Genomic DNA, 56236 nt, shown 5'->3' on the forward strand with positions numbered 1-56236 from the left:
CGTCCCGCGTCCGGCGGCCGAAGCAATGCGGCGCAGCCGCGAGTCTCGGCCGCCGGACGCGGGACCCCGAAGGGCCGCAAACCCCGCCCGCGCCAGCGGGCAGAGAATTCAGCCTGCGGGGGTGACTGGAACGGCGGGAACCGCCGGTACCTGGACCGACGGCATGGTGTCCACCGATGGTGCCGACACCGTCGGCACCGGCTGGGAGGGCGCGCCACCACCCCCGGTGGGCACCACGGTCGGCGAACCGATCGAGGTGGGGGCCGGGGGTGTGGGCTGCTCCGGTTGCGTCGGCTCCTGCGTCGGCGGCGGCTGCTGCTGCGTCGGCTCCTGGGTGGGCGGAGCCGTCGGCCGGGTCGGCGGGACGGTGCCCGGTTCCTGGGTGCTCGGCTCCTGGGTGCCGAGGATCGTCGGATCCGGGGTGGTGCCGGGCTTGGTCGGTACCGTCGTCGGCACCTGGCCGGACGGCTTCGGCTCCGTCGGCCGCGCCTGGGTCGAGGTGATCTGGCTGGCGATCTCGGGCGCGACCTTCCCCAGTTCCGCCACCAATGCGTTCCAGCGCTCGAGCAGATCGTCCTGCTTGGCCGGGTCGTCGACCTGCTGCGCGGTATTGCGCACCCGATCGAGCAGCACCCGTGCCTGGTCGTTGTCGCCCTGCGCCAGCGCCGACTGCACCTGGGCCAGTTCATCGTCGGCGCGCGCCACCACGGTGGTCTGCGCCTGCTCGCTGAACACGACCTCCTTGACCCGCCAGAGCGGATCGCCGGGCTCGGCATTGTAGGAGAACGCCGTCATGCCGCCGAAGACCAGGGCGAGCGCGGCCGCCGCGCCCGCGAGCGGGCGCACCAGCCGGAGCCTGCCGCCGCTCCGCGGCCCGACCCGGACCTTCCGCGCCCCGATCTCCTGATTGACAGCCGCCACGATCTCGTCGAGATCGGGCGCCGCCGGGAGGGGTGGCGCGACCACTTCCGCGCGCCAGTCCGCGAGCAGGGCCGCGAGCTGGAACTCCTCCGGGCTGTCGGTCTGCACCGGTCCATCGCTGGCGATGGCGTCGATGAGCGCGTCGTCGCGGCGTACCGCGGCGATATCGACGGGACCGGCGTCACCGGTCCCCCCGGCATAGGGACCGCTGTTCCGCGCGCCGAGCCACGCTTTGCGGTCGCCGCGCTCGCCATCCCTAGCCATACATTTCACCTGCCCTCGCCACTTGTGACTTCAGTTTCGCGAGTGCCCTGTGCTGGGCAACCCGTATCGCGCCCGCCGTACTGCCCACGGCGACCGCGGTTTCTTCCGCTGACAAACCCATCACCAGCCGGAGGATCAGAATCTCCCGATGCTTCTCCGGAAGAGTCGCGAGCAGACGATTCATCTGCCGGCTCGTCTCGGAATCGAGAGCCCTTTGCTCCGGTCCCTGGTCGGTGGATATGACATCTGGTACTTCGGCCATCGCCTCCGCCTTGTTACGGGCGGCGTTCCGATGCGCGTCGGCGACCTTGTGCGAAGCGATTCCGTACACGAAGGCCATGAAGGGCCTGCCCTGATCCTGATACCGGGGCAGCGCCGTCATCACGGCCAAGCAGACCTCCTGCGCGACGTCGTCGGCGGAGAGCTGGCCGCGCTCCGCAGCGCCGATCCGCGCCCGGCAGTAGCGCACCACCAGTGGTCGGACCAGTTCGAGTACCTGAGCTAAAGCGGATCTGTCGCCCTGCGCAGCGGCAGCGACGGCGAGGTCCAACTCTTCGCCCGAGTGCGTCATCGTCAGAGAGATTCCTGGCGTTACAAGTGGCACCGGCGGTGACAGCCGGTGCTTCCGCCCGATCGGGCGGAACGGGTCTAACAATAGCGACACAACGGATGCCACACGCGCACCCGGTGCAGTCCGCGGATCCCGCCCCCGGGAGGGTATTTCGGGACCCGGGCGCTGACGCCGTGGTCGGGCCGAAGATCGAATCCGGTTCAGGAGCCGGCCGGACCCGAGAAGTCGCCCCCCCTTGCCCGCAGCAGGGCCGCGCATCCGGCCGCCTCGGCGGCGGCCTCCGCCACGCCGAGCCCGGCCCGCAGCATGGCGGTGGCCCAGCGCAGCGGGAGCAGGTCGTGCGCGGCGCAATCGTGCGCGACCGGCTCGGAGAGGGCCATGGCACGGGCGGAGTCGCCGGACGCCGCGGTGGCGGCGGCGAGCAGCAGGGCGGATTTCACCCGGTGCCGGGTCGAGGGGCCTTGCACCCCCAGTTCCACCGCTGCGGCGGCGTGCTCGAGCGCGGTGGCCGGGTCGCCGACCGAGAGCGCGGTCTCCGCGGTCACCCAGTGCAGGCGGATGGCGGCCCGCGGGCGGGTGCGCGCGGGCTCGCGCACGCGGGCGAGCAGGCGGAAGGCGAGGGCCGGGCGGGCGCTGCCGAGCGCGTCGGCGGCGAGGCCGGTGAGCGCGTCGCACCAGGCGTCGATGGGTTCGGGGGTGCCGAACCAGGGGTCCGGCGAGGCCGCGTCGCCCCTGACGTCGGGGACGATTCCGGCGATGAGGGCGGCGGCGCGGCCGTCGGGGTCGGCGGCGGCGGTGTGGCGGCCGGACTGGCGGACGAGCGAGGCGGTCGTGCTGAGCGCGAGCGAGCGGAGGACCGGGGCGGTGCCGGGGCGGGTGAGGACCGCGAGCTCGGCGCGGGCGGCGGCGTAGCGCCCGGCGCCGCCGAGCGCGACGGCGCGGTGCCAGCGCTCGAGCGGGGTGCGGGCGGGCGGGAGTCCGGCGGCGCCGGGCGCGGGGCCGAACGCGGCGGCGGCCAGAAGCGGAGGCAGGGGGCTTACCACCGGGCGCACTGTATCCGAGCGACCCCAGCGAACCACTCTCACCTGCGCGGCAATCTCCCAGCATTTTCCACAGTGAACGATGTTTCCATCAGGTAAATCTCGTCCGGTCAATGGCGATCGCGTGGACTTTCGAATTCACGCGCGTTTCCCGCTATTAACCCGCGCGCCCCGTTTTCGCCATCTCCACCACCCCCGCCGGACGTTCGCGGCGCCGCCCACGTCCGCCGCCCGGCCCCCGGAGCCCCCGCCGAAACCGCCGAATCACCGGCGAAAATGTCTCTACCAGTGGTTTTCCAAAGATGTACCGGACAGCGGTCAACGACCTCGGTTTGGTCAACCGATCAGTATCGCCGGAACGGGCCGCACTTGTAAACAGTGCCAAGGTTAAATTTGATCTCCGCCGGTTCGAGGAACCCCTGCGCCGAACTATTGACGGAATTTCGACCCGGGTCCTAACGTAACTCATCGCCACGGTCGGCGCCGCGCGAAATTACAGCGACCTCGGGTCAGCGAGCTCCGGCGACACCGCGGTTGACACCCGTTCGCAGTAGAACCGGCTCGACAACGCCGACGAGCTCGCACCACGAGGAGTTCACCATGCCCATGCCCACCCACCTCCCCGGACCGAACGCCGATGTCTGGGATTGGCAGATGCGCGGCTCCTGCCGCGGTGTGGATTCGGCGGTGTTCTTCCACCCCGACGGGGAGCGCGGCCGCGCCCGCACCGCGCGGGAGATGCGCGCCAAAGAGATCTGCCGGACCTGCCCGGTCCTCATGCAGTGCCGCTCGCACGCGCTCAAGGTGAGCGAGCCGTACGGCATCTGGGGCGGGATGTCCGAGACCGAGCGGGAGCTGCACGCCAGGCGCAACCGGCGCCGCATGACGGTCTGAGCCGTTCCTCCCGGCGCGCCCATCCGCCGGGTGCACCGGCGCCGAATGCCTGTAAGCCAAACGGTCGCTCGGTGGCCGGGGGTTCCGGCGCCGGTGATCGGAAGTTTTCCGGCCGCGGCGGGCGGAAGCTGGTAGCCGCCGCGCCGGAGCGGAAGTTTTCCGCACCCGCACCGGTTGGCCGATGGTTTGCCGTGTCCTGCCACAACACTGAGAGCCGCGCGCTACCGTAGTGCGCGATGACTCAGAATGGAGCGTTGTGACGACGCGGCCTTCGGCCGCAGGGGGCGATGCGTTCCGGAGAGCAGCCTGCCCACCGGGCACGGGCACTGCTACGACGGCGCGCGCGGCGGAGAATCTCGAGCTCGCGCAGCTGCTACGCGGCTGCGGCCGCGCCGACCAGGAGGCGTTCGCCGAGCTCTACGACCGGACGAGCGCGCGGGTGTTCGGGCTGGTGCTCCGGGTGCTGCAGGACGCCGGGTACGCCGAGGAGACGACCCAGGAGGTCTATCTCCAGATCTGGCGCACCGCCTCCGGCTTCGACCCGGCCAAGGGCTCGGCACTCACCTGGCTGATGACCCTCGCGCACCGGCGCGCGGTCGACCGGGTGCGCGCGGAGCAGGCGCACAGCCAGCGCGAGAACACCTACGGCAGCCGGGTACTCGGGTACGACTTCGACGAGGTGACCGAGGAGGTGGAACGCAGGCTGGAGCAGCAGGCCGTGGTCGCCGGGCTGGCCACGCTGACCGAGACGCAGCGCGAGGCGATCTCGCTCGCCTACTACGGCGGCCGCACCTACGCGGAGGTGGCCCGGCATCTCGGCGTAGGCTTGCCTACGGTCAAGTCCCGCATACGGGACGGGCTGACTCGCCTGAAGAGAAGTTTGGGGGTGCCGTGAGATGGACGAGCCGGGTCTCGACCTCGCGCACACCGTCGCGCTCGGCTCGATCGACGACGAAGACCACGAAGCGGTGGTCGCGGTGCTCGGCGCCGCGGCCCGCGCGGAGTTCCGCGCCGAGGTGAGGCGCTCCAGGGCCGCGCTCGCCGCGCTCTCCGAGGTCACCGCCGCCCCGCCACCCCCCGCGCTCCGCGCCCGCCTGCTGGACGCCATCGCCCCCGAGCGCGACACCGCCTCCTGACAAGTTCGCCGCCACCGGCGGCCAGGTTGGCCCGCGTGGCAGAGGAAATCCGCCCCAGGCGCGGAACAGGTCACATCGCAAGCGAAACCCCGGCCTCCGGCGCCGGATGGCCCCTGTCGACTCGGCTGTGGGGCACGCCCGCTACCCGCCGAACTTCGTGACCCGCCAAGCCCCCCGACATCCTCCGCCGAAGGCGCAATCGCGCGAAGCGCGAATCCCGCGCCGGAACGGCGCGACAACCCCGCCCCACGAACAGCGCCCCTGGACCCGTGCGGGTCCAGGGGCGCTGTTCGCGACAAATCAGTGGCTGTGCCCGTGGTGCGAGTGATCCTCGTCCTCGGCCGGCTTGTCGACAATGGCGCTCTCGGTGGTGAGCACCATCCGCGCCACCGACGCCGCGTTGACCACCGCGGAGCGGGTGACCCGGACCGGGTCGATAACGCCCTCGGCGAGCAGGTCACCGTAGGTGAGGGTGGCGGCGTTGAAGCCCTTCTCCCCCTCGATGATCTTGCTGACCACGACCGCGCCGTCCAGCCCGGCATTGGTGGCGATCCAGTACAGCGGCGCGCGCAGCGCCTGCCTGACCACCTCGACACCGGCCGCCTGATCGCCGGAGAGCGAATCGCGCAGCGCCTCCAGCTCGGCCCCGGCCTGCACCAGCGCGGTGCCGCCGCCGGGCACGATGCCCTCGGCGACGGCGGCCTTGGCCGCGCTCACCGCGTCGTCCACCCGGTACTTGCGCTCCTTGAGCGCGGTCTCGGTGGCCGCGCCGACCCGGATCACCGCGACGCCGCCGGCCAGCTTGGCCAGCCGCTCCTCGAGCTTCTCCCGATCCCAGTCGGAGTCGGTCGCCTCGATCTCCCGGCGCAGCTGCGCGCTGCGGGCGGCCAGATCCTCGGCGCTGCCCGCGCCGTCGATGATGGTGGTGTCGTCCTTGCTGACGACGATGCGGCGGGCGACGCCGAGCACGTCCAGCCCGGCCTCGCGCAGCCCGATGCCGATGTCCGGGTTCACCACGGTGCCCGCGGTGACCACGGCCAGGTCGTCCAGGAACGCCTTGCGCCGGTCGCCGAAGAACGGCGCCTTGACCGCGACCGCCTTGATGGTCTTGCGGATGCTGTTCACCACCAGGGTGGAGAGCGCCTCGCCCTCGACGTCCTCGGCGATGATCAGGACGGCCTTGCCGCTCTCCGCGATCTTCTCCAGCAGCGGGAGCAGGTCGGGCAGCGAGCTGATCTTCTCCCGGTGCAGCAGGATGTAGGCGTCCTCCAGGACGGCCTGCTGGGAGTCGGTGTCGGTGACGAAGTAGGGCGAGAGGTAGCCCTTGTCGAACTGCACGCCCTCGGTGACGACCAGCTCGGTCAGCAGCGTCGAGGCCTCCTCGACGGTGACGACGCCGTCCTTGCCGACGGTGGTGAGCGCCTTGCCGACCATCTCGCCGATCTCCGGGTCGCGCGAGGAGACCGTGGCGACCTGGGCGATGGCCTGCTCACCGGAGACCGGGGTGGCCAGCTTCAGCAGCGCCTCGGAGACGGCGTCGGCCGCCTTGGCGATGCCGGCGCCGACGGCGATCGGGTTGGCACCCGCGGCGATGTTCTTCAGCCCGCCGCGGACCAGCGCCTGGGCCAGCACGGTGGCGGTGGTGGTGCCGTCGCCCGCGACATCGTTGGTCTTGGTCGCGACGCTCTTCACCAGCTGCGCGCCCAGGTTCTCGAACGGGTCCTCGAGCTCGATGTCGCGCGCGATCGTGACGCCGTCGTTGGTCACGGTCGGGCCGCCGAAGGCCTTGGCGAGCACGACGTGCCTGCCGCGCGGGCCGAGGGTGACCTTCACGGCGTCGGCGAGCTTGTCGACACCGCGTTCCAGAGCCCGGCGAGCCTTCTCGTCGAACTCGATCTGCTTTGCCATGGGGTTTCGCTCCTGTGGTTTCGGTGCAGGCCGCAACGCACTCCGCCCCGGGTCGGACGACTCCGGGGCGGAACGCGGGTGCCCGAACGGCTACTTGGTGACGACGGCCAGCACGTCACGCGCCGACAGGATGAGGTACTCCCCGCCCTGGTACTTGATCTCGGTGCCGCCGTACTTGCTGTAGATGACGGTGTCACCCTCCTGGACGTCCAGCGGGATCCGCTTCTCGCCCTCGTCGTCCCAGCGACCGGGGCCGACGGCCACGACGGTGCCCTCCTGCGGCTTCTCCTTGGCCGTGTCGGGGATGACCAGGCCGGAGGCAGTCGTCGTCTCGGCCTCGTTGGCCTGGACGAGGATCTTGTCCTCGAGCGGCTTGATGTTCACGCTCGCCACGTTGAGCCCTCCACTTTCGGGGATTACGGTCGGGCGGGACTGTTGTTCCACCCGTTGGGGTCGTTTTCTGCTGACCCTGCGTACAGCCCCGTCGTCGCGGGTGCCGGAGCCCTCACACAGTGCCGACTAGCACTCTATACATGCGAGTGCCAGCGCTCAAGGTCTGCCTCTGCTACCGCGCCCCACCGGCCGGGATATGCCCTCCCGAGTCACCAGAACTGGGGGACTTTCCAAGCCGGGGAGAAATCTGTAACGTTCGGATAACGGATCGTGACACTATGGTCGAGCGTTCCGTGTCGGCCGCTCCGCGCCGCCCCCGCGCATCGACGCTCGGTGGCGCCAGTTTCACCGTGACTCCGCGTCACAGTGACAGCGGAGCCTCGAACACGAACACCGCACGCCAGCCACGGACAGTCCGCCGCGCGAGGGGAGGTGACCATGCGAACGTCCCTGGGGATCTCGGCAGGCAACGAGGTCGTCTGCTCGGCCACCGTCGCCACCGCGCCGAACGGCGCCCAGACCTTCGACTACCGGGTCGTCTCCGCCGATGCCGCGCACTCCGATCTCGGCGACCTGGTCACCTCGTCCATCGAGCTGATGACCACCCAGCTGCCCGCGACGCACCCGCGCGAGCCGGTGCACCCGGTCGGCGCCCGCTTCACCGAGCGCCCCGAGCCGATCCCGCCCGAGGCGCCGACCAGCGTGGCCGTCGCCTACCGCGGCAAGGAGCAGGAGCAGATCATCCGGGCCGCCACCGGCAGGCAGCGGGAGCTGCGGCTGGTGCCGGAGTTCACCGCCGCGCTCACCTACCTGCGCCACACCGGGCTGCTTGATCGCTACGCCACCGTCGCCGTCGTCGATCTCGGCGCCACCGGGCTCACCGTCACGGTGGCCGACCGCGCGGACGGCGCGGTGCTGGTGGCCGAGCGCACCTCGGTGCTGAGCGGCAACGCCATCGACGAGCTCATCTACCGGCACCTGGTCGACCAGCACTTCGCCCGGCGCGGCACCCGCCCGAACCGGCACACCCTGGTGAACCGGGCGCGCGCCGCCAAGGAGCACCTCTCGGTGACGCCCGCCGTCACCGTCGACCACGTGGCGGGCCGCCCGCTCAAGCTGACCCGCGAGGACTTCGAGTACCTGATCGAGGGGCTGCTCCGCGATATCGCGCACTTCACCGCGGTCACCGCCGAGCGCGCGGAGCGGCTGCCGGAGGCGGTCACCGTGATCGGCGGCGGCGCCAATATCCCGGCGGTGCTCTCCGCTCTGCACGACCGGCTCGGCATCCCGGTGCTCACCGTGCCCGATCCGGACGCCGTGATCGCCAAGGGCGCCGCGCTCGTCGCCGACCAGGCGCAGACGCTGCCGGAGACCCCGGTCGCGGCGGTGCGCGCCGACACCTCGGGCCGCACCGTGACCAAGGTGGCCGGGGTGCTGGTCGGGGCGCTGGTCGTGGTCGGGCTGGTGATCGGCTACGGGGTGCGCGAGTTCGCGCCGATCGCGGACGAGGAGGTCTCGCCCGCCGGGACGACGAGCAGCGGCGGGGTCCCCGCGACCACCGCCCCGCCGGCCCCTGCCACCACCGCCGAGCCGCCCGCCCCGGCCTCGGTCACCACCCCGCCCGCCGCGATCAGCACCACCCCGCCGGCCGGCCCCACCTCGCCGACGCTGCGGCCGGACCCGAACAACCCGCCGATCCCGTTCCCGAACTCGCTCGGCCCCGGCCTCGAGCTCCCGAGCACCGCGCCGGGCCGGACGGCCGGCCCCTCCGCCGTGCCGCCGAACGCGCAGGTACCGGCCGAGAGCAGCATGCCGCTGCCGCCGCCGGTCGACTCCGGCTCCGCGGGCGGCACGACCACGACGGCGGAGAGCTCGGCTCCGCTGCCGACGCTCGCCGTCCCGCGCTGAGGCTCAGCCGACCCGGCTGATCGACACCGGCAGCCCCGGGTCGGTCTCCACCGTGAGCGGCGAGGGCTCCGCGCCGCCCGCGATGACGTGCGCGCCGAGCGCGGCGATCATCACCCCGTTGTCGGTGCAGAGCCGCGGCTTCGGCACCCGCAGCGTGAGACCGGCCGCGGCGCAGCGCTCCTCGGCCATGGAGCGGATCCGCGAGTTGGCCGTCGCGCCGCCGCCGAGGACCAGGGTGTCGACCCCGGTGTCCTGCGCGGCGCGCACCGCCTTGCGGGTGAGCACGTCGGCCACCGCCTCCTGGAAGGAGGCCGCGATATCCGGGATGGGCAGCGCCGCCGGCTCGATTCCGGCGCGCTGGGCCGCCTCCACGTGCCGCGCCACCGCCGTCTTGAGGCCGGAGAAGGAGAAGTCGTAGCGGGGGTCGCGGGGGCCGGTCATGCCGCGCGGGAAGGCGATCGCGGCCGGATCGCCGGTGGCCGCGGCGGCGTCGAGCGCGGGGCCGCCGGGGTAGCCGAGCCCGAGCAGCCGCGCCACCTTGTCGAAGGCCTCGCCCGCCGCGTCGTCCACGGTGCTGCCCAGCTCGGTGATGGGCTCGGCCAGGTCGGTGACGCGCAGCAGGTGGGTGTGGCCGCCGGAGACCAGCAGCGCGACGCAGGGCGGCATGGGGCCGTGCTCGAGGGTGTCCACCGCGACGTGCCCGCCCAGGTGGTTCAGCGCGTAGAAGGGGATGTCCCAGGCGGCCGCGTACGCCTTGGCCGCGGCCACCCCGACCAGCAGCGCACCGGCGAGCCCCGGCCCGATGGTAACGGCGAGCGCGTCCGGCCTGGCGATACCGGCGGCCGCCAGCGCCCGGCGCATGGCGGGCACGACGGCCTCCAGGTGCGCCCTGGAGGCGATCTCCGGCACCACGCCGCCGAAGCGGGCGTGCTGGTCGACGCTGGACGCCACCTCGTCGGCGAGCAGCTCGCAGCGGCCGTCGGGGTGCCTGCGCACCACGCCGACACCGGTTTCGTCGCAGGAACTCTCGATCCCGAGCACGATCACGACAGCACCTCGTCGCTGCGCACGGCCGCGCCGGAGCCGCCGTCCGGGGCGAGCCCGGGGAAGTCGCCGAGCTCGGGGCGGCGCATGGTGTACGCGTCGGCGCCGCTGGGCTGGTAGTAGTTCTTGCGCAGCCCGATGATGTGGAAGCCGTGCTTGGCGTAGAGCGCGATGGCGGGGGCGTTGTCGGTGCGCACCTCGAGGAAGACCGGGCCGCCGCGCTTGGCCGCCTCGGTCAGCAGCCACTCCAGCAGCAGCGTGCCGATGCCCGCGCGGTGCACCTCCGGGTCGACGCCGATGGTGTGCACCTCGGCCTCCGGGTACGCGGCATCGCCGAGCAGCGCGATCCCGGCGTACCCGACCAGCCGGTCGTGCTCGTCGCGCGCGGAGATGTAGCGGTTGTGCGAGCCCGCCAGCTCGGAGCGGAAGGCGACGGCGTGCCAGGGGTCGTCCTCCGGGAAGAGCAGCTGCTCCAGCTCGACGCAGCGCTCGATATCGCGGGGCCGCATCGGCTCGATGTGGATGGCCACGATCACGCTCCCGTCCGGTCGAGTGCACGGTAGCTGCGCTCGACCGCGTCCGGCCTGCGCAGGTAGAGCGGGACCAGCGGCTCGGGGGCGGCGCCGGCGAGCAGCGCGGGCGCGGCCACGGTGACCAGGCCGAGCGGCGAGGGGCTCTCCACCGGCAGCACCGGCAGGTCGAAGAGGTCGACGTGCGAGGCCGAGCCGGCGATCACCGCGACGGTGTCCGGGTCGACGTCGGCGGGCTTGTCCACGGCGGGGCCAGCCACCCGCGCGCCGTCGCGGTAGCGGGCCCAGTACACCTCGCGGCGCCTGGCGTCGGTCACCACCAGCAGCTCGGCGGCCTCGGGATCGGCGCCCGCGGCGGGGTTTTCGCGCAGCGGCTCGCGCCCGGCATCGGCGGCGATGGCGTCCAGGCTGCAGACGCCGTACACCGGGATGCCGAGCGCGTCGCCGAAGGCGGCCGCGGTCGCCATGCCGACCCGGAGCCCGGTGAACGGCCCCGGCCCGATCCCGGCGACGACGGCGCCGATGTCGGCACGGGCGCAGCCCGACTCGGCGAGACACTCCAGGATCTGCGGGGTCAGCACCTCGGCGTGCGCGCGGGCGTCGACGTGCACCCGGGCGGCGACGGTGCGCACCCGCTCCGGGATCGGCCCGGCTCCGGTCTGCTCGAGGTGCACCAGCCCCGCGGTGACGGCGGGGGTCGCGGTGTCGACGGCGAGTACAAGCATGATTCGGTCAACGATACCGGGTGGTACCGCCGCCGAAGGGGCGCGGGTTCACCGCTCCCGCACCCACTCCCAACTGGCCGTTCGCACATCGGATTCCGGCTCCCGGACGAGCCGGACCAGCAGGTGCCGATCGGTCAGGTGCTCGACGACGCCGCGCCCCCACTCGACCACGACGACCGCCCGGTCCAGGTCGGCGTCGAGGTCGAGCGCGTCGAGTTCGTCCAGGTCACCGCCGAGGCGGTAGGCGTCGACGTGCACCAGCGCGACCCCGCGGCCGCCGGGGCGGTGCGCCCGCGCGATCACGAAGGTGGGCGAGCTCACCCGGCCGAGCACGTCGAGCCCGGCGGCGATGCCGCGGGTGAGCGCGGTCTTGCCCGCGCCGAGCGGGCCGTCCAGCACCACCAGGTCGCCCGCGCGCAGCCCGGCGGCGAGCTCCCGGCCGAGCGCCTCGGTGTCCTCGACCGTCGGCAGCAGCCGGGTGCCGGGATCAGCCACCGGAGGCCGTCCGCTTCCCGGCGAGCGGCGCCGCCCTGGCGAAGAGCCGGTCCAGCGCCGCGTTCACGGCGTCCGGGAACTGCAGGTGCGGCATGTGCGCGCCGCCGTCCAGCCGGACCAGCTCGGCCTCCGGGATCTCCCGCGCCAGCAGCTCGGAGTTCTTGAACGGGATCACCCGGTCGTACCCGCCGCCGATCACCAGCGCCGGCACCCCGGCCAGCGCGGGCAGCGCCGCCGACTCGTCGTGCACCTCGATGGCCTGCAGGAACTTCACGATGGTCGCGACCGGGGTGCGGTCGATCATCATGGTGGTGAAGCGCGAGAGCGTCGGGCTCACCTGGCCGTGGAACGAACTCACGTGCAGCAGCGGGGTGATCACGTGCCGCGCGGCGGCCCGGCCCGTCTGCACCAGCGCGGGCGCCAGCCGGACCACCAGCCGGAAACCGTCGAGCGCGGGGTTCGGCAGCAGCTGGCCGATGCCGCCCGCGGTCATTCCCGCCGCGGTGGTGCAGATCAGCGCGACGCCGGCCACCCGCTGCCGGAAGAGCGCCTGGTGCGCGGCCGCGGCGGCCAGCACCGCCATGCCGCCGAGCGAGTGCCCGACCAGCACCACCGGGCCGTGCGGGGCCCGCGCCTCGACCACGGCGGCCAGGTCGGCGGCGAGCTGGGCCACCGTGCAGTTCACCGCCTCCGGGACACCGGACTCGCCGTGGCCGCGCTGGTCGTAGAAGACCAGCCGGGCCCGCTCGCCCCAGCGCTCCGGCAGGTCGCGGCGCTGGAAGTGGTAGGAGGTCATGTCGTTGCAGAAGCCGTGCACGAAGACGACGGTGACCGCGGCGTCGGCGGGGCCGTGCTCGCGGACCGCGAGCGGGACGCCGTCGGTGGCGTGCACCACGGCGGCGCGGTCCCGGCCGAGCAGCCCGAAGTCCTCGTCCCGGTACTCGTCGGCGCGCGCGGGCCAGAGCACCCGGGAACCCATGCGCCGCAGCACGTGTGCGACGGCGAGGGCGCTCACGGCGACCGCGGTCGCCGCGCCGCCCTGCACGATCCGCTTCATCCGTCCTCCTGTGTGAATGTCCGCCGCACCCGGCCGCGCGGGGAGCACACCACCTCATAGTGGATGGTCCCGAGCAGCTCCGCCCACTCCTGGGCGCCCGGCACGCCGGGGCCGGCGCCGAAGAGCACGGCAGCGTCGCCCGGCCGCACCCCGGCGGCGTTCGCGCCCAGATCGACCACCAGCTGATCCATGCACACCCGCCCCACATTGGGATGCCGTGCCCCGCCGACGAAGACGTCGAAGCGGCCGCCGAGCGTTCGGAACACACCGTCGGCGTACCCGGCCGGGATCAGCGCAACCGTGGTGTCCCGCGGGGCGACCCATTCGTGGCCGTAGGAGACACCCTCGCCCGCCGCGACCTCCTTCACCAGCGCCACCCGGGCCCGGAAGGTCATGGCCGGGCGCAGCCCGAAGTCGCCCGCCTGCGGCACCGGGTTCAGCCCGTACACCGCGATACCGGGGCGGACCAGGTCGAAGGCGAGATCGGGCCTGGTCAGGGCGGCCGCGGAGTTGGCGAGGTGCAGAACGTCGGGTTGCAGGCCGTGCTCCTTCGCCAGCGCGACCGCCGCCACGAAGCGGTCGCGCTGCACGTCGAGGAAGGGGTGGCCGGGCTCGTCGGCGTGCGCGAGGTGCGAGAAGATCGCGCGCAGCCGCACCGCCCCCTCGTCGACCAGGGCGCGCAGCGCGGTCAGCACGCCGGGGTACTCGGCGGCGGCGATGCCGTTGCGATTCAGCCCGGTGTCCACCTTGAGGCTCAGCTCCGCGGTGCGGCCGGTGGCGCGGGCCGCCGCGGCCACCGCCTCGAGCTGGGCGAGCGCGGAGATGCCGATCTCCACGTCGGCGCGGACGGCGGCGGCGAAATCGGCGTCGGCGCCGTTGAGCCAGCACAGCACCGGGGCGGTGATCCCGGCCGCGCGCAGCGCCACCGCCTCGGCCACCGTGGTCACCCCGAGCTCGTGGGCACCGGCCGCCAGCGCGGCGCGGCCGACCTCGACCGCGCCGTGGTTGTAGCCGTCCGCCTTCACCACGACCATCAGCGCCGCGGTGCCCGCGTACTCGCGCAGGATCCGCACATTGTGCGCGATGGCGCCCAGGTCGACGACGGTCTCCGCTTGCGCATGCACGGTCCCCGATCCTGCCACTGTGCGCGGGGGCACCGGTGCTCGCGGCTGCTCCGGCGTGCCTTGCGTCACCCGCTCGCGGCGGTGGCGCGGAGGGTGGCGATGGCGGGGCGGAGGTGGTCGAGCAGGGGGGTTGCCGAAATGGGTGCGCCCGCAGGGGTGTTCGCGGGTGGCGCGGAGGTGCCGATGGCGCGGTGCCCGGCTGTGGTGGAGCCGCCGGGCGCGCCGGCGGCGAGGTTGGCGGCGAGGGCGTGCGCGCGGGCGGCGGCAGCGGCGGCCCAGGCCGGGGCGTGGCCCGCGGCGAGGAGGGCGCCGATGATGCCGGAGAGGATGTCGCCCGCGCCCGCGGTGGCCGCCCAGGAGCCGCCCGCCTCGTTGACCAGCACGGTGCCGTCGGGGGCGGCGACGATCGTCGCGCGGCCCTTGAGCAGGACCGTGACCTGCCAGGAGCGGGCCAGGTCGCGCACCGCGGCGACCCGGTCGGCGCCGACCGGGTGCCCGGTGAGCCGGGCGAACTCCCCCGCGTGCGGGGTGAGGACGGTCGGGGCCGTGCGGCCGCGCAGCGGGGCGGGGTCGGCGGCGAGGAGGGTGAGGGCGTCGGCGTCGGCGACCACCGGCAGGTCGGTGGCGAGCACCGTGCGCAGCCGTTCGGCGGCGGCCGCGTCGGTGCCCGCGCCGGGGCCGATCACCCAGGACTGCACCCGGCCCGCGTTCGCCGGGTCGTCGGTGGCGACGACCTCGGGGAAGCGGGCGAGCACCGCCTCGGCGCCGGTGCCCGCGTACCGCACCAGGCCGGAGGTCGCGGCCACCGCGCCGCCGGCGCACAGCACCGCGGCCCCCGGGTACCGCGCGCTACCGGCCGCGATCCCGGTGGCCCCCTGGCTGTACTTGTCGTCCCCTGCCCCCGGCACCGGCCAGCGGGCGCCGATCTCCGCCGGCTCCAGCGCCGCGAATTCCGGGTCCGGCAGCCGCAACCCGATATCGACCAGCTCGATCCGGCCGCAGTACGGCGCGGCGAGCGCGTGCACCGGCTTGCGCGCGCCGAACGCCACGGTCACCGCGGCGCGCACGGCGGGGCCGTCGACCGCGCCGGTGTCCGGGTCGACGCCGCTCGGCAGGTCGGCCGCGATGATCGGGGCCCGGACGGCCGCGACGAGCGCCGCCGCGTCCGGGCGCAGGGATCCGCGCCCGGAGATGCCGACGATGCCGTCGAGTACCAGGTCGGCGTCGAGCGCCGCGATCGACGCCTGCTGGGGTGGTACCGCGCCGCCCGCGTTCAGTACCAGGCCCCGCGCCCCGCGCAGCGCGGCGAGCCCGGCGGCGTGCGCCCGCTTCGGGCTCAGCAGCAGCGCGGTGACCGCGACACCCCGGCGACGCAGCGCGGTGCCCGCCCAGAGCGCATCGCCGCCGTTGTCACCGGACCCGACCAGCAGCGTCACCCGCCGCCCCGCCACCCCGCCGGTGCGCTCCGCCAGCTCGCGCGCCACCACGGTGGCGAGCCCGTGCGCCGCGCGCCGCATCGGCACTCCGTCCGCGACCCGGGTGAACAGCTCGGCTTCGGCTGCCCGCACCTGGTCCGCGGTGTAGTACCCCCGACGGGAGAACGCCATGTCCCCTCCTGCGCTGCCTCGACTACCCGTGCATGGTCCGGCGCGAGCATCGCACAGTGCCGGGGCGCCGGGTGCGGAGCGCGCTCGACGAGCCGCCGCGCGGCGCCGACTACGCTTGGCGATCATGCCGCTCCCCCGCCGTCGCGCCCGTGCCGCCCTCGCCGCCCTCGCCGTCCTGGCGTTCACCGCCGGCTGCGGCACCGACGACTCGACGACCGCGACCCCGGCGACCAGCACCGCCACCGCGCCCAGCGGCGCCCCGGCCTCGCGCCAGGCCACCGCGCCGAGCACGATCACCGTCCGGGTGGACGACATGGCCTTCTCCCCCGCCGAGCTGCGTGTTCAGGTAGGCGACACCGTGACCTGGGAATTCGCCGACAGCGCGGCGCACTCGGTGCAGGGCATCGGCGACAAGGCCATGGGCATCAACAGCCCGATCCTGAACGAGGGCTCCTGGAGCTACACCTTCATCGCGCCGGGCAGCTACCGCTACCTGTGCTCGCTGCACCCGGAGATGCGCGGCACCGTCGTCGTGGAGTGAGGGGCGGGCCGGAGCCCGCCCCGCTCACTCGACCGTCACCGATTTGGCCAGGTTGCGCGGCTTGTCCACGTCGTACCCGCGCGCCTGCGCCACCTCGGCGGCGAAGATCTGCAGCGGCACCGTGGAGAGCAGCGGCTGGAACAGCGTCGGCGCCGTCGGGATCTCGATGAGGTCGTCGGCGAACGGCCGCACCGTGTCGTCGCCCTCCTCCGCGATCACGATGGTGCGCGCGCCGCGCGCCTGGATCTCCCGGATATTGCTGAGCAGCTTGGAGTGCAGCACCGCGCGCCCCTTGGGCGACGGCATGACCACGATCACCGGCAGCCCCTGCTCGATCAGCGCGATCGGGCCATGCTTGAGCTCACCGGCGGCGAACCCCTCCGCGTGCATGTACGCGAGCTCCTTGAGCTTGAGCGCACCCTCCAGCGCCACCGGGTACCCGACGTGCCTGCCCAGGAAGAGCACCGTCGGCACCTGCGCCAGCTCGCGGGCGATGGCCCGCACCTGCGGCGCCGTCTCCAGCACCCGGGCGACGAGCTTCGGCATGCCCTCGAGCTCGGCGAACTCGCGCGCCACCTCGTCCGGGTACTTGGTGCCGCGCGCCTGCGCGATCGCCAGCCCGACCAGGTAGTTCGCCGTCACCTGCGCGAGGAACGCCTTGGTGGAGGCGACGCCGATCTCCGGCCCCGCCCTGGTGTAGAGCACCGCGTCGGACTCGCGCGGGATCTGCGCGCCATTGGTGTTGCAGATGGCGAGCACCCGCGCCTTCTGCTCCTTGGCGTGCCGCACCGCCTCCAGCGTGTCCGCGGTCTCGCCGGACTGCGAGATGGCGACGACCAGGGTGGAGCGGTCGAGCACCGGGTCGCGGTAGCGGAACTCGCTGGCCAGCTCGACCTCGACCGGCAGCCGGGTCCAGTGCTCGATGGCGTACTTGGCCAGCAGCCCGGAGTGGTAGGCGCTGCCGCAGGCCACCACGAAGACCTTGTCGAAGTCGCGCAGCTCCTGGTCGGCGAGGCGCTGCTCGTCCAGCACGATCCGGCCGCCGGACTCGTCCTGGGTGAAGTGCCCCATGAGCGTGTCGGCCACCGCGCCCGGCTGCTCCTCGATCTCCTTGAGCATGAAGTAGTCGTGGCCGCCCTTCTCCGCGGCGGCCAGATCCCAGTCGATGGTGAAGGGCCGGGTGCGGTGCCCCGCGTCGGCGCCGTCGAAGCCGGTGACCCGGTAGCTGTCGGCGGTGATCACCACGGCCTGGTCCTGGCCGAGCTCGACCGCCTCCCTGGTGTGCTCGATGAACGCCGTGACATCCGAGGCGATGAACATCTCGCCCTTGCCGACGCCGACCACCAGCGGGGTCGAGCGGCGCGCCGCGACGATCGTGTCCGGGTGCGCGGCGTGCGTGAAGACCAGCGTGAAGGCGCCCTCCAGGCGACGCACCACGGACAGCGCGCTCGCCACGAAGTCGCCTGCGGTGGGGCCGTCCGCGTAGGCCGCACTCACCAGGTGCACCGCCACCTCGGTGTCGGTGTCGCTGCTCAGCTCGACGCCGGAATCCTCCAGCTCGCGGCGGAGCGGCGCGAAGTTCTCGATGATGCCGTTGTGCACCACCGCGACCGTGCCGGTGGCATCCCGGTGCGGGTGCGCGTTGCGGTCGGTGGGCGCGCCGTGCGTCGCCCAGCGGGTGTGCCCCATGCCGGTGGTGCCGGCGAACCGGCTCGCACCGGCCTCGGCCAGCTCGGCCTCCAGATTGGCGAGCCTGCCCGCCTTGCGCTCCACCGCCAGCGCGCCCGCGCCGTCCAGGATCGCGACGCCCGCCGAGTCGTACCCGCGATATTCCATGCGGCGCAACGCGTCGACGACGACACCGAGCGCATCCCGGTACCCGACGTACCCCACGATTCCGCACATGGCTCCCCACAGTACTTATCGGCTACCGTTCACGTCGTGTCGGCGTCTGTGAAATCACTCGTGACCACCCTGACCAGCCGCGGCCCGCACCGGGTGCTCCGCGGGAACCTCGCGGTGGCCGGGTTGCCCGGCGTCGTCTTCACCCCCGAGGGCGGCACCAACCTGCCCGCCGTCGCCTTCGGGCACGCCTGGCTCACCAGGGCCGGGAACTACCGCGAGCTGCTGCAGCACCTCGCCTCCTGGGGCATCGTCGCCGCCGCGCCGGACACCGAGCGCGGCCCCATCCCCTCGCACCTCGGGCTCGCCACCGACCTGCTGACCACGCTCGACATCTGCACCGGTGTCCGGCTCGGCAACGGCTCCATCAGCGTGCACCCGGACAAGCTCGCGCTCGTCGGGCACGGCATGGGCGCGGGCGCCGCCGCCATCGCCGCCGCGCAGCGGAGGGTGGCCGCCTACGCCGCGCTCTTCCCCGCCCCCACCGCGCCCGCCGCCGAGGAGCTGGCGCCCGGGCTGGAGATCCCCGCCTTCGTGCTCGGCGGCGAGGTGGACGCCAAGTCGGTGAGCTCGGACGCGCTGCCGCTCGCCGAGGCGTGGGGCGGGCCGCTGGTGCTGCGCACCCTGGAGGGGGCCTCGCACAACGGGCTCATCGAGGGGCGGCGCTCGCTCGCCGCCTTCGGCGTCGGCAAGTTCGAGGCGAAGAACGCGCGGGCCACCCGCGCGCTGCTCACCGGGTACCTGCTGCACACGCTGCTCGGCGACAAGACCTACGCCGCCTTCGCCGACCCCGAGGCGGAGATTCCGCGGACCACCGCCGTCGACCCGCACGCGCCGGTCGAGCCGGACAGCGGCCGGGGGAAGATCGGGCTGCGTCAGATCAGCCAGCTGGTGCGCCGGTAGTACTCGCCTTCTTCGTCGTCCTGGTCGCTGGGGCGGGCGACGCTCTGCGCCCGGCGGGCGGCGATGGACCGCGCGATCGCCGCGCGCCGCTCCCGCAGCTCTTCCCGGCGCCGCTCTTCCTCGCTCGTGTTTCCCGCGGTGACCACCGGTAGCGGTGCGGTGCCCGCTTCCGGGTCGTCCGGGCCGGGGGCGCGCCAGAGGGGGCGGGTGTTCTCGTCGGGGTCGGGCGCGGCATGTCTGCCCCCGGATTCCGGTGCCGTGGCCGGGTCATCCCCCGGCGCCGGAGGCGAGCCGAGGGAGGCCGGAAGCTGCCGGTCCCGGTCGCCGGGGCGCGCGGTTTCCGGTGGGAGCGCCTCCGGGGCCGACCGGTGGAGTTCGGGCCGGTTCCGGCGTTGGAGGGCTTCGATGGCCTGGGCGGAGCGGGCGGCCAGGTCGGTGGCGGTGGTGGCGGTGCGGGCGTTGGCGGTGGTGAGCTCGTCGAGGATGGCGCCGGCGCGGCGGGTGGATTCGGCGGCTATGCGGTCCAGGTCGGGGACGAGGGTCATGGGGCTTCGCCCTCCTTGGCCGGGGCACCGGGCTCGTCCTTGGTCGGGTCGTCGTCGGCCGGGGCTTCGACGCGGCGGTCGAGGGGGCCGGTGCAGCGGAGGGCGGGGCGGTGCGTGGAGACGTTGCGGAGGGAGGCGGACCAGCGGTGGGTGCCGGTGGGGCGGCGGTTCACAGGGGGCCTGCTTCCGAGAGTTGGGCGCCGCTGTCCGGTTCCGGCGGATCGGTGGGTGTGCTGTCCGGGAATGCCCGGGGGCGGTGTTCGCCATCCTCCTCGCGGCGAGGAGCGGCCGGGATTCCGGTGCCCGGGGTGTTCGACGGGGGCTGGTCGGCCGGAGCGGGGGCGGCCGGGGTGGGTTCGGTCGGGGCCGGGTTCGCCGGTGGATCACCCGGAACGGGGTTCGGTGGGACGGGATCGACTTGAGCCGGTGGAGCTGAGTCGGCATCCGGTTCCGGGAAGGGGCTGCCGTCTTCCGGAGCCGGGTCGTCGGCGGTGTCTGGGGCGGATTCGGACTGTGAGTCGTCCGGCGATTCGTTCTCCGGGTCGATCTTCTCGCCGGTCTCCGGGTCGACCTGCACCAGCACAGGGTGACCGTTTTCGTCGGTCTCCAGCCGGTACTCGGCGCTCGATCCGTCGGGCTCGGTGAGGGTGAGCGCGAGCTGCCCGTCGGCGCCCAACGCGACCTCGGCCTGCTGGTCGCCGAGCGTGAAGCCGGCGAGCACCCGGTCGTCGGGCCGGCCGTCGCCGTCCGCGTCGACCGGCTCGAAGGCCTGCTGCACCCGTTCCAGGGCGTCATCGATGCCGGCGGTGACCGAATCGGTCAAGGCGCTGAGCCCGGTGCCGAGGGATTGGGCCACGCTCTGGGCGATGGGGGTGAGCGTCTGGGCCGCCGCGTTCAGCGTGCTGAGCCCCTCGAGTGCCGTGACGACGGGTGAGGTGACCGAGGGCGTACTCGTCGTAGGTGACGGCGTGTTCGTCGTGGGCGACTGCGTGGTCGCCGAAGGTGACGTCGTGGACGGCGTACTAGTCGTGGGCGATTGCGTAGTCGTCGTAGGTGACGTCGTCGACGGCGTACTCGTCGTGGGCGATTGCGTAGTCGTCGTAGGTGACGTCGTCGACGGCGTACTCGTCGTGGGCGACTGCGTTGTCGCCACAGGTGCGGTCGTCTCGGAAGGCGAAGCCGTCGTGGCGGCAGGCACAGTCGACGCCGGCGCGCCATCCACCCCCTCGGCACTCACCGGCACCTCGTCCACCGAACCCCCGGCCTGGGGGTACCCCTCCCCCGACAACCCCCCGAACGCCCCGGCAACCCCCTCGTACAACCGCCGGACCCCGTCGTCGGCAACCGCACAGATCTCCGAGAACCACCGGACCTTCCGCTCGTAGTCCGGCACGAAGAGCTCGTCCAACCACCCCCGGCACCGCTCGGCGATCACATCCTGATACGGCGACCACGGACTCTGCACGCCCGCGCCGCCGTACACGAACTCCTCCCAGACCCCGAGCCGCAGATCGGGAAACAGCGCCTGCGCCCGGCTCGCCGCGGACCCGGCGCTCAGCGTGTGCGTCCACCCGAACCCGTCGGCCCCGTCGATGATGAGATCGACATCCTCCGGCGTCTTCCCCTCGATCGTCAGCTCGGTGCCGTCCGCCAGAATCTGCTGCACGATCTCGGCTTTGCCGCGCACCGCCGCGCGCAGGGCCTCCGGCAGCCGGTCGAACCCGGCGGAGATCTCGGCCACGGCCGCGATATCCACCTCGGCCACCGCGAGTTGCCGATTCAGCAGCGAGATCTCGGCGGCGGCAGCGGCGCCCTGCCACACCCCGGCGATGCCGCGCACGCTGTCGCCCTGCGCCTGATACTGCTCGCGCAGCGCGGCCAGCACCTCGCGCAGCGCCTCCGCGGTCGCGCGAATTCGCTCCTCGGAGAGCCCGTTCTGCTCGTAGAAGCGCCGATGCAGGGTGGCGTAGTCGCCGTTCTCCGGCACCGTCTTCGCCCAGCGCTGATAGCGCGGGCCGAAGTGCTCGAAGTACAGCAGACTCCGCGACCCCAGCTCGAGCAGCTGGGCGACGGTGGCCCCGGACGGCACGGTGAACGTCATGTCACTGCTCGCCCGCCGCGAGGCGATCGGCCGCGCTCTGCCGATTCACCGCCACCAGAATCGATTCGGCCGCCGAGACCGTCGCCCCGGACCACCCGGCGATCCGCTCCCCCAGCGCCGTCAACCCGGCCCGGAGCACCGCCCCCTCGACGGGGTAGTTCGCACCGACCTCCCCCGCCCCGACCAGGTTGCCTGCCACCACCTGCGCGGAGCCCCCGACAACACCCCCCGACTCCAGCAGTTCGCTCGCCAGACGCCCCAGTTCGCCGGTGCTCACCCCGACGATCTCGCTGCTCATCGCTGCGCCCCCTTCCCCTCCTGCTCGCCCGATCGGTGTGCGGCGGCGCGGAACCCGCCTCACCCTCCTTCGACGCGGCCGGGGTGCTCGCGGTTCCGCCGGATCAGCCGAGCCGGCCCTGATCCGTGCGCACCCACTCCGAGGTGCCGTCCGGATGGTGGTGGAATTCCCAGGCGGCGTAGTCGCCGTCCTTCTCCACCACGGTCAGGTGGTCGGCGAGGCCGTCGCGGTCGGTGTCGGTCCACACCCGCAGGCCGTGCTCGTCGGATTCGGTGATCGAGTCGAGCGCGCCGTCGCCGTCGATGTCCTGGGTGGGGTGCACCAGCCCGACCTCGCCGAGGTCGTGCAGCGCCGACGCGGCGTCCACGTCGGGGAGGTCGATTCCGGGGAACTCGGCCGAATTGACCACGGCTCCTCCTGCAAGGCCGATCGGCGGGTGTGGCCCTCCATCCTGTCACCCGCCGATCCGGAGCGCAGCCCCGGTCGGGCTCAGTACTTCGGCATCAGCAGCCAGAGCGCCGCGTACACCAGGAACTGCGGGCCGGGGAGCAGGCAGGAGAGCACGAACGCGATGCGCACGACGGTCGGGTTCCAGCCGAAGTAGCGGGCGATGCCGCCGCAGACCCCGGCGATCACCTGGTTGTCGGCGGTGCGGGTGAAGCGGCGGGTGGGTGTGGTGGTCATTGGTCATCTCCTCCTCGTGACGACTTCCACTCTGCGCGAGCGGGCTTCGCGCCGCATCGGTCGCGGTACCCATTTCGACCCCCATTCCGCCCGGCCCGGTCTCGGGGTCGGACCCGGACACGGCAGACTCGTGCGGGTGAGCACCACCCTGCACGCCCGCGGTCTCGCCGCCGGACACGCCGAACGCACCCTCTTCGAGGATCTCGACCTCACGCTGGCCGAGGGCGATGTGATCGGCCTGGTCGGGGTGAACGGCGCGGGCAAGTCGACGCTGCTGCGGCTGCTGGCGGGGGCGCCCGCCGCTGGCATCACCCTGAGCCCGCCGGACGCCACCGTCGGCCACCTCGCGCAGGAGCCGGAGCGGGTGCCGGGCGAGACGGTGCTGGAGTTCCTGGCCCGGCGCACCGGGGTGGCCGAGGCGCAGCGCGCCATGGACGCCGCCGCCGAGCGGCTCGCCGACGGCGGCGCGGACGACTACACCCCCGCCCTGGAGCGCTGGCTCGCGCTCGGCGGCGCCGACCTGGAGCAGCGCGCCGCCGAGGTCTCCGCGGAGCTCGGGCTGGACAGCGGCCTGCCCCGGGGCGTCGACACCCCGATGACGGCGCTCTCCGGCGGCCAAGCCGCCCGCGCCGGGCTGGCCTCGGTGCTGCTCTCCCGCTACGACGTGCTGCTGCTGGACGAGCCCACCAACGACCTCGACCTGGACGGCCTGGCCCGGCTGGAGCGCTTCGTGCTCGGCGTGCGGGTGCCGATGATGGTGGTCAGCCACGATCGGGAATTCCTCGCCCGCACGGTGAACGGCATCCTGGAGCTGGACCTGGCGCAGCAGCAGGTCGCGTACTACGACGGCGGCTACGAGTCGTACCTGGCCGAGCGGGCGGTCGCGCGCAGGCACGCGCGCGAGGCCTACGACGAGTACGCCGACACCAAGGCCGGGCTGGAGGCGCGGGCGCAGATGCAGCGCAACTGGCTGGAGCACGGCGTGCGCAATGCCAGGCGCAAGGGCAAGACCGACTCCGACAAGGCCGGCCGCAAGATGCGCGCCGAGTCCACCGAGAAGCAGGCCGCCAAGGCCAGGCAGACGCAGCGCCGGATCGAGCGGCTGGACGTGGTCGAGGAGCCGCGCAAGGAGTGGGAGCTGCGGATGGAGATCGCGGCCGCCCCGCGCAGCGGCTCGGTCGTCGCCACGCTCTCGGACGCCGTGGTGCGGCGCGGCGGCTTCACCCTCGGCCCGATCAGCACCCAGGTGAACTGGGCCGATCGGATCGTGCTGACCGGCGAGAACGGCGCGGGCAAGTCCACGCTGCTCGGGCTGCTGCTCGGCCGGATAGCGCCGGAGAGCGGCAGCGCGAGCACCGGCTCCGGCGTGCTGGTGGGCGAGGTGGATCAGGCGCGCGGGCTGTTCCGGGCCGACGACACCCTCTCCGCCACCTTCGGCGCCGCGGTCCCCGACCTGCCGGAGGCCGAGGTGCGGACGCTACTCGCCAAGTTCGGGCTGCGCGGCCCGCACGTGCTGCGGCCCTGTGCCACGCTCTCCCCCGGCGAGCGGACCAGGGCGGCGCTGGCGCTGCTGCAGGCCCGCGGGGTGAACCTGCTGGTCCTGGACGAGCCGACGAACCACCTGGACCTGCCCGCCATCGAACAGCTGGAGCAGGCGGTCGACTCCTTCGACGGCACGCTGCTGCTGGTCACGCACGACCGGCGCATGCTCGACTCGGTGCGCGCCACCCGCCGCTGGCACCTGGCCGGCGGCCGGCTCACGGAGGAGTGACGGTGACCGCGACGCTCGGGCTCGACACGAAGGTCACGCTGCTGATCACCGGGCTGATCTTCCTGGCGGCGCTGCTGCTCGGGGTGTGGAAGTACCGCGGCATGCGGAGCTCGCCGGAGGGCGCGGCGCACCCGTACGTCGACATCGCGCACCGGGCGGCGCTGCTGTACTCCTTCGCCGGGCTGCTGCTCGCGGTCTTCACCGAGCTCAGCGCCTGGCCGACGGCGGTGAACCTCGCCGCCGACCTGGTGGTGCTCGCCTTCTTCGTCGGCGCCATCGCCAGCTACGTGCTGCACGGCTGGCGCCGCGACACCACCAACCAGTACCGCGGCGACATTCCCCGCGCGCTGAAACTCGCCACCGTGCTGCTCATCGTCGCTGAGGTCGGCGGTTTCCTCGTGCTCTTCACCGGCTTCCTGCGCGCCTGGCAGCTCGGCTAGACCGAGCCGACCAGCTTGGCCAGGTCATCGGCGAGCTGGCGCGCCCGCGCCGGGTCGGTGGCCTCCACCATGACCCGCACCAGCTCCTCGGTTCCGCTGGGGCGCAGCAGCACCCGGCCGCTGTCGCCGAGCGAGCGCTCCGCGGCGGCCACCGCCTCGCGCACCTCGGGCGCCGCGGCCACCAGCGACTTGTCGCTCACCGGGACGTTCACCAGCACCTGCGGCACCGTGCTGAGCACGCTCGCCAGCTCGGCGATGCCGCGGCCGGTCGCCGCCATCCGGGCCATCAGGTGCAGCCCGGTGAGCACGCCGTCGCCGGTGGTGCCGTGCGCGGGCAGGATGACGTGCCCGGACTGCTCGCCGCCGAGGCTGAAGCCGCCGCGGCGCAGCTCCTCCAGCACGTAGCGGTCGCCGACGCCGGTGGTGCGCAGCGTGATACCGGCCTCGCGCATGGCGATGTGCAGCCCGAGGTTGCTCATGACCGTGGCCACCAGGGTGTCCTCGGCCAGCTCGCCGCGCTCGCGCATGGCGATGGCGAGGACAGCGAGGATGGCGTCGCCGTCCACGACGGCGCCGGTGGCGTCCACCGCGAGGCAGCGGTCGGCGTCGCCGTCGAGCGCGAGGCCGAGGTCGGCGCCGTACTCCAGCACCGCCGCCTGCACCGGGCCCAGGTGGGTGGAGCCGCAGCGGTCGTTGATGTTCAGCCCGTCCGGCTCGGCATTGATCGCGATCACGGTCGCGCCCGCCGCCCGGTACACCGCGGGGGCGACCTCCGAGGCGGCGCCATTGGCGCAGTCCACCACCACGGTGAGCCCGGCGAGCTGCTCGCCGGTGGTGGCGACCAGGTGCTCGACGTAGCGCTCGTGCGTCCCGGCCAGCGAGTACTTGGCCGGCACGTCCGGCCCGGCGGCGGCGGAGGCGCTTCGCACCCGGCCGAGCCCGGCGCCGGTCGGCCGCTGCGGGGTATTCGCCCTGATCAGGGCTTCGATCCGGTCTTCGATCGCATCGTCGAGCTTGTGCCCGCCCGCCGCGAAGATCTTGATGCCGTTGTCCGGCATGGGGTTGTGCGAGGCCGAGATCATCACGCCGAGGCAGGCGTCGTAGAGCCCGGTCAGGTAGGCGACGGCGGGGGTCGGCAGCACGCCGACCGAGAGCACGTCCACCCCCGCCGCGGTGAGCCCGGCGGTGACCGCGGCCTCCAGCATCTCGCCGCTGGCCCGGGGATCGCGGCCGATCACCGCCAGCGGGCGGGATTTGCCCCGGCCGAGCACCTCGGCGGCCGCGCCGGCCACCTGGAGTGCGAGTTCAGGGCCCAGCGAGCCGTTGGCGAGCCCGCGGATGCCGTCGGTGCCGAACAAACGTCCCATTACACGTCCTCGAGAAAGTTCCGCGTACACCACGAGAGCAGGCCACCGGCGGCGCCGGGGGCCTGCTCTCGGACGATCCGATAGATCAGCGCTTCGAGTACTGAGGCGCCTTGCGGGCCTTCTTCAGGCCGTACTTCTTGCGCTCGGTGGCGCGCGGGTCACGGGTCAGGAAGCCGGCCCGCTTGAGCGCGGGGCGGTCGTCCGGGGTGACCTCGATCAGGGCCCGCGCGATGGCGAGCCGCAGCGCACCGGCCTGGCCGGAGGGGCCGCCGCCGACGAGCCGGGCGTACACGTCGAACGACTCGGTGCGCTCGACGGTGACCAGCGGGGACTTCACCAGCTGCTGGTGCACCTTGTTCGGGAAGTAGTCCTCGATGGTGCGGCCGTTCAGCACGAAGTTGCCGGAGCCGGGCATCAGCCGGACGCGGACGACGGCCTCCTTGCGGCGGCCGACGGTCTGCACCGGGCGGTCGATCAGCACCGGGGCGTCGTAGCTCTCGTCGGACTCGACCTCGTAGCCGTAGTCCTCGGTCACGACCTCGGCGTTGGGATCCTCCGAGGTGTACTCGGTGAGCTCGACCTCGTCGGGGTTCACAGCGTCGTTTTCGGGAGCGGTCACTGGGCCACCTGCTTGATCTCGAACGGGACGGGCTGCTGCGCGGCATGCGGATGGGTCGGGCCCGCGTACACCTTGAGCTTGCCCGCGATCGCGTTGCCCAGCTTGTTCTTGGGGATCATCCCCTTGATCGCCTTCTCCACGACCCGGTCGGGGCGGGTCTCCATGACCTGACCGACAGAGCGCGACTTGAGGCCGCCCGGGTGGCCGGAGTGGTGGTGGATCAGCTTGTCCTGCCGCTTGTTCCCGCTGAGCGAGATCTTGTCGGCATTGATGATGATGACGAAGTCGCCACCATCGACGTTCGGCGCGTAGGTCGGCTTGTTCTTGCCCCGCAGCAGCGTCGCTGCCTGCACGGCAAGGCGTCCGAGTACGACGTCGGTGGCGTCGATGACGTACCACTTGCGGGTGACGTCACCCGCCTTGGGGCTGTACGTAGGCACAGTGCATCCCTGTCTGTCGTCGGTGTTGCCGGCCGAAGCGCGTGGCCGAGGGGTTCCCGGCGGCCGGTGGAGACCCGGGCCTCGAGCGCATCCGGGAAATCCCGGATGTCCACACGCCAGCAAGCCACGATACCAGCCGCCGGTGCGGCCACCGAATCGGCTCAGATGGCGATCGGCGGGCCCGGATCGCGGGCCCCCGGCGGGCCGGGGATGAGGTAGCGCAGGGTGTCGACGCCGGGCGCGGTGCAGTCCGGCTCGGGGTCCCGCGCCGCGGTGTCGCGGCCGGGCCGGAACCACAGCTCGGCGCGGACCGAGGCGATGCCGTCGCGGTGCCCGTCGGCGATCCGCGGGGTCACCGCGCAGGAGACCGCGGCGCCGAACGCGGCGGGCGCGGCCGGGGATCCGGCGCCGTGCCCCTGCGCGGCCGAGGAACCGGCAGCCTGCGCGACCGCGATGCCGGTGGCCGGGGCGACCGGGCTACCGGCGGCGGGCGCGGCGAGCACCGGCGTGGCCGGGTCTGCGGCGGCCACCCGCCCGTCGGCGGGCAGCGCGACGACCGCGAGCGCCAGCGCCCCCGCGACGGCGGGGGCGCCGAAGAAGTTGTCCCGCATCCGGTTCCACAGCCCGCCGCGGTCCGACCCCGCGGGCGGCTCCGGCTCGTTCCGCTGCACCGCGCTGCTCCAGGCCGCGGCGTCCTGCTGCTCGGCGGCGAGCTGCTCGCCGCGCTCGGCGTGCCGCCCGCCCTGCTCCGGCTCGCCGGATTCGTCCTCGGAGACCAGCAGGTGCGCGGCGCCGAGCACGAGGGCGTGGATCGGGTGGTCGGCCACCCGGAAGCGCTGCCCGAGGTGGTTGCGGAAGGCGAAGCGCAGCGGCTCGTTGTCGTAGACATTCCCCGCGAGCAGGATGGTCGAGGTGTCCGCGCCGATCGAGCGGGCCGCGGCCATGACCTCGATCACCACGTCGTCGGCGGCGCGCGCCTCGCGCAGCGCGGCCGGGTCGAAGTGCACGTCCACCGATTCGGTCGGCTGCTCGTCGTCGCCGTGCACCGCGACCACGAGCACGGTCCGGCCGTCGCAGTAGACGCCGGTGGCGCCGACCCCGTTCGGGTCGTGCTCGTCCGGCGGGCTCACCAGGTTCAGCGCGCGCACGTAGCCGGAGAGCGCGACGCTCTCCGGCAGCGGCTCCACCTCCACGTCGAGCTGCTCCACCAGCTCGGCGTAGAGCTCGACCTTCTCCTCCGGCCAGTCGTCCGGGTACGGCATGGCGACCACGTCGGGCTTGCCGCGCAGGTAGCTGCCGATCGAGGCGAGCGGGTTGTAGAGCCGCGCCCGGAACACCATCTCGGCGGGCCAGGTGGCGCCCGCCACCACGATCTGCGGGTGGCCGAGGATGTCCCGTACGTCGGCGATGGCCATGCCGAGGTCGGGGCGCAGCCGGTCGACACCGGCGGTGTGCAGCCTGCCCGACGAGTCCGCCAGCAGATAGGCAGGCGTCGAGTACGTACCCTCCACTTTCACCGGGCGGATCGGTGTCTCACCGCCGCCAGCGGCGACGGACACCACATCCCAGCCGAGATGTACCGCCCCAACTCGCACCGTCACAGGCATAAGTGTGCCTGGTGCCCGCAAGCCCCGCTCGGCGCAGTCACGCCGACGACTTCTTCAACCGCAGCCTGCGCTGGGTGACCAGCGCGAGGACCAGCGTGAGCAGCAGCACCATGCCGATGTTCAGCGCCCAGATGCCGGGTTCGTGGTTCCACAGCCCGTCCGGCTGCGCGCTCAGGAAGATCGAGCGGATGTCCACCGTCGAGGCCCCCGCCGCGTACCCCCAGCGGGACGGGAAGAGCCAGGAGACCTGCTCCAGCACCACCCGGTCGGTGACCGGGATGAGCCCGCCCGCCATCACCAGCTGGGCCATGATCGCCACCACCAGCATCGGCATGACCTGCTCGCTGGACTTGGCGAAGCTCGACATCAGCAGCCCGAACACCACGCAGCAGACCGCGGTCACCGCGATGTCGATGTACAGCTCGGCGCTGCCCGAGGCGAGCACCGAGCCCTCGCCGGGCGGGTTCTTGCCCGCCAGCGTGATTCCGACCAGCACCGCCGACTGCAGGAAGGCGGTGATGCTGAACACCGCGATCTTGGCCCACAGGTACGAGCCGGGCAGCAGCCCGACAGCGCGCTCGCGCTGGAAGATGGTGCGCTCGCCGACCAGGTCGCGGATGGTCAGCGTGGAGCCCATGAAGCAGGCCCCCAGGATCAGCACCACCAGCAGCTGCTGCGCCTCGGCGCCGCCGGAGGGGATCAGCGAGCCGTCCGGCGCCTGGGTGAGCCCGCCCCTGGTGAAGCCGTTTTTGCCCGGCACCACCAGGGAGAGCGCGCCGAGGATGAAGGGGAGCACCAGCAGGAAGGTCAGGTAGCCGCGGTCGGCGAAGATGAGCCGCACCTGCCGCCGCGCCACCGTGGAGAACTGCTTGACGCTGCTCGACTTCGGCGGGCTGCCCGCGGAGCCGTAGGGCGGTGGTGGCGGTGGCGGCGGCACGAACGCCTGCCGCGAGCGGTAGGCGGCGAAGGCCTGGTCCGGATCGGCGGCGACCTTGCCGAAGATCTCGGCCCAGTCGCTGGTGCCGAGCGCGGCCCCGACCCCGGCCGGGTGCCCGCAGAAGGCGGTCTTGCCGCCCGGCGCGAGCAGCAGCACCTGGTCGCACATGTCCAGGCAGGCCACCGAGTGGGTGACGACGATCACCACGCGGCCGGCGTCGGCCAGCTCGCGCAGCATGGTCATGACCTGGCGGTCGAGCGCCGGGTCGAGCCCGGAGGTGGGCTCGTCCAGGATCAGCAGCGAGGGGCCGGTGAGCAGCTCCAGCGCCACCGAGGCGCGTTTGCGCTGGCCGCCGGAGAGCCGGTCCACCCTGGTGTCGGCGTGCTCGGTGAGCGAGAGCTCGGCCAGCACGCCGTCGATCACCTGCTGCCGGTCGGCCTTGGTGGTGTCCGACGGCAGCCGGAGCTCGGCGGCGTAGCCGAGCGCCTGCCGCACGGTGAGCTGCCGGTGCAGCACGTCGTCCTGCGGCACCATGCCGATCCGGGAGCGCAGCGCCTCGTACTCGCCGTGCAGATTGCGGCCCTCGAAGGTGACCACGCCGCCGGACGGCCTGGTACTGCCCGCGATCAGCTTGGAGAGCGTGGACTTGCCCGCGCCGGAGGGCCCGATCAGCGCGGTGAGCGTGCCGCTGCCCGCCTGCAGGTTCACATCGACGAGCAGCTGCTTGTTGTTCTCCACCGTGAAGCCGACGCCGTGCACGTGCAGCCCCTGCTCGGCCACCGGCTTCTGCCGGTGCACCAGCGCGCCCTGCTGCACCTCGAAGTCGATATTGCCGATGGTGACGACGTCGCGCTCGCGCAGCACCGCGCGCTGCTGCCTGCCGCCGTTGACGAAGGTGCCGTTCGAGGAGCCGAGGTCCTCGATGGTCAGCCCCTCGGAGGCGGAGATCAGCCGCGCGTGCCTGCGCGAGGCCAGCGGGTCGTTGACCACGATCTGGTTGTCCGAGGTGCGGCCGATGGTGAGCCCGCCCGGCGGCAACCGGTCCGCCCGCGCGATCGGCGCGGTGGACGGCCGGGCCCGGACCGGCGGCAGCGACGAGGAGTCGGCCCGCGTCGTCATGTTCACGTTGAGCTGCGGCTGCGGCGCGGACTGCTGCTGGAACGGCGCCGACTGCGGCGGCTGCTGCTGGAACGGCCCCGACTGCGGGCGCTGCGGCGGGGGCGGCTGCTGCGGGAACGGCGGGCGCTGCTGCTGGTGCTGCGGCCACTGCGGCGCCGACTGCGGCCGCGCCACCGGGGTGGCGCCGGTCTGCCGGGGCGCGCCCGCCGGGATGAGGTGCAGCAGCGGCCCGCTGATGGCGTCGCCGAGCCGGACCTGAGTGGCCCGATCGATGGGGACCGGCCTGCTCAGCCGCCGCGCGTCGACGAAGACGCCGTTGGTGCTTCCGTTGTCGGCGAGCACCCAGGATCCGCCCTGCCAGGACAGCGTCGCGTGCACCCGGGAGACCAGCGGGCTGTCCACGAAGAGCGTGACTTCCGGCGCCCGGCCAAGGGTGACCTTGTGGTTCGGCTCGAAAACGCGTTCGGTTCCCTCATGGCGCACGGTGATGGACTGCGCCCCCGGTGAAGACATGCAGCGGATACTATGCCATCACCCGGACAGCGGAAGGGCCCCCGACGCGCCTTTTGTCCGATCCGGCGACCGACCGCGGGGAACTCAGAACGGCCGACCGAGGGGGATCCTGCCTTGCCGAATCGTCGAGCGACCACCGCCGCCGTGGCCGCCCTGTGTTTCGTGCTGCTGCTCGCCGGATGCACCCGCATGGTCGACGGCCGCGCCGTCTCCATCTACGACGACCCGTTCAAGGTCGCCGGGCTTCCCACCACCAGCGGGCCGAGCGGCCCCCGCGCCGGCGTCCCCGACACCGACCTCACTGCCACCGGGAGCAAGGGCGGCGAGATCGACCGGCTCGCGCTGAACGCCGTCGACGACATCCAGGCCTACTGGCGGCAGGTGTACCGCACCGAGTTCGACGGCGAGTTCCAGCCGGTCGAGAAGTTGCTCTCGTGGAGCGCCAAGGCACCGCGCTCGGAGGCACCGGAGTTCTGCGAGGACAGCACCTACCGCCTGGTGAACGCCGCCTACTGCCGGCTGGACAACTCCATCGGCTGGGATCGGGAGGTGCTGCTGCCGACCATGGCCGACACCTTCGGGCAGATGTCGGTGGTCATGGTGCTGGCGCACGAGTACGGCCACGCCATCCAGAACATGGCCGAGCTCGTCACCAACCGGGATCCGGTGCTCGTCAAGGAGCAGCAGGCCGACTGCTTCGCCGGCGCCTTCATGCGGCACGTGGCCGAGGGCAAGTCGGAGCACTTCACCATCAACACCTCGGACGGGCTGAACTCGGTGCTCGCCGCCACCGTCGCCATCCGCGACTCCGACCCGGACGATCCGGAGAGCGTGCACGGCTCCGCCTTCGAACGGGTGACGGCGGTGCAGATCGGCTTCACCGACGGCCCGCGCGCCTGCCGCGGCATCGACGAGGAGGAGATCAACCAGCGCCGCGGCGACCTGCCGAGCAGTTTCCAGGGGCAGACCGGCGAGTTCGAGATCACCAAGGAATCGCTGATCGAGCTGAGCAAGGCGCTGGCCGCGATCCTCCCGCTGGACGACCGGCCGCACTACAACTACGGCGGCGCGCAGATCGAGTGCCGGGACGGCGCCAGCACCGAGCCGGTCTCCTACTGCCCCACCAGCAACCTGATCGCCACCGACATCCCCAAGCTCTCCGAGCGCGGCGCCATCGGCGACCTGGACGACCCGCTGCCGCTCAAGGTGAGCGGCGACTACAACGGCTACGTCGTCTTCATCTCCCGCTACGCGCTCGCGGTGCAGCACAGCAACAACCAGGACCTGGTCGGCGCCAAGACCGGGCTGCGCGCCGCCTGCCTCTCCGGCGTGGTCACCGGCAAACTCGCCGAATCCGGGCGCCCCGCCAACCAGGGTGATATCCGCCTCGCCGCCGGCGACCTGGACGAAGCGGTCTCCGGCCTGCTCACCGACGGCCTCGCCGCCAGCGACGTCGAGGGCAAGACCGTCCCCAGCGGCTTCGCCCGAGTCGACGCCTTCCGAGCCGGCGTCCTGGGCGGCGAAACCACCTGCACTGCCCGCTACAGCTAACCCCCGAACGGGGGTGGGGCGGCAGGTTCGAAGCGGAGTACTCGGTTGCCGATCATTACTTCGGCGCCGGGGACCAGGAGCATCGGTTGATGCGGGGCGAGGCGGAGCCAGTCGCGGTAGCCGGGCATGCGGGTCCGGGTTCCGTTGGTGGAGCCGAGGTCGAGGACAGCGACGTCCCAGTTGAGCAGGCGGATCTCCGCGTGCGCGCGGGACATGCCGCCGGAGGTGTCCTCCACCTTGAGCGGCACCATCCCGCGGTTCACCGACTCGGAGTGGTCCGGGTCGCGGCCGATCACGGCGTCCGCGGCGAGCAGGTAGGTCATGCCGTCGTCGAGCAGCAGCAACCCGAGCGGCGGCCGGATGACCTCGATCAGCGGCTGGGTCTGGTCCACCGGCATGCCGCAGACGGTGCAGAACGCCGAGCGCGGGTCGGTGGGGTGCGCCCGCGCGCACTTGAACCCCATGACCTTGACATTGAGCGGCGCGGCCCGCGCGGTCGCCTCCAACCGGCGCTGCAGGTCGGGGTCGGGGGGCGGCGCCGGGTTGGTGCCGTGCTCGGTGGGCGCGCGGTGCATGTCCGGCGGCTGGGTGGCCGGGCGGGCGGTCGCGGGCAGCGCGTCGGTGGCCTCGACCTGGTCGAGCAGCGCGGTGGCGGCGGCCTCGGTCTCGTCCCGCTCGGCGGGGCGCGGCTCGGCCCCGCGCGGAGCGCGCTCGATCACCGCGGTGGGGATGGGCGGCGGCTCCGCCCTGCGATGCGCGCCGCTCGGGTCGCCGCCGGTGCGCGGTGCGCTCGCCCGCGCGGTGTCGGACCAGAGAATGGCCCCCGCGCCCTGCGCGATGCCCTCGACCAGCCAGCCGATTCCGCGCTCGGCGGGCAGCTCCGGAATCCGGCCGTCCCGATCGTCGACGAAGAGCGCGACCGCCCGGCCCGGCACCGGGGCCACCCGGTCGACGGTGAACGCGGCATCGCTGCCGCGCAGCTGCTCGGCCCCGGTATCGCCGGCGAGCACCGCCGTGACCGCGCCGTGCAGGAACACCGCGACCCCGCCGTTCTCCCCCACCGAGAGAATCCCGAAGTCCACCGGCTGCCCGGGGCTGATCCGCTCGGCGTGCTTCATGAGCCAGCGCGTCGCCTCGCGGGCGATGGTCGCGCCGACGCCCTGCTCCCGCTCGAACGCCTCCCTGACCAATTCGGCCAGCGACTCCACCGCGGCCGCGGTCGGCGAATCCGGGGTCGGCCTGGTCGGGCCGCGGTGCCTGACCACCACCACCGCCCCCGCGACCCTGGCGACGGCGTGCTGCCCGGCGACGATCTCGACCTGGCGATCCCTCACCGGGATCGGCCGCCACGGAATCGGCCGCCGCGGCGGCGTGAACGCGGAGTGGTCGGCACGCGATCAAGCCTATGGCACCGCGGGTTACGGCGTCCCGCTGCCCACCGTCGCTTCGCCCCGCCGCGGGGCGTCCGTTCCGGTAACTTCATACCCACATCGCCGAGGATCGAGGGGCCTGTGATGGTTCGGATGTCGCGCATCGCGCTCTGCCTTTCCACGATGACCATCGCGGGGTTGCTCGCCGGGTGCAGCATCCCCGGCGCCCCGGTCGCCGGGGAGCCGGACGTGCGCAAGCTGGAGGTCGGCAAGTACGAGGTGGACCGGCACGCTTACGACGTCGACCCGGCCGGCCACGGCGCGGTGCTGGAGGGCATCCGGATGGCCGACGCCGTCATCCCCTCGATCGATATCGACCCCTCGCTCTCGCACGGCCGCACCAGCTCGGTGCTGACCACCGTCGACGACACCATCGGGCTGCTCGCCGAGGTCTCCCGCCCGGTGCTGCAGAACCGGAAGTTCGTGACCGGCTACGTCGCGGCCGGCGCCGACCGCGCCGACCCCGCGGGCGAGAAGCTGCCGGTCCAGGACGCCACCGCCGTCACCACCGTGCTGCTCCGCTTCCCGGACCAGGGCGCCGCCGCCGCGGCCGCCAGGGAGCTGGAGGACGCCGATATCGGCGTCTCCCCGGAGAACCAGAAGCTCTCCTCCACCAAGTTCTCCGACGCCTACCTGCACTGGCGCCCCGGCGTGCCGAGCGTCGGCGCGTTCCTCGCGCGCGGCGAGTTCGTGATCTCGCTCTACGTGCAGCGCCCCAAGGCCGAGAGCGCCGACCTGGTGAGCTGGGTGGACAAGACGCTGAGCGCCGAGGTCGCGCTGCTCGAGACCTTCGAGCCGACCCCCATCGCCGAGCTCGACGAGCTGCCGGTCGACCCGGAGGGGCTGCTCGCCCGCGCCGTGGTCGAGGATCGCACCGACCGCACCCCCGACCCGCTGCGCTTCGCCGTCTACGGCCCGCACCGCGTGCTGCAGGCCGCCGACGACCAGCCGACCAGGCAGCGGCTGATCCAGGACACCGGCCTCGACCGCAGCGCCGTCGTCGACAGCACCCTGCTGCACCGCCTGCGCGACGCCGACGCCGCCCGCGCCTTCATGAACGGCCTGATCGACAGCGCGGGCGCCGAGTACGACCCGATCGGCGCCCCCAACGACGTCCCCGGCGCCAAGTGCCTCCGGCTGAACGCGGCGGGCAACAAGGAGACCGAGTACGCCTTCAGCTGCTTCGTCACCTACAAGCGCTACGTCGCGGTGGTCAGCAGCGACCTGGAACCCGACGTCAGGCAGAAGGTCGCCGCGCAGTACGCCCTGCTCGCCAACAGCCTGTAGCCCCTCGCTTCACACCCGGCCCCCGGTCCGACCCGGGTGCTATGTTCTCTCCGGTATTCGCCCCGCGAGCGGAGGACTCGCGGGCACACGCCGGCCGCCGCGGGTTCGCCCGCGCCCGCGACGGAGGGGACAGATGGTGAACAGACGCCGAGGGCTGTGCGCGGCCCTCCTGGCCGCGGTCGTCGCGGCGACGGCAGGCTGCGGCACGGGCGATTCGGCGGCGCCGGCCCGGCCGGAGGTGGATCTCGCGAAGCTCGACGTCGGGAATCTGAACGCCGAGCCCAAGTACTACGACAAGCCGACCAGCCTGGACATGGCGCGGCTGGTCGAGGCGATGCGGCTCGGCAATCACCTGCCGCTGCCGATGGAGATCGATCCCGAGGTCAAGTACGCGCCGACGAAGATGGGCGCCGTGCGGTTGTTCACGTCGATGAGCTCGGGTGCCATCTCCACCCGGATCAACGGTGAAGCCGCCGCCCTGGACGCGCGGATCTCCGGCTTCGTCACCGGCTTCGTCACCGCGGGGCGAACCGACACCACTCGGAACCTGTCGTGGGAACTCGACAATGTGGCGATGCTCTTCGAGACCGAGCAGGACGCGAAGCGCGCGGCCGACGCGTTTACCGAGGTGGAGCGCGGTTTCCTCGGCGATAAGGCCCCGCCGCAGACGATCCCCGGCTTTCCGGAGGCCCGCGCGCACCTGCTGACCGACAGCCACGGCTGGATCAATTCGTACTACCCGGTGGGGAAGTTCGTCCTGCTCACCCAGGTCCGGGACAACATCATGCAGGAACTCGACGTCACCGACGCGGAGAAGCTCAGGACCAGGGTGGCACGCAGCATCGAGAAGATGCGGCCGGCGCTGGAGAGCTTCACGCCGACCCCGGTCGGCGAACTGATGCAGCTCGACGTCGATCCGGAGCGGATGCTCGCCCTTCCGCTCAATACCGTCGCCGATCCCGGGCAGCTCGGCATCCCCGGCGTCTACGACCGGCACGGTGGGCTGCAGATCGGCTTCAACCCGGACGCGGACAGCAAGATGTTCGAGTCGGCGGGGGTGGACGCCGTCGCCTGGAAGGGCGGCTACGTCTATCGCACCAGGGACGCCGTCGCCGCGGCGAAGCTGGTCGATCGGCGGGCGAAGGTCGGCAAGTTCTACCGCCGGGCAGCGGCCCCGCCGAACCTGCCGTTCGCGCAGTGCCTGCAGTACGTCGGCCCGGCGGAGGGCACCGTCTACTACTGCGGCGTCAGCTTCGGGCGATACGCCGCCGAGGTGACCGCCGGTCAGCTGCAAGACGTTCACCAGCGCATCTCCGCGCAGTACGCGATCCTGGCGAGGGCGAAGTGAGGGGACGAACGATGGCGCACCGACCCCGTCTCCGCCTGGTCGCGGTGGTGCTCGGCACGCTCGCGCTGATCACCGGCTGCACCAAGACCGACGGCCACCCCACCGCGGCGGAGATCGACGTCCGCACGCTCGATGTCGGGAACTACCCGACATCCCCGTTGGAGTTCCGCTACTCCTACGACCACGGCCTGGTCGGCGGTGAGCAACTGGCGGCGATGCGGCTGGCCGACCACATGGTGCTCGGCACCGAGGTCGACCCGGACTTCCACTACCTGGCCGGTTCGGACGCGCTGCTCGATCGCCACGACATCGAAGCGGTGTTCGCGAACGTGAACGGGCCCGTCATCGAACGGCACAACCCGGTCGTCGGCTTCGCCATCACGCTGAGCGACAAACCCGCCGGCCAGGACGGCAAGGAGACCACCGCCACTCGGGCCACGGTCGCCGTTGTGCAGTTCGCGGACGCCGCCACCGCGGAGCTCGCGGTCAAGGAGGCGGAGGCCACCGACTTCGCGGTGGCCGCCGACATCAACCAGCCGGTGAGCATCCCCAATATCCCGACGGCGCGTGCCCACTGGCGTCCCGGTGTGCCGACGCTCGGCGCCATGCAGGCTCATGGCGCCTACTTGATCAGCGCCTTCATCGAACGTCCGAAACCGGATCTGGGGATTCTGGCGGACCTGGCCCGGCGGGCACTGGAGAATCAGGGCAGGCTGCTCGATGAGCTGCCCCCGATCGACGGCGAAGGCATGCTGCGGCTCGACAACGACCCGGAAGGCATGCTGAATCGGACCCTGAATCCGACGGCCACCGGGCTGCCGTCGTTCTCCGGGCAGGCGACCTTCCTCCGCCGTGGCATGCTCACCCGGGCGAACGCGCAGTACGATCGCGCCGCGATTCTCGACAAGGCCGGGGTCGACGCCTTCTCGTACTCGGGAGCGGGCTCGGGTTCCACCCAGTTGTTCCGCGCCAGGGACGCGGCGGGGGCGGAGGGACTCGGCCCGTCGGTGCTCGAATGGGGCACCTATACGGGGCAGGTCGATGCGCCCGAAGCCGTGCCCGGTGTCCGCTGCGGCGCTCGCACCGCGGAACGAGTGGTCACCTTGCGCTACCGCTGCGTCGTCCCGTACCACCGCTACCTGGCCTCGGTGGAGAGCGATCAGATCGTCGACCTGCATCAACGCGCGGCCGCGCAGTACGCGCTACTGGCGAACACCTACTAGGTGCCGCGGGTCGCACCCGCCTCCGTACTGTCGGCACGGAAGCAGCACGGTACGCAGCAGAACAGGAGAACCCGGACATGCCGATCAGCGCGGGCACGGTCGTCGGCGGATACCGCGTGTTGCGGGTGCTCGGCGCGGGCGGCATGGGCACGGTGTACCTGGCGAAACACCCGACACTGCCCCGGACCGACGCGCTGAAGGTGCTCAGCCCGGACCTCTCCACCGACCGCGAGTTCCGGGCGCGCTTCGAACGCGAGGCGAATCTGGCCGCCGGGCTGGACCATCCGAATATCGTCTCGGTCTACAACCGGGGTGAGGAGGCAGGGCAGCTCTGGATCGCCATGCAGTACGTGGACGGCACCGACGCGGGCGCGGAGCTGACGCGGGTCGGCCGCGGGCTCGGGCCGCAGCGCGCGCTGCACATTCTGGCCGAGGTCGGGAAGGGGCTGGACTACGCGCACCGGCGCGGGCTGCTGCACCGCGACATCAAGCCGGCGAATTTCCTGCTCGCCACCCCGGAGGACGGCGAGGAGCGGGTGCTGCTCACCGATTTCGGGGTGGCCAAGTCGACCGACGACGCGAACGAGCTCACCCAGACCGGGAGTTTCCTCGCCACCATCGCGTACGCGGCGCCGGAGCAGCTGGCCGGGATGCCGCTGGATCACCGGGCCGATCTGTACAGCCTGGCCTGCTCCTTCTTCAAGCTGCTGACCGGGCGCAATCCGTATCCGGGGAATCAGCCGGCGCTGGTGATGATGGGGCATCTGCATCAGCCGCCGCCGCGGGCGACCGAGGTGAATCCGGCGCTGCCGCACGCCATCGACCATGTTTTCGCGCGGGCGATGGCGAAGGAGCCGACGGAGCGATTCCCGAACTCGCGGGAGTTCGTGGAGGCCGCGGCGGGTGCGCTGAGTGGTCGCGTGTACAGCGCACCGGCTCAGACATATTCGGCACCGCAGCAGCCCAGCTATGGGTACCCGACGAATCCCCGGGGCGAGGTGCCGACCGAATCCGGGATCGTGACCGTCCGAGCTACCACAACGCCGAAGCGGAGAGGGCTGATCGTCGGTGCGGTCGCGACGGTGGCCGTTCTCGCCGCGGCGGTCGGCGGGGTATGGGCACTGAATCGGGACGCCGGCCCGGACGGACAGGCGGCGGCCTCCTCGACCTCGTCGGTGACGGCCGCGGCGGCGCCCACCTCTGTCGAGCAGGCTCGACAAGAAAATCCGGCATTCGCCGGGAAACCGATCATCCTGACCCGCTACTCGGGGGACAAGAACGAGGATCTCAGCTCGGGGGTGAATGTCTACCTCAACCCCAGCCCGCAGACGGACTTCCTGACCGGGCTCGGCTTCGTCTACAACCCCGGCTTCACGAAAGAGGGCGACGAGCAGTCACCGCAGCGGCTGGACTGGACCGGCGAGTACAACCTGTCACGCGATGTGACGCAGGGATATTTGATCGTGGCCCGCAACGACACGAAGGCGGGCGGCGGCGGACTGCTCGGACTGCCCACCACCCTGAGCCAGTTGAAAGCGACGATTATCGTCGTCGATGACTCGGAACTCGTCGCGGCTATACAGAATTGGTCGCCGGCTTCGCAGCAGGTGCTGCTCACCAAACTCATTCCGATTCTGAAATCCCGAGTCAAATGATCTCGGTGGGTGTCCGCGCGGCCGACCGTGCGGACACCCATCGAAGACCGCCGAATCAGCCGAGGATCATGTTGGCATTCTGGCCGTCGGTCCTGATCGCGGCGTCCAGCGCCTCCTGGGTCGCGCGAATCAGCTGATTCATGGCGTCCTGGGTGTCGGCGAACTCGGTGTTCCAGCGGTTCTGCACATCCTGGAACGTGCTGGCGGCGCCGGACTCCCAGGAACCCGCGAGCTTGCCGGACGCGTCCTTGATGGCCTGATCCTGATCCCGCAACGCCGTCAGCTGCATCCGCAGGTCGGCGATGGTCTGGGTGATCTTGCCCTTGTCGTAATAGATATCCACGATTGTTCTCCCCTGTGTGAGTGCGCGTTTGCGGCGGGATCAGATGCTGAGCTTGAAGCCCTGGCCGGAGGTCTCTTCCATCTGCCCGTACCGGTTGTTGGCCTCGTTGAGCTTGACCGTCATCTCGTCGAGCAGGGCGTTCAGCCGCCGGCCCTCGTCGTTCCACCGCGCCGCGGCGCTCTCGAACGAGCCGTTGGCGGTGCCGCGCCAGCCGTCACGAGCGCTGTCGACGGTGGTCTGCACCTGCCGGAGGGTGGCCCGCATGCCGTTGACCACGGCCTCGACGTCGGCCGTGGCTTTCCGGGCAGCGGCCTGATCAATACCGACAATGTTGGACATTCCGAATACCTCTCGTTGAGTTGGACCTGACCGTCGCCGGGCGAGGTGGTCGATCCCCTACATATGTGTTGGACGCGGTATGCGCCTCATCGGTTCCCATGTTCTCCCCCCGGTTCCGACACCGTCAGGGACGAACGGTCAGTGACCGCGCCACTTCTTCGCATGCGGCCCGAACTGTGTCCCACCTCCCCCTGTCGTACTGACACCCGATGCCAACCTGGACACCGCGGTCGACGATGACGTGCCACCCGACTTCGGACCCATCCCCCGGAAACTCGTCGTAGGCGAGGCCAGGGCGGTCACCGAGCACGACGTCTCGTTGCACGTTACCGAATCGGCCGGGTTCGGCGCGAGAGATCTTCGATTGCAGGTCACGTGCGACCTCCTCGGCACCGGCGCCGGCGGCGAGCACGGACTGGGTGACGGTGATCCTGGCGCGTGCGCCGGAATCCGGTGTGAGCACGAGCCGTTCCGGGTCGGCGGCGGCCGCGGGGTGCCAGCCGGGCGGGACGGTGACGGTGAGGCGGCCCCCTTCGGCCGTGGTCGCCGGCGCCGGGGTGACGGGGCGGGAGGCGCCGGGGAGGGCGGGGCTGTCGGCGACCGAGCCGTCGGCGGGGGCGCGCAGCAGGGTGACGCCGGCGATCGCGGCGGCCGCGGCCAGCGCGACGAAGACCACCGCGGCGCCGATGACCAGCGGGGAGCGGCGGCGCGGCGGCTGTCTGCGGGCCCTGAGGGCGGCGCCGACGGTCGCCTGCACGTCCATCGCCTGCCTGCCGGGGAGGGCGGGGCCGCGGCCGGGGGTGGCGCGGCGGGTGTCGGACCAGACCGCCTTGGCGATCTCGCGGCCGGAGAGCGCGATCACCTCGGGGACGAAGGCGGGGGTTGCCAGGTGCTGGCGGAGCAGGTCGCCCACCTCGGGGTCGGCGGCGCCGACCACGAGCACGGCGTGCGGGGCGTGGTCGCCGAGCACGCGGTCGGCGAGTTCGGCCAATCGCTCGGCGGTCGCCGGGGCGGGGGCGGCGTCGCCGGCGCCGAGCGTCGGCTCGTGTTCGCAGGCGACGACGGTGGATTCGACGCCGTCGCAGTCGACCAGCGCGACGGTGCAGGAGAGCGCGGCGAACTCGACGACGAGCACGCTGGCCCTGGTGAGCGCCCGGCTGCGCAGGTAGTGCTCGGCCGCGACGTGCGCGGTCGGCACGGCGGCGACCTCGGCGGCGACCTCGGGCAGCAGGCCGCTCAGCGCGTGGCCGAGCGCGGGGGCGCCCCAGCGGGTGGGGTGCGCCACCGCGACCGCTTCGATGGGCAGCGCCATGCCGCGGCGCTCGGCGTCCCGGCGCAGCTCACCGGCGAGCGGGCCGCCGCGGCTGCCCGCGGGCGCGGGCAGCCCGTCCAGCGTGACGTTCCACTCCACGGCGCCGCGCGGGTCGGGGCCGACCACGGCGTGCAGGTCGTCACCGTCGATGTGCAGTGCGACCGTCGGGCTCATCGGTCCCGGCTCCAGGCGGCCTGGAAGAGGCCGGTGCCGGAGCGGCCGACCAGCGTGCCGCGGCCGGGCGGCTGCTCGCTCGGGCGCACGGTGCCGAAGAGCTGGCCCTCGTCCCGGTTGCCGCTCATGATCAGGCCGGTGGTGCCGACGTCCTTCATCCGCGAGATCACCGGTTCGAAGAGCGAGCGCGAGGCGCCGCCCGCGCGGCGCGCCAGCACCAGGTGGAAGCCGATGTCCTTGGCGTGCGCCAGGTACTCCACGATCGGCGCCAGCGGGCTGCCCGACGAGGTGACCACCAGGTCGTAGTCGTCCACCACCAGGAACAGCTCGGGGCCGGTCCACCAGGAGCGGTCGCGCAGCTGCTGCTGGGTGACGTCCGGGCCCGGCATCCGGCTCTTCAGGATCTTGGCCAGCTCGCCGGACATGCCCGTGAGCATGGCCTCGGACGGCGCGTACCCGGCCAGGTGCTCGCCGTCGACCAGGCCGAGCATGGTGCGCCGGTAGTCGCCGAGGATGATCTTCGCCTGCACCGGCGCGTTCGACTCGACCACGCCCTGGCAGATCACCCGGAGCAGGTTGGTCTTGCCGCACTCGCTGTCGCCGAAGACCAGGAAGTGCGGCTGCTCGCCGAAGTCGAGGAAGACCGGCGCCAGCTCGGACTCGTTCAGCCCGATGGGGATCCGCAGGTTGGTGCCCTGCTGCTCCGGGGTGCGGGGCCAGCCGGGCAGCGCGCGGACCAGGTCGTCGCGGTCGAACCGCTCCGGCAGCATGCGCACCCGCGGCGCGGGGCGGCCCGGGTTGCGCGCGGCGATCCGCTCGACCGCGGCGGCGACGCCGGGGCCGAGGTCGTCGCTGGCCGGGCTGCCGTCGATCCGGGGCAGCGCGGTGAGCATGTGCAGCCCCTCCGGCGTCATGCCGCGCCCCGGCCTGCCCTGCGGGACCAGCGCGGCCAGCTTGCGGCCGAAGTCGGAGTCCATGGGGTCGCCGAGCCGCAGCTCGATCCGGGTGCCGATCTGGTCCTTGAGCGCGGGCCGCGCCTCCATCCAGCGGGAGAGCGTGACCACCACGTGCACGCCGTAGGAGAGCCCCTGCCCGGCCAGGTTCATCACCACCTGCTCCAGCGCCTCGAAATCCTGGCGGATCGAGCCGAAGCCGTCGATGACGAGGAAGACGTCGCCGAAGGCGTCGTCGTGCGCCCCGGCCGCGGCCGGGCTGCTGGCCGGATCCATGGCGCGCAGCCGCCGGTACTCGGTCATGGACTCGATGCCGAGCTGCCGGAAGCGCAGTTCGCGGTGCCGGACGATGGTGGTCATCTCGGCGACGGTGCGCCGCACCTTGTCCACGTCGAGCCGGCCGGCGACCGAGCCGACGTGCGGCAGCCCCTGCAGGCCGGTGAGCGTGCCGCCGCCGAAGTCGAGGCAGTAGAACTGCACCTGCTCGGCGGTGTGGGTGAGCGCGAGCGCCATGATCATGGCGCGCACCGCGGTCGACTTGCCGGACTGCGGGCCGCCGACCACCGCGACATTGCCGCGGGCGCCGGAGAGGTCGATGAGGAACGGGTCGCGGCGCTGGTCGTAGGGGCGGTCGACGATGCCGATCGGCGCCCGCAGCGAGGCCACCGCGGAGTACTCGCCGGTGAGGATCGAGCGCGGCACCAGCTGGTCGAGGGTGGGCGCCGCGTCCAGCGGCGGCAGCCAGATCTCGTGCGCTGGCCTGCCGTGGCCGCTGATCCGGGAGACCAGCATCTCCAGGTCGGAGAGGCGCTCGCCCTCCTCGCCGGGCTCCGGATCGGCGTTCACCCGCACCGGCAGCGGAATCCGGTCCACCGGGCGGAAGTCGACGTGCGCGGCGGTGAACTGCCGCGCGGTGACGTCGATATCGCCGCCCGCGACCCCCGCCTGGGTGACCTCGCGCTGCGGGCCGCCGCCGACGTACGGGCCGGAGACGTAGCTGGCCTGGAAGCGCTGGATCTCGCCGGAGTCGGCCTTGAGGTAGCCGCCGCCGGGGTTGTTCGGCAGGTTGTAGGCGTCCGGGACGCCGAGCACCTGGCGGGACTCGTTGGCGGAGAAGGTCTTCAGCCCGATGCGGTAGGAGAGGTGGCTCTCCAGCCCCTTGAGCTTGCCCTCCTCCAGCCGCTGCGAGGCGAGCAGCAGGTGCACGTGCAGCGAGCGGCCGAGCCGGCCGATCATGACGAAGAGCTCGGCGAAGTCCGGGTGCTGGGTGAGCAGCTCGGAGAACTCGTCGAGGACGACGAAGAGCGCGGGCAGCGGGTCCAGGTCGGCACCCGCGGCCCTGGCCTTCTCGTACTCGGAGACATTGACGAAGTTGCCCGCGGCGCGCAGCACCTCCTGGCGGCGGTTCATCTCACCGGCCAGCGCGTCCTTCATGCGGTCGACGAGGTCGGCCTCCTCCTCGAGGTTGGTGATGACCGCCGCGACGTGCGGCACGCCGTCCAGCCCGAGGAAGGTGGCGCCGCCCTTGAAGTCGACCAGCACCAGGTTCAGCTGGTCCGGGGAGTGCGTAGCGAGCAGGGAGAGCACCAGGGTGCGCAGGAACTCGGACTTGCCGGAGCCGGTGGCGCCGATGCAGAGGCCGTGCGGGCCCATGCCGTTCTCCGCGGCCTCCTTGATGTCCAGCTCCACCGGCAGCCCGTCGGCGCCGATGCCGAAGGGCACCCGCAGCCGCTCCCGGCCGTAGCGCGGGCGCCACGCCTGCTCGGGGTTGAAGGCGCCGAGATCGCCGAGGCTCATGAGCTGCGACCAGCTGGAGATGGCCTCGGTGTCGTCCACCTCCACATCGCTGCTGCGCTGAGTGGCGGCCCGGTACGGCGCCAGCCTGCGCGCGACCTGCTGCGCCTGCTGCACGCTGATCCGGTCGATCAGGGCGAAGCGCTCCTGGTTGCCGGTGGCGCCGCGGCCGGTGCACTCGCCGTTCTCCACGATCATCTTGATGCCGCGGGAGACCGCGAGCCGCGGCGCGTAACCGCACAGGTCGATGAGCGTGACGCCCTCGTACCCGGATTCGCGCAGCTGCTCCTCCTCGGCCTCCAGCAGCCCGCCGTCCACCACCAGCACGATGTGCACCATGTTCGGGTTGGCCGGCTGGTTGCGCGAGTAGCGCACCCGGTTCGCGAGCAGCGGCTGCAGCCCGGCGGTGGCCTCCCGGATGGAGCCGAAGAACATGCGCTGGGTGCCGATGCCGTCCTGCGCGTCCGGGTGCTGGGTGTGCGGGAGCCACTTGGTCCACTCCCACTCGCGCGCGGTGTCCGGGCCCGCGACGATGGCGACGAGTACCTGGTCGGGGGCCTGGAACATGGCCAGCTGCACCAGCATCGCGCGGGTCATGTCCCTGGCCTCGGCGCGGTCGCCGTCCAGGGCGATAGTGGCGAAGCCCTTGACCGCGATGGCGGTGGGCAGGTCGGGCACGGTGGAGTGGGCCCGGACGAAGCGGCGCAGCGAGACCGCAGCGATCGGCTCCAGCTCCTCCACCGGGCCGGTCTCCGGCGCGACCAGCCGGGTGGCCAGCCGCTGCCCGCCGAGCCCGATCCTGGCGTGGCAGAAGTCCTTGTCCCCCGCGCGCCGCTCCCACATGCGGCTGGTGCCTGCCAGCATCCAGACCAGCTCGGGCTCCGGGTGGCTCCACTCCACGGCGGCGCGCTGCTGCGCCGCGGTGTCGTTGACGTCCCGGCGCACCTGGTCGAGGTAGCGCAGGTAGTCCTTGCGGTCCTCGTTCGCCTCGGCCGCCTTCTGGCCCTTGCCACCCCCCTGGCCGGCGAACATGCCCGCCATCGAGAGCAGCATCATGAGCGGGAACATCAGGCTCATGGGGTTCGAGGCGATGCCGCCGCCCTGCGTGAAGAGCAGCGCCATCATGCCGACCATGCCGATCACCATGACCACCGGCATCAGCTTGAGCAGCAGGTTTCCCGGTGTGACGCGGGGGATCTCGGGCGGCGGCTGCAGCGTGACCTCGCCGCCGGGAGTTCGTGGCATCTCGCGGCGGGCACGCCGCTGGAACCTGACCGTGCTCATCGACTGCGTCCCCCATCTTCGCCCGCCGCGGCAGAGCCTCGTCTGGAGGCCACGGCTGACATGTCGTACAGTTCGCTCAGCATTCTGCTGGGCGGAGGGTGGGTTCGCAAGCTGCTGCCCGGGGGCCTTCCCCAGCGTGTGGCCTGCGGAAACACCTGTGGATAAGAAGTTGGGGGACAGCGTGACGCACGCGCGGCTCGGACACATCGACGAGGACTCCTCGCGCGGCATCGTGCGCGCGCCCGACCTCGCGCGGGTCACCATCCTGGCCAAGCACACCCAGGTCGACATGGCGATTCCCGTCGATGTCCCGGTGGCGCTTGTCATCCCGAGCGTGGTCGACATGGTCGCACAGCACAGCCGCAGCAATGAATTCGACAACGAGGGCGAGCGCTTCGAGCCCGCCGAGTGGGTGCTGGCCCGGATCGGCCACCCGCCCTTCTCCAACTCGCTGAGCCTGGGCGAGCACGGGGTGCGCGACGGCGAGCTGCTCATGCTGGAGAGCGCCTCGCAGACCGCGCCGACCCCGCTCTTCGACGACATCATGTACAACGTCGCGATCGCCGACGCGAACCACTTCCGCGGCTGGACCCCGCGCACCGCCCGGCTCACCGGCTCGGTGCTCGCGGCGCTGACCATGCTGGTCGGCTGCCTCGGGCTGCTGCTCGCGCCGGACGCCATGCCGGTCTGGGTGAGCGGCTCGATCGCGCTGGTGGTGGCGGTCGTGCTGGTGGTGGCGGGCATGGTGCTGAGCCGGATGTACGGCGACACCGCGGCCGCGCTGGTCATCGCGGGCTGTGCGCTGCCGCCCGCGTTCAGCGCGGGGATGCTCTACGTGCCCGACCACTACGGCTGGGCGCACGTGCTGCTCGGCTCGGTGCTGCTCGGGGCCACCGCGGTGCTGGCCTGGCGGGTCACCGGGGTCGGGCTCGGGCTGTTCATCGGGGCGGCGACGCTGGCGGTGTTCACCGCGCCCGCCGCGATGGTGGGGCTGCTCACCGAGCATCCGGTGCGGGCCATCGGGGCGGTGCTCGCCGCGGCCGCGCTCGGCGGGCTCTCGCTGGCGCCGCGGGTCTCCATGCTGCTCGCCAAGCTGCCGCTGCCGCCGGTGCCGTCGCCCGGCACCCCGATCGACCCCACCGAGGACGACCCGGACGATCACCGCGCGCTGCCGACCATGGAGGTGCTGCGCGCCAAGTCGGAGCGGGCCAGGATGTACCTGGCCGGGCTGGTCACCGCGACCACGCTGGTCACGGTGGCGGGGGCGCTGGCGGCGGCCGATCCGGAGGCGGAGACGCCGTACTGGCAGGGGATCGCGCTCGCGCTGGTCTGCGCGGTGGTGCTGGCCTTCCGCAGCCGCACCTACGCCGGGGCCGAGCAGGCGGTGGTGCTGATCGCGGGCGGTGCCGGGATCGCGCTGGCCATGCTGGCCGGGATGGCGATCGAGATGGAGCAGCCGCTGGTCGTCTTCGGGGCGGCCATGCTGCTGCTGGTCGCGGCGCTGGTGCTGGGCATGGTGGTGCCGAACCAGACGGCGACGCCGCCCATGCGGCGCGCGGTGGAGTTGCTGGAGTACGCCTTCGTGGCCGCGGTGCTGCCGCTGGTCTTCTGGGTGGCGGAGCTCTACGCCCTCGTCCGCGGGCTGTGAACGGAGTGCGGCGCCTCGCGGCGTTGGTGGCGGTTCTCGGGGTCGCCGCCGGGCTCTCCGCCGGACCGGCGCTGGCCGACAACCGGCCGCCGATCGTGGACCCGGGGGCACTGCCCGCCGGAGACCCGGCCGCACCGCCGGGCAAGACCGAGCGCCCGGCGAACGCCGCCTGCTACAGCACCCAGCAGGGCGGGGACGGCCCGACGGTGCCGCCCACCCAGCGCGCGCTCGACCTGGACCGGGCCTGGCAGTTCTCGCGCGGCGCGGGCCAGGTGGTCGCGGTGATCGACACCGGCGTCTCCGCACACCCGCGGCTGCCCAACCTGACCCCGCTCGGCGATTTCGTCGCCGCGGGCGGCAACGGCAGCGAGGACTGCGACGCGCACGGCACCGTCGTCGCCGGCATCATCGGCGCCAGCAGGCTGCCGGGCCAGGGCTTCTCGGGGGTGGCGCCGGAGGCCCAGCTGCTCAGCATCAGGCAGACCAGCGCGCTCTACCAGGAGGAGGGCGCGGGCCGGAACAAGGGCCCGGACGACATGCCGGACGGCTACGGCAAGGTCTCCGCCCTGGCCTCGGCGGTGCGCAGGGCCGCCGACGCGGGCGCCACCGTCATCAATATCTCGCTGGTGGCCTGCCCCACCGAGAAGCCGGAGAGCCGCGAGTTCGCCGCGCTCGGCGCCGCCGTGCGCTACGCCGCGCTGGAGCGCGACGTCGTGATCGTCACCTCGGCGGGCAATACCGACGCCTGCAAGTCGAGCAACCCCGGGCTGGACCCGCTCAACCCCGGCGCCGACCCGTGGACCCGGGTCACCTCCTTCGTCGCGCCCGCCTGGTTCGACCAGTACGTGCTCTCGGTCGGCTCGATCGACGCCACCGGCGCGCCGTCGGCGTTCACCGTGCCCGGCCCGTGGGTCGGGGTGGCGGCGCCCGGCGAGAACGTGGTCTCGCTGGACGCCCGCGCCGGCGGCACCTCCAACGGCAAGTACACCAACCAGGGGCAGTACACCGCGTACAGCGGCACCAGCTTCGCCGCGCCGTACGTCTCCGGGGTGGCCGCGCTGGTGCGCGCCCGCTTCCCCGAGCTGAGCAGCGCCGAGGTCATCCGGCGGATCCAGGCCACCGCGCACGCCCCGGCCGAGGGGTGGAATCCGTACGTCGGGTACGGCGCCGTCGACCCGGTCGCGGCGCTCACCAACGAGGTGCCCTCCGCGCTCCCGGCCAAGGTGCCGAGCGCGGCGGTGAGCATCCAGCTCGCGGTGCCCGCGCCCGCGGCGGAGCCGGACGACACCGCGCGCAATGTCGCGCTGATCGGCACCGCCGTGATCGTCGGCGCGGGGGTGCTCGGCTACCTTGCCTCCTTCCCGCTCCGCCGCCGCTTCGGCGTGCACGAGGACGCGACCTGAACCACCGGGTGCGACCGGTCCGTACGGTGTAGCGTCGGCGCTCGGCGCCGCGAAACCTACGGTGACCACGTCCGATCGAACCGGGTGCAGCCATGACGAGCGTGACCGCGGTACCGAGCCGCCGGGAGGCATGGGAGCGCGCGACCAATGTGCCGATGCTGCTGCTCGCCGTGCTCTTCCTCGGCGTCTACGCCTGGTACGTGCTCGACACCGGCGCCTCGCCGCACCTGGACACCTGGCTGGCCCGGGTCGACCTGGTGATCTGGGCCGCCTTCGCCGGCGACTTCCTCGTCCGCATCGCGCTCTCCCGCGACCGCTGGCGCTTCCTGCGCACGCACCCGCTGGAGCTGCTGATCGTGCTGGTGCCGCCGTTCCGCCCGCTGCGGCTGGTGCGCGCGGCGCTGCTCATGCTCGGCACGCTGAACCGGACGCGGCTGACCCGCTTCCGGCTCTCCATCTACGTCGGGACCAGCTCGGTGCTGGTGATCCTGCTGTGCAGCCTGGCCTTCTTCGACGCCGAGTACGGCGCGCCGGAGGCCAAGATCCAGAACTACGGGGACGCGCTGTGGTGGGCATCGGTCACGGTGACGACGGTCGGCTACGGCGACTACTACCCGGTGACGCCCGAGGGCAGGCTCGTCGCGCTGCTCCTCATGACCTTCGGCATCGGGTTGATCGGCTTCGCCATCGGCACCACGACGAGCTGGGTCTTCGACCAGCTCAAGGCGGTCGAGGCGAGTACGGATGAGGCCGAGCGGCAGCTCGGCACGCTGCTCGACGAGGTCAGGGCGCTGCGCGCCGAGGTCGCCGAGCTGCGCGGTGCTCCTGAGGCGAACAGCCAGCCCGCCACGGCGGATCCCCGCCCGACCGGCTGACGCCTGGCTCGGAGCCGGACGGACCCGCCGCCGGGCGGACACGGGGTCAACCCGGCACCCAGCTGCCCGGCGAACGTCAGCGCTCGGTCGCCACCGGTTTGGCGGCGGGCGACGGGTCGGGGGCGACGCCGTCGTGGGCGACCATCGCCTCCTCGCGGCCGAGGCTCGGGCCCGCGGCGAGCAGCCCGACGATGGGCCAGGGGGCGGGCTCGGCGGGGACGTTCTCGAAGCCGAGCGCCTTGGCCGCCTCCGCGTTCTTGATGCCGTACCTGACCCCGGTGTCGCCGACGTAGAACAGGCTGTCCCGGCGGCTGCTGTCCGGCTCGATGCCGGTGCTCTGCACGTAGGCGCCGGTGCTCGGCTTCAGGTAGACGGCGTCGGCATTCGGGCCGGAGCCGTCGGCCTGGGCCAGCGGGACGGTGCGGGCGTCGTCGGGCAGCGGGAGGTCGACGCCGGTGAGCACCTCGAGTTCGGCGCGGCGCGCGCCGTCCTCATTGCCCGCGGCGGCGGCGATGGGGCGCCAGGTGAGGCAGCTGACCGGGCGGTCCTTCGGCTGGACCAGGGCCGGGGCGCTCTGCGGGTAGTCGTCGACCCGGAGCGCGGTGGACACCTTCGCATCGCTGCGCATGCTCTGCGGGATCGTCGCGGCGGCGCCGGAACCCGGAATCGAGTTCCGGATGATGTCTGCCGTGAGCGGCGAGATCCCCTGCAACCCGTCGCCCAGCACCACGTAGTGCGCCTCGGTCGTGGACAGCTGCACCACATCGCCGATCCGATGGCCGTCCACCGGATAACCGGGAGCCTCGCCGACACGATCGATCTGGGGCACCACCAGCGGCAGCACCTCGGGCACGGCATTCAGCAGCCCGTCGCTGACCGGCCGCGGCGTCGCCCCGGTGATCCCGAGCGCGTCGGTAACCGCCCGCGAGGTCATGTCGACCCGCGCCCGCTTCCCGTCGTAGATCAGGTACGCCGAGTCCCGCCCCTGCACCAGCAGCGCCCGCTCACCGGGCAGCGCATCCGCCTTCGCCCCGGTATCCGGCTCGCCGACCAGCACCGACGTGCTCAGATCGCTCCCGCCGTCCATCCGGAGCTGATCGCAGACGGTCCAGGCGCGCCCGGCGCCCTTCTTGTCGTAGAGCAGCGCCGCGGGCGCGCCGGGAATCCCGATGAGCTGCCCGCGCGGCTTCTTGCCGAGCTCGGACTCCTTGACGATGGCCGGCTTGGCCGCCTCCCCCGCGGCCAGCCGCGCCGAGGCCAGGTTCAGCGCCGGGTGCACGGTGTCGCCGATGACCACGTAGACCCCGCCGGACTCCTTGCCGATCAGGATGGTGTTGCTGCCGATCTTGTCCTGCGGCCGCAGCAGCGCGAGCACCCCGCAACCGGCCAGCACCACCAGTGCGAGCACCAGCCCGACGGCGTACGCGCGGGACTGCGATTTCATCGGATCGTGCAGCATGCGGACATCGCGCCGGACCAGCGCGTGCTCCATCCGCCGGACCAGGAAGCGGTACCCGCTCACCTGCCAGCGGGTGGTTGGCTTCGATGGCATGGTTCCTCCCCCGAACGGTGCTCCTACCCGCGCAACACAGTACAGTTCGCGGAGACTGCTTTTCAGTTCGGCCAGCGGAAACAGGCCGACACCGGTGTTGCATGGGGGACGACGATGGCCGAACCTGTCGGCGCGGGCCCACGCCCGTTGCTCGGACGGATATCACTGCAGAATCTGCTGGTCGCGCAGATCATCGGGCTGGGGGCCGGGCTGATCGCGCTGACCATCGGACTCGGGGGGCTGCCCGCGCTCGGCATCGTCATCGCCGCCGCCGTGCTCCCGCTCCTCCCCGTCGCCAAACACACCGTGCTGGACTGGATCTCGACCGCGTGGGGGTACGTCACCCGGCGCGGCTACGAGCTCGGCGACACCGTGGATTTCCGCGGCCCGGACGGCCGCTCGCACGGGCTGTACTGGGACGGCAGCCGGGTGGTGACGGTGGTCGAGGTGCTGCCCCCGCTCGGCGGGCTGACCCGGATCGCCCGCACCACCGTGCACGCCTCGCACCTGCTGCCGCTGCCCGAGCTGGCGCAGTGCCTGAACCAGCACGACATCCTGCTCAGCGGGATCGACATCATCAGCCACGGGCACCGCAGCCGCTCCGGCACCCCGGCGGGCGCCATCTACGAATCGCTGCTCGGCCCGCTGCCCGCGACCGCGCACCGGGCGGTCTGGCTGGCCATCGCCTTCGACGCGGTGCGCTGTCCCGGCGCCGCCGAGCGGCGCGGCGGCGGCAACGGCGGCGCGGCGCGCGCCGTCACCATCGCGACCCAGCGCATCGTGCGCGCGCTGGAGGACGCCGACTGCGCGGCCCGCATCCTCACCGCCTCCGAGATCCGCGCCGCCGTGGTCCAGGTGACCGGCGGCTACGACCCGCGCGAGCTGACCCACCGCTGGCGCTACGCCGAGATCGGCAATGCGGTGAACATCGGCACCGCGGTCGACCCGCGGCGGCTCGGCTCCGACCTGCTCGCCCAGCTCTGGGTGGCGCCGTCGCGCGGGACCACGGTCGCGGTCCGGCTGCGGCCCGGCAGCAATGCCGAGTCGGTGAGCATCGGCGCGGCCTGGCGGCTCTCGGCCCGCGAGCTGCCGGAGAAGCCCAAGCTCTCCGGCATGGTCTCGATGAACGGCAGGCACCGGGACGCGCTGCTCGCGCACCTGCCGCTGGCCGTGCCCGGGGTGGACGAGACGGTGCCGATGGCCGAGTACCCGATCGAGGTGCTCGGCGCGCTGCACCTGCCTTCCGCCGGCTGCGGGCAGCTGATCGGCTCGGACGAGGAGGGCAACGGCGTCGCCATGCGGCTCATCGGCAGCGGCATCTCCACCGTCTACCTGGCCGGGGAGCTGTACCTGGCGCAGCAGCTGGTGTTCCGGGCGCTGGCGGTCGGCGAGCGCATCCTGATCCGCACCGATCGCCCGCACGCCTGGGAGAACCTGGTGACCACGATCGGCAACCCGGAGCGGCTCGGCATCGCGGTCGAGACGCACCAGTCGGACGCCGATTTCACCGCCGCGGTGGTGGACGGCGTGCTCGCGCCGCCGCCGCACGCCGGCGTCACCACCATCTACGTCACCGGCGACCCGTCGGCCTGGCCCGCCACCAGGCCGGACCTCTCGCTGCACCAGCCCGGCGCCATCGGCAACCACGTCATCCTGCGGACCGGCACCGCGCAGGCGCACCTGACGCTGGTCTCCATCCCGCGCGAGTCGACCTACATCGGGCAGCCGCGCGGCCGCCGCGCCCTGGCAAACCAGTAGCGCTCAGCCCGGGTACGGGCCGGCATCCCGCGCGGCGCGCAGGGCAACACCCCACCAGGCCAGTTGCGCCAGCATGCGGGCCGCGCCGTCGATGGCCGCGCCGTCGGCGGTCTCGCCCGCGGCGTCGAACTGCCGCTTGGCCCGGTGGAGGCTCACCGACTCCCGCACCGACACCATGTGCAGCTCCGCCACCACCTGCCGCAGCTGCTCGACCGCGCGCAACCCGCCCGAGACGCCGCCGTAGGAGACGAAGCCGACCGGCTTGCCACGCCACTCGTGCTTGGCCGAGTCGATGGCGGTCTTCAGAGCGGCCGGGTAGCCGTGGTTGTACTCGGAGGTGACGAACACAAAGGCGTCGGCCGCGGCCAGCCTGCGCCGGAAGGCGCGCACCGCGTCGTTCTCGGCGAGGTCGAGCGGCAGCGGGAACTCCGCGAGGTCGATCGCGCCGGTGTCGAAGCGGGGATCGGCCCCGGCCGTCCGCAGGAACCACTCCGCCACGGTCGGCGCGAAGCGGCCCGCGCGCACGCTGCCGACGATCACCTCCAGCCGCAGCGGCGGCGCGCCGGTCACGGCAGCTCGAAGGGGAGCCGGACGCCGTCGTGCACCCGGCAGCGCGGGCAGGTCTCGGTGCCGTCGGTGACCGCCACCGCGCGCCGGACCAGCTCCTTGAACGGCACCAGGTTGCGCTCGAATTCGGCGAAGACGTCGATCGCGTGCACGCCGTCGCCCTCCTCCAGCCCGGCGTCCAGGTCGGTCACCAGCGCCACGGCGGCGTAGCACATCTCCAGTTCGCGGGCGAGCACCGATTCCGGGTAGCCGGTCATGTTGACCAGGTCCCAGCCCTGCGCGGCGAACCAGCGGCTCTCGGCGCGGGTGGAGAAGCGGGTGCCCTGCACCACCACCATGGTGCCGCCGGATTTCAGCGGCAGCGCCTCGAACTCGGACTTCGCCACGGCCGCGCGCAGCTCGTCGCAGTACGGGTCGGCGAAGGAGACGTGCACGCCGCCGCCGTCGAAGTAGGTCTGCTCGCGGCCCGAGGTGCGATCCACCAGCTGGTCCGGCACCGCGACGGTGCCCGGCCCCCAGTCGGCGCGCAGGCTGCCCACCGCGCACGGGGCGAAGATCCGGCGCACGCCGAGCGCGCGCAGCGCCCACAGATTGGCCCGGTACGGCAGGGTGTGCGGCGCGAACTCGTGCTTCTTCCCGTGCCGCGGCAGGAAGGCGACCGGCCTGCCCGCCACCTCGCCGACCGCGATCGGCGCGCTCGGGGCGCCGTACGGCGTCTGCACCTCGTGCTCCTCGGCGGCGCCGTCGAAGAAGTCGTAGAACCCACTGCCACCGATAACGGCGAGGGCCGGCCTGCGGTCCGAAGTCATGGCTCGATTCTCCGGGGGCCGCGCCCGCGATGGGCAGCCGGGGTGTTGTCGCTGAGGGCGGACTTCCCGGCCGGGGCCCGAGCATGCGCGGGCAACCGAGGGGCGGATCGGCACATCACATCCCTACCGATCCGGCGAGCGCGGGGCGCGGCAGGATGGGCGGTGTGATGTCGCGGGCGGCGCTCGGCGTGTGGTTGACGGTGGCCTCCGGGCTGGCCTTCGCGGCGTCCGGGCCGCTGGTGAAGGCGGTGCTCGGGGCGGGCTGGTCGGCGGGGGCGGTGCTCGCGGTGCGGCTCACCGGGGCGGCGGCGGTCATGCTGCTGCTCGCGGTCTTCGCCGATCCGCGGGGGCTGTGGGCGGGCCGCGCGGAGCTGTGCACCGTCGTGCCGTTCGGCGTCGTCGGGGTGGCCGGGGTGCAGGCGTCGTTCTTTCTCTCGCTGGCGACGCTGCAGGTGGCGGTGACGCTCATGATCCAGTTCCTGGCGCCGGTGGTGGTGATCGCCTGGCACTGGGTGGTCGGGCGCAGGCGGCCGAGCACCGGAACGCTGCTCGGCGCGGCGGTGACGCTGGCCGGTGCGGCGCTGGTGGTCCAGGTGTTCGAGGCGGCGAGCCCGGACCCGGCCGGGCTGGCCTGGGCCGGGCTCTCCATGATCGGCAACGCGGTCTTCTTCCTGCTCTCCGAGCGCAGCTCGGCCCGGCTGAGCCCGGTCGCGCTGCTCGGCTCCGGGCTCTCCGTGGCGGCGCTGACCACCTGGCTGCTGGCCGGGATCGGCGCACTGCCGCTGGGCGTCGGGGGCGGCACCGCGCTCATGGACCACCGCGAGCTGCCGGTGCCGCTCGCGCTCACCCTGCTGGTGCTGGTGAGCACGGTGCTCGCCTACCTGTGCGGGGTCGCCGGCGCCGCCCGGCTCGGCTCCACGCTCATGTCGCTGGTGCTGCTGAGCGAGGTGCTCTTCGCGGTCGGGCTCTCCTGGCTGCTGCTCGGCGAGGCGGTGACGCCGCTGCAGCTGGTGGGATCGGTGCTGGTGGTGGCCGGTCTCGCGGTGGCGAACCGGGCCACCGAGCGGCCCTGACTGCTGTACCCTTGGGGGGTATCGAAACAGATGAGGAGGGCCGGTGACCGACCCCAGCCACGAGCACGACCACGCCGGGCACGGCTACATCACCGCGAAGGACGACTACCTCAAGCGGCTGCGCCGCATCGAGGGGCAGGCGCGCGGGTTGCAGCGCATGGTCGAGGAGGAGAAGTACTGCATCGACATCCTCACCCAGGTCTCGGCCATGACGAAGGCACTGCAGGCGGTCGCGGTCGGCCTGCTGGAGGACCACATCAGCCACTGCGTGGTCGACGCCGCCGTCGCCGGTGGGCCCGAGGCGGAGGCGAAGATCAAGGAGGCCACGGAGGCCATCGCCCGCCTCGTCCGCTCCTGAGCCGGACGGACGCCATTTGCAGCTCGGCCCGGCGGGGTCGGACCGCGAACTCGGCGCAGAAATCAGTCGAGCCGCCGGAGGCGATGCGAGATACGC

At 72.6% G+C, this 56236-nt stretch carries 51 protein-coding genes; 19 read left to right on the plus strand and 32 right to left on the minus strand.

What is annotated here, in order from left to right; all coding sequences use genetic code 11:
* Window positions 1-108 precede the first annotated feature (108 nt).
* From AB0H71_RS11920 to AB0H71_RS11930, 3 genes are all read right to left on the minus strand, one after another.
* Window positions 109-1185 (minus strand): anti-sigma-D factor RsdA, encoded by a 1077-nt coding sequence (locus tag AB0H71_RS11920; RefSeq protein ID WP_357018545.1) that lies wholly within the window; start codon window positions 1183-1185, stop codon window positions 109-111.
* Window positions 1178-1756 carry a sigma-70 family RNA polymerase sigma factor gene (locus AB0H71_RS11925; RefSeq protein WP_067646595.1) on the minus strand — a complete coding sequence of 193 codons (579 nt, stop codon included), beginning with the start codon at window positions 1754-1756 and terminating at the stop codon, window positions 1178-1180. The genes AB0H71_RS11920 and AB0H71_RS11925 overlap by 8 nt, the downstream gene beginning before the upstream one ends.
* A 200-nt stretch (window positions 1757-1956) precedes the next feature.
* Window positions 1957-2799: a hypothetical protein gene (locus AB0H71_RS11930; protein ID WP_357018548.1), complete on the minus strand. Its 843-nt coding sequence runs from the start codon at window positions 2797-2799 to the stop codon at window positions 1957-1959.
* Between the two features lie 597 nt (window positions 2800-3396).
* Between AB0H71_RS11930 and AB0H71_RS11935 the strand changes: the two genes are divergently transcribed.
* The 3 genes from AB0H71_RS11935 (at window position 3397) to AB0H71_RS11945 (ending at window position 4826) form a co-directional block, all read left to right on the plus strand.
* Window positions 3397-3690 carry a WhiB family transcriptional regulator gene (locus AB0H71_RS11935; RefSeq protein ID WP_067646602.1) on the plus strand — a complete coding sequence of 98 codons (294 nt, stop codon included), beginning with the start codon at window positions 3397-3399 and terminating at the stop codon, window positions 3688-3690.
* Between the two features lie 256 nt (window positions 3691-3946).
* Window positions 3947-4585, plus strand: a complete 639-nt coding sequence (locus tag AB0H71_RS11940) for a sigma-70 family RNA polymerase sigma factor (RefSeq protein ID WP_281202002.1) — start codon at window positions 3947-3949, stop codon at window positions 4583-4585.
* 1 nt (window position 4586) lies between these two features.
* Complete coding sequence (locus AB0H71_RS11945; protein ID WP_357018552.1) at window positions 4587-4826, plus strand: hypothetical protein; 240 nt, start codon at window positions 4587-4589, stop codon at window positions 4824-4826.
* Window positions 4827-5126: 300 nt separating this feature from the next.
* Here the strand turns inward: AB0H71_RS11945 and groL are convergent, their stop codons facing one another.
* Both groL and groES read right to left on the minus strand, forming a co-directional pair.
* The gene (groL, locus tag AB0H71_RS11950) at window positions 5127-6734 is read right to left on the minus strand and encodes a chaperonin GroEL (RefSeq protein WP_357018554.1); all 1608 of its coding nucleotides are present in this window, start codon (window positions 6732-6734) and stop codon (window positions 5127-5129) included.
* A gap of 90 nt (window positions 6735-6824) precedes the next feature.
* Window positions 6825-7127 carry a co-chaperone GroES gene (groES, locus tag AB0H71_RS11955; protein WP_067646611.1) on the minus strand — a complete coding sequence of 101 codons (303 nt, stop codon included), beginning with the start codon at window positions 7125-7127 and terminating at the stop codon, window positions 6825-6827.
* 438 nt (window positions 7128-7565) lie between these two features.
* Here groES and AB0H71_RS11960 point away from each other — a divergent pair, with 438 nt between their 5' ends.
* Complete coding sequence (locus AB0H71_RS11960) at window positions 7566-9035, plus strand: Hsp70 family protein (protein ID WP_357018558.1); 1470 nt, start codon at window positions 7566-7568, stop codon at window positions 9033-9035.
* 3 nt (window positions 9036-9038) lie between these two features.
* Here AB0H71_RS11960 and tsaD read toward each other — a convergent pair whose 3' ends face one another.
* The 7 genes from tsaD to AB0H71_RS11995 all read right to left on the minus strand — a co-directional run bounded on the left by tsaD (window position 9039) and on the right by AB0H71_RS11995 (window position 15617).
* A complete protein-coding gene (tsaD, locus tag AB0H71_RS11965; protein ID WP_357018561.1) occupies window positions 9039-10082 on the minus strand; it encodes a tRNA (adenosine(37)-N6)-threonylcarbamoyltransferase complex transferase subunit TsaD in 1044 nt (347 codons plus the stop codon).
* On the minus strand, window positions 10079-10588 hold the full coding sequence (rimI, locus tag AB0H71_RS11970; protein ID WP_357020324.1) for a ribosomal protein S18-alanine N-acetyltransferase: 510 nt from the start codon (window positions 10586-10588) through the stop codon (window positions 10079-10081). Before rimI ends, tsaD begins: the two co-directional genes overlap by 4 nt.
* A gap of 23 nt (window positions 10589-10611) precedes the next feature.
* A complete protein-coding gene (gene tsaB, locus AB0H71_RS11975; protein WP_357018564.1) occupies window positions 10612-11334 on the minus strand; it encodes a tRNA (adenosine(37)-N6)-threonylcarbamoyltransferase complex dimerization subunit type 1 TsaB in 723 nt (240 codons plus the stop codon).
* A 48-nt stretch (window positions 11335-11382) separates the two neighbouring features.
* A complete protein-coding gene (gene tsaE, locus AB0H71_RS11980; protein WP_357018567.1) occupies window positions 11383-11829 on the minus strand; it encodes a tRNA (adenosine(37)-N6)-threonylcarbamoyltransferase complex ATPase subunit type 1 TsaE in 447 nt (148 codons plus the stop codon).
* A complete protein-coding gene (locus AB0H71_RS11985) occupies window positions 11822-12886 on the minus strand; it encodes an alpha/beta hydrolase (protein WP_357018570.1) in 1065 nt (354 codons plus the stop codon). The genes tsaE and AB0H71_RS11985 overlap by 8 nt, the downstream gene beginning before the upstream one ends.
* Entirely contained in the window at window positions 12883-14010 is a 1128-nt protein-coding gene (gene alr, locus AB0H71_RS11990; RefSeq protein WP_357018572.1) for an alanine racemase, read from the minus strand. The genes AB0H71_RS11985 and alr overlap by 4 nt, the downstream gene beginning before the upstream one ends.
* Window positions 14011-14075: 65 nt before the next feature.
* A complete protein-coding gene (locus AB0H71_RS11995) occupies window positions 14076-15617 on the minus strand; it encodes an NAD(P)H-hydrate dehydratase (protein WP_357018575.1) in 1542 nt (513 codons plus the stop codon).
* Between the two features lie 124 nt (window positions 15618-15741).
* Here AB0H71_RS11995 and AB0H71_RS12000 point away from each other — a divergent pair, with 124 nt between their 5' ends.
* Window positions 15742-16158, plus strand: a complete 417-nt coding sequence (locus AB0H71_RS12000) for a cupredoxin family copper-binding protein (RefSeq protein ID WP_357018578.1) — start codon at window positions 15742-15744, stop codon at window positions 16156-16158.
* A 24-nt stretch (window positions 16159-16182) separates the two neighbouring features.
* Here the strand turns inward: AB0H71_RS12000 and glmS are convergent, their stop codons facing one another.
* Window positions 16183-18063 carry a glutamine--fructose-6-phosphate transaminase (isomerizing) gene (gene glmS / locus AB0H71_RS12005; RefSeq protein WP_357018581.1) on the minus strand — a complete coding sequence of 627 codons (1881 nt, stop codon included), beginning with the start codon at window positions 18061-18063 and terminating at the stop codon, window positions 16183-16185.
* 36 nt (window positions 18064-18099) lie between these two features.
* On the opposite strand from glmS, the gene AB0H71_RS12010 reads away from it, so the two are divergent.
* Window positions 18100-18963, plus strand: coding sequence for a hypothetical protein (locus AB0H71_RS12010; RefSeq protein ID WP_357018583.1), 864 nt, complete (start codon window positions 18100-18102; stop codon window positions 18961-18963).
* Here the strand turns inward: AB0H71_RS12010 and AB0H71_RS12015 are convergent.
* The 6 genes from AB0H71_RS12015 to AB0H71_RS12040 all read right to left on the minus strand — a co-directional run bounded on the left by AB0H71_RS12015 (window position 18936) and on the right by AB0H71_RS12040 (window position 22591).
* Window positions 18936-19508, minus strand: coding sequence for a hypothetical protein (locus AB0H71_RS12015; RefSeq protein WP_357018586.1), 573 nt, complete (start codon window positions 19506-19508; stop codon window positions 18936-18938). The genes AB0H71_RS12010 and AB0H71_RS12015 overlap by 28 nt on opposite strands.
* A complete protein-coding gene (locus AB0H71_RS12020) occupies window positions 19505-19681 on the minus strand; it encodes a hypothetical protein (RefSeq protein ID WP_357018589.1) in 177 nt (58 codons plus the stop codon). Before AB0H71_RS12020 ends, AB0H71_RS12015 begins: the two co-directional genes overlap by 4 nt.
* On the minus strand, window positions 19678-21609 hold the full coding sequence (locus tag AB0H71_RS12025; protein ID WP_357018590.1) for a hypothetical protein: 1932 nt from the start codon (window positions 21607-21609) through the stop codon (window positions 19678-19680). Before AB0H71_RS12025 ends, AB0H71_RS12020 begins: the two co-directional genes overlap by 4 nt.
* 1 nt (window position 21610) lies before the next feature.
* A complete protein-coding gene (locus AB0H71_RS12030) occupies window positions 21611-21907 on the minus strand; it encodes a hypothetical protein (protein WP_357018593.1) in 297 nt (98 codons plus the stop codon).
* Between the two features lie 103 nt (window positions 21908-22010).
* Window positions 22011-22316 (minus strand): DUF6802 family protein, encoded by a 306-nt coding sequence (locus AB0H71_RS12035; protein WP_357018596.1) that lies wholly within the window; start codon window positions 22314-22316, stop codon window positions 22011-22013.
* A gap of 80 nt (window positions 22317-22396) precedes the next feature.
* Complete coding sequence (locus AB0H71_RS12040) at window positions 22397-22591, minus strand: PspC domain-containing protein (protein ID WP_357018598.1); 195 nt, start codon at window positions 22589-22591, stop codon at window positions 22397-22399.
* 136 nt (window positions 22592-22727) lie between these two features.
* Here AB0H71_RS12040 and AB0H71_RS12045 point away from each other — a divergent pair, with 136 nt between their 5' ends.
* Window positions 22728-24362, plus strand: coding sequence for an ABC-F family ATP-binding cassette domain-containing protein (locus AB0H71_RS12045; RefSeq protein ID WP_357018601.1), 1635 nt, complete (start codon window positions 22728-22730; stop codon window positions 24360-24362).
* A gap of 2 nt (window positions 24363-24364) precedes the next feature.
* Window positions 24365-24802, plus strand: a complete 438-nt coding sequence (locus AB0H71_RS12050) for a hypothetical protein (protein WP_357018604.1) — start codon at window positions 24365-24367, stop codon at window positions 24800-24802.
* Here AB0H71_RS12050 and glmM read toward each other — a convergent pair.
* The 5 genes from glmM to AB0H71_RS12075 all read right to left on the minus strand — a co-directional run bounded on the left by glmM (window position 24799) and on the right by AB0H71_RS12075 (window position 31404).
* Complete coding sequence (gene glmM / locus AB0H71_RS12055; protein ID WP_357018607.1) at window positions 24799-26169, minus strand: phosphoglucosamine mutase; 1371 nt, start codon at window positions 26167-26169, stop codon at window positions 24799-24801. The genes AB0H71_RS12050 and glmM overlap by 4 nt on opposite strands.
* Before the next feature lie 85 nt (window positions 26170-26254).
* Window positions 26255-26764, minus strand: a complete 510-nt coding sequence (gene rpsI / locus AB0H71_RS12060) for a 30S ribosomal protein S9 (RefSeq protein WP_357020327.1) — start codon at window positions 26762-26764, stop codon at window positions 26255-26257.
* A gap of 20 nt (window positions 26765-26784) precedes the next feature.
* On the minus strand, window positions 26785-27228 hold the full coding sequence (gene rplM, locus AB0H71_RS12065; protein ID WP_357018610.1) for a 50S ribosomal protein L13: 444 nt from the start codon (window positions 27226-27228) through the stop codon (window positions 26785-26787).
* A 161-nt stretch (window positions 27229-27389) separates the two neighbouring features.
* Window positions 27390-28745: a hypothetical protein gene (locus AB0H71_RS12070; protein WP_357018613.1), complete on the minus strand. Its 1356-nt coding sequence runs from the start codon at window positions 28743-28745 to the stop codon at window positions 27390-27392.
* Window positions 28746-28872: 127 nt separating this feature from the next.
* A complete protein-coding gene (locus AB0H71_RS12075) occupies window positions 28873-31404 on the minus strand; it encodes an FHA domain-containing protein (RefSeq protein WP_357018616.1) in 2532 nt (843 codons plus the stop codon).
* Window positions 31405-31593: 189 nt separating this feature from the next.
* Between AB0H71_RS12075 and AB0H71_RS12080 the strand changes: the two genes are divergently transcribed.
* Window positions 31594-32955 carry a metallopeptidase gene (locus tag AB0H71_RS12080; RefSeq protein WP_357020330.1) on the plus strand — a complete coding sequence of 454 codons (1362 nt, stop codon included), beginning with the start codon at window positions 31594-31596 and terminating at the stop codon, window positions 32953-32955.
* On the opposite strand, the gene AB0H71_RS12085 is transcribed toward AB0H71_RS12080, so the two are convergent.
* On the minus strand, window positions 32952-34289 hold the full coding sequence (locus AB0H71_RS12085) for an FHA domain-containing protein (RefSeq protein WP_357018618.1): 1338 nt from the start codon (window positions 34287-34289) through the stop codon (window positions 32952-32954). The genes AB0H71_RS12080 and AB0H71_RS12085 overlap by 4 nt on opposite strands.
* A 180-nt stretch (window positions 34290-34469) precedes the next feature.
* Here AB0H71_RS12085 and AB0H71_RS12090 point away from each other — a divergent pair, with 180 nt between their 5' ends.
* The 4 genes from AB0H71_RS12090 to AB0H71_RS12105 all read left to right on the plus strand — a co-directional run bounded on the left by AB0H71_RS12090 (window position 34470) and on the right by AB0H71_RS12105 (window position 39898).
* On the plus strand, window positions 34470-35672 hold the full coding sequence (locus AB0H71_RS12090) for a hypothetical protein (protein WP_357018621.1): 1203 nt from the start codon (window positions 34470-34472) through the stop codon (window positions 35670-35672).
* 133 nt (window positions 35673-35805) lie between these two features.
* Complete coding sequence (locus AB0H71_RS12095) at window positions 35806-37020, plus strand: hypothetical protein (RefSeq protein ID WP_357018624.1); 1215 nt, start codon at window positions 35806-35808, stop codon at window positions 37018-37020.
* 11 nt (window positions 37021-37031) lie between these two features.
* The gene (locus AB0H71_RS12100; RefSeq protein WP_357018626.1) at window positions 37032-38243 is read left to right on the plus strand and encodes a hypothetical protein; all 1212 of its coding nucleotides are present in this window, start codon (window positions 37032-37034) and stop codon (window positions 38241-38243) included.
* Window positions 38244-38320: 77 nt separating this feature from the next.
* Window positions 38321-39898 carry a serine/threonine-protein kinase gene (locus AB0H71_RS12105; protein ID WP_357018629.1) on the plus strand — a complete coding sequence of 526 codons (1578 nt, stop codon included), beginning with the start codon at window positions 38321-38323 and terminating at the stop codon, window positions 39896-39898.
* A gap of 55 nt (window positions 39899-39953) precedes the next feature.
* Here AB0H71_RS12105 and AB0H71_RS12110 read toward each other — a convergent pair whose 3' ends face one another.
* From AB0H71_RS12110 to eccCa, 4 genes are all read right to left on the minus strand, one after another.
* A complete protein-coding gene (locus AB0H71_RS12110; protein WP_357018632.1) occupies window positions 39954-40241 on the minus strand; it encodes a WXG100 family type VII secretion target in 288 nt (95 codons plus the stop codon).
* A 39-nt stretch (window positions 40242-40280) separates the two neighbouring features.
* Window positions 40281-40580, minus strand: coding sequence for a WXG100 family type VII secretion target (locus AB0H71_RS12115; protein WP_357018635.1), 300 nt, complete (start codon window positions 40578-40580; stop codon window positions 40281-40283).
* 124 nt (window positions 40581-40704) lie between these two features.
* Window positions 40705-42066 carry a type VII secretion-associated protein gene (locus AB0H71_RS12120; RefSeq protein WP_357018638.1) on the minus strand — a complete coding sequence of 454 codons (1362 nt, stop codon included), beginning with the start codon at window positions 42064-42066 and terminating at the stop codon, window positions 40705-40707.
* A complete protein-coding gene (gene eccCa / locus AB0H71_RS12125) occupies window positions 42063-46097 on the minus strand; it encodes a type VII secretion protein EccCa (RefSeq protein WP_357018641.1) in 4035 nt (1344 codons plus the stop codon). The genes AB0H71_RS12120 and eccCa overlap by 4 nt, the downstream gene beginning before the upstream one ends.
* Before the next feature lie 157 nt (window positions 46098-46254).
* Between eccCa and eccD the strand changes: the two genes are divergently transcribed.
* The 3 genes from eccD to AB0H71_RS12140 all read left to right on the plus strand — a co-directional run bounded on the left by eccD (window position 46255) and on the right by AB0H71_RS12140 (window position 50023).
* On the plus strand, window positions 46255-47745 hold the full coding sequence (gene eccD / locus AB0H71_RS12130) for a type VII secretion integral membrane protein EccD (protein WP_357018643.1): 1491 nt from the start codon (window positions 46255-46257) through the stop codon (window positions 47743-47745).
* A gap of 26 nt (window positions 47746-47771) precedes the next feature.
* A complete protein-coding gene (mycP, locus tag AB0H71_RS12135) occupies window positions 47772-49148 on the plus strand; it encodes a type VII secretion-associated serine protease mycosin (RefSeq protein WP_357020333.1) in 1377 nt (458 codons plus the stop codon).
* Between the two features lie 92 nt (window positions 49149-49240).
* A complete protein-coding gene (locus AB0H71_RS12140; RefSeq protein ID WP_357018646.1) occupies window positions 49241-50023 on the plus strand; it encodes an ion channel in 783 nt (260 codons plus the stop codon).
* A gap of 76 nt (window positions 50024-50099) precedes the next feature.
* On the opposite strand, the gene eccB is transcribed toward AB0H71_RS12140, so the two are convergent.
* Window positions 50100-51575, minus strand: coding sequence for a type VII secretion protein EccB (gene eccB / locus AB0H71_RS12145; protein WP_357018649.1), 1476 nt, complete (start codon window positions 51573-51575; stop codon window positions 50100-50102).
* Window positions 51576-51689: 114 nt separating this feature from the next.
* Between eccB and eccE the strand changes: the two genes are divergently transcribed.
* On the plus strand, window positions 51690-53333 hold the full coding sequence (gene eccE / locus AB0H71_RS12150) for a type VII secretion protein EccE (RefSeq protein ID WP_357018651.1): 1644 nt from the start codon (window positions 51690-51692) through the stop codon (window positions 53331-53333).
* 3 nt (window positions 53334-53336) lie between these two features.
* Here the strand turns inward: eccE and AB0H71_RS12155 are convergent, their stop codons facing one another.
* Both AB0H71_RS12155 and AB0H71_RS12160 read right to left on the minus strand, forming a co-directional pair.
* A complete protein-coding gene (locus AB0H71_RS12155) occupies window positions 53337-53903 on the minus strand; it encodes an NAD(P)H-dependent oxidoreductase (RefSeq protein WP_357018653.1) in 567 nt (188 codons plus the stop codon).
* Complete coding sequence (locus AB0H71_RS12160) at window positions 53900-54709, minus strand: S-methyl-5'-thioadenosine phosphorylase (RefSeq protein ID WP_357018656.1); 810 nt, start codon at window positions 54707-54709, stop codon at window positions 53900-53902. Before AB0H71_RS12160 ends, AB0H71_RS12155 begins: the two co-directional genes overlap by 4 nt.
* A 167-nt stretch (window positions 54710-54876) precedes the next feature.
* Here AB0H71_RS12160 and AB0H71_RS12165 point away from each other — a divergent pair, with 167 nt between their 5' ends.
* Both AB0H71_RS12165 and AB0H71_RS12170 read left to right on the plus strand, forming a co-directional pair.
* The gene (locus AB0H71_RS12165) at window positions 54877-55782 is read left to right on the plus strand and encodes a DMT family transporter (RefSeq protein ID WP_357020335.1); all 906 of its coding nucleotides are present in this window, start codon (window positions 54877-54879) and stop codon (window positions 55780-55782) included.
* 43 nt (window positions 55783-55825) lie between these two features.
* Window positions 55826-56140, plus strand: a complete 315-nt coding sequence (locus tag AB0H71_RS12170; protein ID WP_067646709.1) for a metal-sensitive transcriptional regulator — start codon at window positions 55826-55828, stop codon at window positions 56138-56140.
* The last annotated feature ends 96 nt before the right edge of the window (window positions 56141-56236 follow it).

This window comes from Nocardia sp. NPDC050697, assembly GCF_040654395.1.
Lineage (GTDB): Bacteria > Actinomycetota > Actinomycetes > Mycobacteriales > Mycobacteriaceae > Nocardia.

What these genes read in the sequence shown, in the direction of transcription:
- AB0H71_RS11985 (WP_357018570.1), bottom strand. Translation starts at nt 12,886, where the DNA reads ATGAAGCGGATCGTGCAGGGCGGCGCGGCGACCGCGGTCGCCGTGAGC.
- AB0H71_RS12165 (WP_357020335.1), top strand. Translation starts at nt 54,877, where the DNA reads ATGTCGCGGGCGGCGCTCGGCGTGTGGTTGACGGTGGCCTCCGGGCTG.
- AB0H71_RS12030 (WP_357018593.1), bottom strand. Translation starts at nt 21,907, where the DNA reads ATGAGCAGCGAGATCGTCGGGGTGAGCACCGGCGAACTGGGGCGTCTG.
- AB0H71_RS12105 (WP_357018629.1), top strand. Translation starts at nt 38,321, where the DNA reads ATGCCGATCAGCGCGGGCACGGTCGTCGGCGGATACCGCGTGTTGCGG.
- AB0H71_RS12075 (WP_357018616.1), bottom strand. Translation starts at nt 31,404, where the DNA reads ATGTCTTCACCGGGGGCGCAGTCCATCACCGTGCGCCATGAGGGAACC.
- AB0H71_RS12140 (WP_357018646.1), top strand. Translation starts at nt 49,241, where the DNA reads ATGACGAGCGTGACCGCGGTACCGAGCCGCCGGGAGGCATGGGAGCGC.
- AB0H71_RS11920 (WP_357018545.1), bottom strand. Translation starts at nt 1,185, where the DNA reads ATGGCTAGGGATGGCGAGCGCGGCGACCGCAAAGCGTGGCTCGGCGCG.
- eccCa (WP_357018641.1), bottom strand. Translation starts at nt 46,097, where the DNA reads ATGAGCACGGTCAGGTTCCAGCGGCGTGCCCGCCGCGAGATGCCACGA.
- AB0H71_RS12080 (WP_357020330.1), top strand. Translation starts at nt 31,594, where the DNA reads ATGGTCGACGGCCGCGCCGTCTCCATCTACGACGACCCGTTCAAGGTC.
- AB0H71_RS12015 (WP_357018586.1), bottom strand. Translation starts at nt 19,508, where the DNA reads ATGACCCTCGTCCCCGACCTGGACCGCATAGCCGCCGAATCCACCCGC.
- glmM (WP_357018607.1), bottom strand. Translation starts at nt 26,169, where the DNA reads ATGGGACGTTTGTTCGGCACCGACGGCATCCGCGGGCTCGCCAACGGC.
- AB0H71_RS12095 (WP_357018624.1), top strand. Translation starts at nt 35,806, where the DNA reads ATGGTGAACAGACGCCGAGGGCTGTGCGCGGCCCTCCTGGCCGCGGTC.
- AB0H71_RS12100 (WP_357018626.1), top strand. Translation starts at nt 37,032, where the DNA reads ATGGCGCACCGACCCCGTCTCCGCCTGGTCGCGGTGGTGCTCGGCACG.
- AB0H71_RS12000 (WP_357018578.1), top strand. Translation starts at nt 15,742, where the DNA reads ATGCCGCTCCCCCGCCGTCGCGCCCGTGCCGCCCTCGCCGCCCTCGCC.
- AB0H71_RS12160 (WP_357018656.1), bottom strand. Translation starts at nt 54,709, where the DNA reads ATGACTTCGGACCGCAGGCCGGCCCTCGCCGTTATCGGTGGCAGTGGG.
- AB0H71_RS12120 (WP_357018638.1), bottom strand. Translation starts at nt 42,066, where the DNA reads ATGAGCCCGACGGTCGCACTGCACATCGACGGTGACGACCTGCACGCC.
- rimI (WP_357020324.1), bottom strand. Translation starts at nt 10,588, where the DNA reads ATGCGGCCCCGCGATATCGAGCGCTGCGTCGAGCTGGAGCAGCTGCTC.
- AB0H71_RS12025 (WP_357018590.1), bottom strand. Translation starts at nt 21,609, where the DNA reads ATGACGTTCACCGTGCCGTCCGGGGCCACCGTCGCCCAGCTGCTCGAG.
- eccB (WP_357018649.1), bottom strand. Translation starts at nt 51,575, where the DNA reads ATGCCATCGAAGCCAACCACCCGCTGGCAGGTGAGCGGGTACCGCTTC.
- AB0H71_RS11925 (WP_067646595.1), bottom strand. Translation starts at nt 1,756, where the DNA reads ATGACGCACTCGGGCGAAGAGTTGGACCTCGCCGTCGCTGCCGCTGCG.
- groL (WP_357018554.1), bottom strand. Translation starts at nt 6,734, where the DNA reads ATGGCAAAGCAGATCGAGTTCGACGAGAAGGCTCGCCGGGCTCTGGAA.
- eccE (WP_357018651.1), top strand. Translation starts at nt 51,690, where the DNA reads ATGGCCGAACCTGTCGGCGCGGGCCCACGCCCGTTGCTCGGACGGATA.
- AB0H71_RS11995 (WP_357018575.1), bottom strand. Translation starts at nt 15,617, where the DNA reads ATGGCGTTCTCCCGTCGGGGGTACTACACCGCGGACCAGGTGCGGGCA.
- AB0H71_RS11945 (WP_357018552.1), top strand. Translation starts at nt 4,587, where the DNA reads ATGGACGAGCCGGGTCTCGACCTCGCGCACACCGTCGCGCTCGGCTCG.
- AB0H71_RS12115 (WP_357018635.1), bottom strand. Translation starts at nt 40,580, where the DNA reads ATGTCCAACATTGTCGGTATTGATCAGGCCGCTGCCCGGAAAGCCACG.
- AB0H71_RS11935 (WP_067646602.1), top strand. Translation starts at nt 3,397, where the DNA reads ATGCCCATGCCCACCCACCTCCCCGGACCGAACGCCGATGTCTGGGAT.
- AB0H71_RS12090 (WP_357018621.1), top strand. Translation starts at nt 34,470, where the DNA reads ATGGTTCGGATGTCGCGCATCGCGCTCTGCCTTTCCACGATGACCATC.
- tsaB (WP_357018564.1), bottom strand. Translation starts at nt 11,334, where the DNA reads ATGCTTGTACTCGCCGTCGACACCGCGACCCCCGCCGTCACCGCGGGG.
- glmS (WP_357018581.1), bottom strand. Translation starts at nt 18,063, where the DNA reads ATGTGCGGAATCGTGGGGTACGTCGGGTACCGGGATGCGCTCGGTGTC.
- AB0H71_RS11960 (WP_357018558.1), top strand. Translation starts at nt 7,566, where the DNA reads ATGCGAACGTCCCTGGGGATCTCGGCAGGCAACGAGGTCGTCTGCTCG.
- AB0H71_RS12040 (WP_357018598.1), bottom strand. Translation starts at nt 22,591, where the DNA reads ATGACCACCACACCCACCCGCCGCTTCACCCGCACCGCCGACAACCAG.